53 protein-coding genes are annotated in these 56,693 nt (G+C 62.2%); 31 read left to right on the forward strand and 22 right to left on the reverse strand.

Going from position 1 to position 56,693, the window contains the following annotated elements:
* Positions 1-333: 333 nt before the first annotated feature.
* Both DMX12_RS19110 and DMX12_RS19115 read right to left on the reverse strand, forming a co-directional pair.
* Positions 334-1,554, reverse strand: coding sequence for a CaiB/BaiF CoA-transferase family protein (locus DMX12_RS19110; RefSeq protein ID WP_054913236.1), 1,221 nt, complete (start codon positions 1,552-1,554; stop codon positions 334-336).
* Positions 1,555-1,568: 14 nt separating this feature from the next.
* Entirely contained in the window at positions 1,569-2,750 is a 1,182-nt protein-coding gene (locus DMX12_RS19115) for an acyl-CoA dehydrogenase (RefSeq protein WP_054904519.1), read from the reverse strand.
* 163 nt (positions 2,751-2,913) lie between these two features.
* On the opposite strand from DMX12_RS19115, the gene DMX12_RS19120 reads away from it, so the two are divergent.
* From DMX12_RS19120 to DMX12_RS19165, 10 genes are all read left to right on the forward strand, one after another.
* Positions 2,914-3,828, forward strand: coding sequence for a LysR family transcriptional regulator (locus DMX12_RS19120; protein ID WP_110679164.1), 915 nt, complete (start codon positions 2,914-2,916; stop codon positions 3,826-3,828).
* Between the two features lie 408 nt (positions 3,829-4,236).
* Positions 4,237-5,358, forward strand: a complete 1,122-nt coding sequence (locus DMX12_RS19125; RefSeq protein ID WP_009683556.1) for a Re/Si-specific NAD(P)(+) transhydrogenase subunit alpha — start codon at positions 4,237-4,239, stop codon at positions 5,356-5,358.
* 11 nt (positions 5,359-5,369) lie between these two features.
* The gene (locus tag DMX12_RS19130) at positions 5,370-5,684 is read left to right on the forward strand and encodes an NAD(P) transhydrogenase subunit alpha (RefSeq protein WP_003256966.1); all 315 of its coding nucleotides are present in this window, start codon (positions 5,370-5,372) and stop codon (positions 5,682-5,684) included.
* A gap of 2 nt (positions 5,685-5,686) precedes the next feature.
* Positions 5,687-7,138, forward strand: a complete 1,452-nt coding sequence (locus DMX12_RS19135) for an NAD(P)(+) transhydrogenase (Re/Si-specific) subunit beta (RefSeq protein ID WP_009683557.1) — start codon at positions 5,687-5,689, stop codon at positions 7,136-7,138.
* Positions 7,139-7,322: 184 nt separating this feature from the next.
* The gene (locus DMX12_RS19140; RefSeq protein ID WP_029885367.1) at positions 7,323-8,816 is read left to right on the forward strand and encodes an acetyl-CoA hydrolase/transferase family protein; all 1,494 of its coding nucleotides are present in this window, start codon (positions 7,323-7,325) and stop codon (positions 8,814-8,816) included.
* Between the two features lie 329 nt (positions 8,817-9,145).
* Positions 9,146-9,361, forward strand: a complete 216-nt coding sequence (locus DMX12_RS19145; protein WP_003256968.1) for a DUF1127 domain-containing protein — start codon at positions 9,146-9,148, stop codon at positions 9,359-9,361.
* Between the two features lie 302 nt (positions 9,362-9,663).
* Positions 9,664-9,981, forward strand: a complete 318-nt coding sequence (locus tag DMX12_RS19150) for a DUF2388 domain-containing protein (RefSeq protein WP_054913238.1) — start codon at positions 9,664-9,666, stop codon at positions 9,979-9,981.
* An 87-nt stretch (positions 9,982-10,068) separates the two neighbouring features.
* Positions 10,069-10,362, forward strand: coding sequence for a DUF2388 domain-containing protein (locus tag DMX12_RS19155; protein ID WP_009683560.1), 294 nt, complete (start codon positions 10,069-10,071; stop codon positions 10,360-10,362).
* Positions 10,363-10,399: 37 nt separating this feature from the next.
* On the forward strand, positions 10,400-10,720 hold the full coding sequence (locus DMX12_RS19160; RefSeq protein WP_009683561.1) for a DUF2388 domain-containing protein: 321 nt from the start codon (positions 10,400-10,402) through the stop codon (positions 10,718-10,720).
* Complete coding sequence (locus tag DMX12_RS19165; RefSeq protein WP_110679165.1) at positions 10,717-12,672, forward strand: DUF4105 domain-containing protein; 1,956 nt, start codon at positions 10,717-10,719, stop codon at positions 12,670-12,672. The genes DMX12_RS19160 and DMX12_RS19165 overlap by 4 nt, the downstream gene beginning before the upstream one ends.
* A gap of 82 nt (positions 12,673-12,754) precedes the next feature.
* Here the strand turns inward: DMX12_RS19165 and DMX12_RS19170 are convergent, their stop codons facing one another.
* The gene (locus DMX12_RS19170; protein WP_029885362.1) at positions 12,755-13,156 is read right to left on the reverse strand and encodes a GFA family protein; all 402 of its coding nucleotides are present in this window, start codon (positions 13,154-13,156) and stop codon (positions 12,755-12,757) included.
* Positions 13,157-13,423: 267 nt separating this feature from the next.
* Here DMX12_RS19170 and DMX12_RS19175 point away from each other — a divergent pair, with 267 nt between their 5' ends.
* From DMX12_RS19175 to DMX12_RS19215, 9 genes are all read left to right on the forward strand, one after another.
* Positions 13,424-14,731 carry a CitMHS family transporter gene (locus DMX12_RS19175; RefSeq protein WP_009683564.1) on the forward strand — a complete coding sequence of 436 codons (1,308 nt, stop codon included), beginning with the start codon at positions 13,424-13,426 and terminating at the stop codon, positions 14,729-14,731.
* Positions 14,732-14,800: 69 nt separating this feature from the next.
* A complete protein-coding gene (locus DMX12_RS19180) occupies positions 14,801-15,571 on the forward strand; it encodes a TerC family protein (protein WP_029885361.1) in 771 nt (256 codons plus the stop codon).
* A 245-nt stretch (positions 15,572-15,816) separates the two neighbouring features.
* Positions 15,817-17,481, forward strand: a complete 1,665-nt coding sequence (locus DMX12_RS19185; protein WP_009683566.1) for a Na/Pi cotransporter family protein — start codon at positions 15,817-15,819, stop codon at positions 17,479-17,481.
* A 20-nt stretch (positions 17,482-17,501) separates the two neighbouring features.
* A complete protein-coding gene (locus DMX12_RS19190; RefSeq protein WP_110679166.1) occupies positions 17,502-18,908 on the forward strand; it encodes a pitrilysin family protein in 1,407 nt (468 codons plus the stop codon).
* A 155-nt stretch (positions 18,909-19,063) separates the two neighbouring features.
* Positions 19,064-20,086, forward strand: coding sequence for a DUF5924 family protein (locus DMX12_RS19195; protein ID WP_009683568.1), 1,023 nt, complete (start codon positions 19,064-19,066; stop codon positions 20,084-20,086).
* A 93-nt stretch (positions 20,087-20,179) separates the two neighbouring features.
* The gene (locus DMX12_RS19200) at positions 20,180-21,313 is read left to right on the forward strand and encodes an ABC transporter permease (RefSeq protein ID WP_110679167.1); all 1,134 of its coding nucleotides are present in this window, start codon (positions 20,180-20,182) and stop codon (positions 21,311-21,313) included.
* Positions 21,310-22,101, forward strand: coding sequence for an ABC transporter ATP-binding protein (locus tag DMX12_RS19205; RefSeq protein WP_009683570.1), 792 nt, complete (start codon positions 21,310-21,312; stop codon positions 22,099-22,101). Before DMX12_RS19200 ends, DMX12_RS19205 begins: the two co-directional genes overlap by 4 nt.
* A 3-nt stretch (positions 22,102-22,104) precedes the next feature.
* The gene (locus DMX12_RS19210; protein ID WP_110679168.1) at positions 22,105-23,043 is read left to right on the forward strand and encodes an MlaD family protein; all 939 of its coding nucleotides are present in this window, start codon (positions 22,105-22,107) and stop codon (positions 23,041-23,043) included.
* Positions 23,040-23,657: an ABC-type transport auxiliary lipoprotein family protein gene (locus tag DMX12_RS19215; RefSeq protein WP_110679169.1), complete on the forward strand. Its 618-nt coding sequence runs from the start codon at positions 23,040-23,042 to the stop codon at positions 23,655-23,657. The genes DMX12_RS19210 and DMX12_RS19215 overlap by 4 nt, the downstream gene beginning before the upstream one ends.
* A 37-nt stretch (positions 23,658-23,694) precedes the next feature.
* On the opposite strand, the gene DMX12_RS19220 is transcribed toward DMX12_RS19215, so the two are convergent.
* The 6 genes from DMX12_RS19220 to DMX12_RS19245 all read right to left on the reverse strand — a co-directional run bounded on the left by DMX12_RS19220 (position 23,695) and on the right by DMX12_RS19245 (position 29,094).
* Complete coding sequence (locus DMX12_RS19220; RefSeq protein ID WP_054911443.1) at positions 23,695-24,924, reverse strand: nucleoside recognition domain-containing protein; 1,230 nt, start codon at positions 24,922-24,924, stop codon at positions 23,695-23,697.
* Positions 24,925-25,056: 132 nt separating this feature from the next.
* Positions 25,057-26,385: a glutamate/aspartate:proton symporter GltP gene (gene gltP / locus DMX12_RS19225; RefSeq protein ID WP_009683574.1), complete on the reverse strand. Its 1,329-nt coding sequence runs from the start codon at positions 26,383-26,385 to the stop codon at positions 25,057-25,059.
* Between the two features lie 746 nt (positions 26,386-27,131).
* On the reverse strand, positions 27,132-27,602 hold the full coding sequence (locus DMX12_RS19230; protein ID WP_029885353.1) for an inhibitor of vertebrate lysozyme family protein: 471 nt from the start codon (positions 27,600-27,602) through the stop codon (positions 27,132-27,134).
* A 2-nt stretch (positions 27,603-27,604) separates the two neighbouring features.
* Positions 27,605-27,766 (reverse strand): DUF1328 domain-containing protein, encoded by a 162-nt coding sequence (locus DMX12_RS19235; RefSeq protein ID WP_003252966.1) that lies wholly within the window; start codon positions 27,764-27,766, stop codon positions 27,605-27,607.
* A 41-nt stretch (positions 27,767-27,807) separates the two neighbouring features.
* Positions 27,808-28,098: a hypothetical protein gene (locus DMX12_RS19240; protein ID WP_029885352.1), complete on the reverse strand. Its 291-nt coding sequence runs from the start codon at positions 28,096-28,098 to the stop codon at positions 27,808-27,810.
* Positions 28,099-28,272: 174 nt separating this feature from the next.
* Positions 28,273-29,094, reverse strand: coding sequence for a BON domain-containing protein (locus DMX12_RS19245; RefSeq protein ID WP_110679170.1), 822 nt, complete (start codon positions 29,092-29,094; stop codon positions 28,273-28,275).
* Positions 29,095-29,304: 210 nt separating this feature from the next.
* On the opposite strand from DMX12_RS19245, the gene algB reads away from it, so the two are divergent.
* A complete protein-coding gene (gene algB, locus DMX12_RS19250) occupies positions 29,305-30,651 on the forward strand; it encodes a sigma-54-dependent response regulator transcription factor AlgB (protein WP_029885350.1) in 1,347 nt (448 codons plus the stop codon).
* The gene (locus DMX12_RS19255) at positions 30,648-32,429 is read left to right on the forward strand and encodes a KinB sensor domain-containing domain (protein ID WP_110679171.1); all 1,782 of its coding nucleotides are present in this window, start codon (positions 30,648-30,650) and stop codon (positions 32,427-32,429) included. Before algB ends, DMX12_RS19255 begins: the two co-directional genes overlap by 4 nt.
* A gap of 14 nt (positions 32,430-32,443) precedes the next feature.
* Here the strand turns inward: DMX12_RS19255 and DMX12_RS19260 are convergent, their stop codons facing one another.
* The 7 genes from DMX12_RS19260 to DMX12_RS19290 form a co-directional block, all read right to left on the reverse strand.
* Positions 32,444-34,045 (reverse strand): EAL domain-containing protein, encoded by a 1,602-nt coding sequence (locus tag DMX12_RS19260; RefSeq protein WP_110679172.1) that lies wholly within the window; start codon positions 34,043-34,045, stop codon positions 32,444-32,446.
* Positions 34,046-34,181: 136 nt separating this feature from the next.
* Positions 34,182-34,970, reverse strand: a complete 789-nt coding sequence (locus DMX12_RS19265; RefSeq protein ID WP_029886308.1) for an N-acetylmuramoyl-L-alanine amidase — start codon at positions 34,968-34,970, stop codon at positions 34,182-34,184.
* Between the two features lie 80 nt (positions 34,971-35,050).
* Positions 35,051-36,994 carry a GGDEF domain-containing protein gene (locus tag DMX12_RS19270; RefSeq protein ID WP_110679173.1) on the reverse strand — a complete coding sequence of 648 codons (1,944 nt, stop codon included), beginning with the start codon at positions 36,992-36,994 and terminating at the stop codon, positions 35,051-35,053.
* A 97-nt stretch (positions 36,995-37,091) separates the two neighbouring features.
* On the reverse strand, positions 37,092-37,946 hold the full coding sequence (locus DMX12_RS19275; RefSeq protein WP_054904504.1) for an endonuclease/exonuclease/phosphatase family protein: 855 nt from the start codon (positions 37,944-37,946) through the stop codon (positions 37,092-37,094).
* Positions 37,947-37,958: 12 nt separating this feature from the next.
* On the reverse strand, positions 37,959-38,594 hold the full coding sequence (gene dsbA, locus DMX12_RS19280) for a thiol:disulfide interchange protein DsbA (RefSeq protein WP_110679174.1): 636 nt from the start codon (positions 38,592-38,594) through the stop codon (positions 37,959-37,961).
* Positions 38,595-38,798: 204 nt separating this feature from the next.
* Complete coding sequence (locus DMX12_RS19285; protein WP_009683585.1) at positions 38,799-39,416, reverse strand: cytochrome c; 618 nt, start codon at positions 39,414-39,416, stop codon at positions 38,799-38,801.
* A gap of 31 nt (positions 39,417-39,447) precedes the next feature.
* Positions 39,448-39,750, reverse strand: coding sequence for a cytochrome c5 family protein (locus DMX12_RS19290; protein WP_029886304.1), 303 nt, complete (start codon positions 39,748-39,750; stop codon positions 39,448-39,450).
* A 193-nt stretch (positions 39,751-39,943) separates the two neighbouring features.
* On the opposite strand from DMX12_RS19290, the gene yihA reads away from it, so the two are divergent.
* The gene (gene yihA, locus DMX12_RS19295; RefSeq protein ID WP_009683587.1) at positions 39,944-40,576 is read left to right on the forward strand and encodes a ribosome biogenesis GTP-binding protein YihA/YsxC; all 633 of its coding nucleotides are present in this window, start codon (positions 39,944-39,946) and stop codon (positions 40,574-40,576) included.
* Between the two features lie 335 nt (positions 40,577-40,911).
* Here yihA and polA read toward each other — a convergent pair whose 3' ends face one another.
* Positions 40,912-43,659 carry a DNA polymerase I gene (polA, locus tag DMX12_RS19300; protein WP_161892353.1) on the reverse strand — a complete coding sequence of 916 codons (2,748 nt, stop codon included), beginning with the start codon at positions 43,657-43,659 and terminating at the stop codon, positions 40,912-40,914.
* A 75-nt stretch (positions 43,660-43,734) separates the two neighbouring features.
* Between polA and DMX12_RS19305 the strand changes: the two genes are divergently transcribed.
* Both DMX12_RS19305 and DMX12_RS19310 read left to right on the forward strand, forming a co-directional pair.
* Positions 43,735-44,022: a DUF2782 domain-containing protein gene (locus DMX12_RS19305; RefSeq protein WP_009683589.1), complete on the forward strand. Its 288-nt coding sequence runs from the start codon at positions 43,735-43,737 to the stop codon at positions 44,020-44,022.
* A 69-nt stretch (positions 44,023-44,091) separates the two neighbouring features.
* Positions 44,092-45,042 (forward strand): homoserine kinase, encoded by a 951-nt coding sequence (locus DMX12_RS19310; protein ID WP_009683590.1) that lies wholly within the window; start codon positions 44,092-44,094, stop codon positions 45,040-45,042.
* A gap of 65 nt (positions 45,043-45,107) precedes the next feature.
* Here the strand turns inward: DMX12_RS19310 and DMX12_RS19315 are convergent, their stop codons facing one another.
* Positions 45,108-46,064, reverse strand: a complete 957-nt coding sequence (locus DMX12_RS19315; RefSeq protein ID WP_110679176.1) for a zinc ABC transporter substrate-binding protein — start codon at positions 46,062-46,064, stop codon at positions 45,108-45,110.
* 18 nt (positions 46,065-46,082) lie between these two features.
* Between DMX12_RS19315 and zur the strand changes: the two genes are divergently transcribed.
* From zur to DMX12_RS19335, 4 genes are all read left to right on the forward strand, one after another.
* On the forward strand, positions 46,083-46,568 hold the full coding sequence (zur, locus tag DMX12_RS19320) for a zinc uptake transcriptional repressor Zur (protein ID WP_054911449.1): 486 nt from the start codon (positions 46,083-46,085) through the stop codon (positions 46,566-46,568).
* Positions 46,565-47,338: a zinc ABC transporter ATP-binding protein ZnuC gene (znuC, locus tag DMX12_RS19325; protein WP_110679177.1), complete on the forward strand. Its 774-nt coding sequence runs from the start codon at positions 46,565-46,567 to the stop codon at positions 47,336-47,338. The genes zur and znuC overlap by 4 nt, the downstream gene beginning before the upstream one ends.
* Positions 47,331-48,113 (forward strand): zinc ABC transporter permease subunit ZnuB, encoded by a 783-nt coding sequence (znuB, locus tag DMX12_RS19330; protein WP_009683594.1) that lies wholly within the window; start codon positions 47,331-47,333, stop codon positions 48,111-48,113. The genes znuC and znuB overlap by 8 nt, the downstream gene beginning before the upstream one ends.
* A 126-nt stretch (positions 48,114-48,239) precedes the next feature.
* The gene (locus DMX12_RS19335) at positions 48,240-48,947 is read left to right on the forward strand and encodes a PA5502 family lipoprotein (RefSeq protein ID WP_054904498.1); all 708 of its coding nucleotides are present in this window, start codon (positions 48,240-48,242) and stop codon (positions 48,945-48,947) included.
* Between the two features lie 155 nt (positions 48,948-49,102).
* Here DMX12_RS19335 and katE read toward each other — a convergent pair whose 3' ends face one another.
* On the reverse strand, positions 49,103-51,415 hold the full coding sequence (gene katE, locus DMX12_RS19340) for a catalase HPII (protein WP_255326923.1): 2,313 nt from the start codon (positions 51,413-51,415) through the stop codon (positions 49,103-49,105).
* A gap of 49 nt (positions 51,416-51,464) precedes the next feature.
* Here katE and DMX12_RS19345 point away from each other — a divergent pair, with 49 nt between their 5' ends.
* From DMX12_RS19345 to DMX12_RS19355, 3 genes are all read left to right on the forward strand, one after another.
* Complete coding sequence (locus DMX12_RS19345; RefSeq protein ID WP_054911451.1) at positions 51,465-52,472, forward strand: methionine ABC transporter ATP-binding protein; 1,008 nt, start codon at positions 51,465-51,467, stop codon at positions 52,470-52,472.
* Positions 52,472-53,143 (forward strand): methionine ABC transporter permease, encoded by a 672-nt coding sequence (locus DMX12_RS19350; RefSeq protein ID WP_009683598.1) that lies wholly within the window; start codon positions 52,472-52,474, stop codon positions 53,141-53,143. The genes DMX12_RS19345 and DMX12_RS19350 overlap by 1 nt, the downstream gene beginning before the upstream one ends.
* A 64-nt stretch (positions 53,144-53,207) precedes the next feature.
* Entirely contained in the window at positions 53,208-53,981 is a 774-nt protein-coding gene (locus DMX12_RS19355) for a MetQ/NlpA family ABC transporter substrate-binding protein (RefSeq protein WP_009683599.1), read from the forward strand.
* Positions 53,982-54,100: 119 nt separating this feature from the next.
* On the opposite strand, the gene DMX12_RS19360 is transcribed toward DMX12_RS19355, so the two are convergent.
* From DMX12_RS19360 to DMX12_RS19370, 3 genes are read right to left on the reverse strand one after another with little or no spacing between them, the layout of a single operon-like run.
* Entirely contained in the window at positions 54,101-54,733 is a 633-nt protein-coding gene (locus DMX12_RS19360) for an SCO family protein (protein WP_110679178.1), read from the reverse strand.
* Positions 54,730-55,623 carry a heme o synthase gene (gene cyoE / locus DMX12_RS19365; RefSeq protein WP_009683601.1) on the reverse strand — a complete coding sequence of 298 codons (894 nt, stop codon included), beginning with the start codon at positions 55,621-55,623 and terminating at the stop codon, positions 54,730-54,732. The genes DMX12_RS19360 and cyoE overlap by 4 nt, the downstream gene beginning before the upstream one ends.
* Positions 55,608-56,687, reverse strand: a complete 1,080-nt coding sequence (locus tag DMX12_RS19370) for a heme A synthase (protein WP_110679179.1) — start codon at positions 56,685-56,687, stop codon at positions 55,608-55,610. Before DMX12_RS19370 ends, cyoE begins: the two co-directional genes overlap by 16 nt.
* Between the last annotated feature and the right edge of the window lie 6 nt (positions 56,688-56,693).

Here is a 56,693-nt window from a genome sequence, read left to right on the forward strand (position 1 = left end):
TGAAGTTTTTTGCGAGAAACTCGTTTAGCTTCAAACACTTGACTCGCTGCGATCTCTCGTAGCGGGAGGCGAATCATACAGCGTTTAGAAGCGCTGTCAACCATCATCTCAACCGCATTCGATCATTCGATCGTAGCCCTTACAGCGCCTTTCGAATCGGTTAACTCATTGAATTTCAAGGAGTTTGTCGTTCCGTTGTCGCTGGAAGTGGGGCGCATTATAAGGGGATTCGAGAGGGCGTCAACCTTTAATTCAAATAAACTTTCAGGGCGCTTAAAAAGCAAAGCGGGGAGGCCTGGCGGCCTCCCCGCTATATAGCTGGACCAGCATTCCCTACAACACGCCAGCGCTGCGCAGCTGGCGCACTTCTTCCGCTCCTAGCCCTAACACCTCTTCAAGCACGACCTCGGTATGCTCACCCAACATAGGCGGCGCCAGCCGATACTCGACAGGCGTCGCCGACAAACGTATCGGGCTCGCCACCTGCGGCACACTGCCCGCCAACGCATGCGGGATACTGACCGCCAGCCCGCGAGCCAGCACTTGGGGGTCGCGGAACACCTGGGCAAGATCATTGATTGGCCCACACGGCACACCCGCTGCCTCCAGCTGGCTCACCCATTCGGCCGTGGTCTTGAACACGGTGGCCTGGCGAATCAATGGAATCAGCTCAGCCCGGTTGGCCACACGCAGCTTGTTGGTGGCAAAGCGAGGGTCAGTCGCCCATTGAGGCTGCCCGGCCACCTCGGCGAACTTGCGGAACTGGCTGTCGTTGCCCACGGTAAGAATGAAATCGCCATCCGCCGTCGGAAAATCCTGATAAGGCACGATGTTGGGGTGCGCATTGCCCAGGCGACGGGGCGCCGTGCCCGTGGTCAGGTAGTTCATTGCCTGGTTCGCCAGGCAAGCCACCTGCACATCCAGCAGCGCCATGTCGACGTGCTGACCGACCCCAGTCTGGTCACGGTGGGCGAGGGCAGCCAACATAGCCACCGTTGAGTACAGCCCGGTCAGAATGTCGGTAAGGGCGACACCCACCTTGACCGGGCCTGCGCCTTCCTCACCTTCCGGGCGCCCCGTCAGGCTCATCAGCCCACCCAGCCCCTGGATCATGAAGTCATAGCCAGCGCGCCGGGCATAAGGCCCGGTCTGCCCGAAACCGGTGATGGAGCAATAGATAAGCCGCGGATTGTCGGCCTTGAGGCTCTGGTAATCCAGCCCATAGGCCGCCAGCCCACCCACCTTGAAGTTCTCGATGACGATATCGCACTTCGCCGCCAGCTCACGCACCAGGCGCTGGCCCTCTGGCCGCGTGAAATCGATCGTCACCGACCGCTTGTTGCGGTTGGCCGACAGATAATAAGCCGCCTCGCTCGTGTTCTCGCCATTGGCACCTTTAAGGAAGGGCGGCCCCCAGGCGCGGGTATCGTCCCCACTGCCCGGCCGCTCGACCTTGATCACGTCAGCCCCCAGGTCGGCGAGGATCTGGCCAGACCACGGACCGGCCAACACGCGCGACAGGTCCAACACCCGCAGATGTGATAACGCGCCCATGGACTGGCTCCTTATCAATAGAAAGCCTGGATACCGGTTTGCGCGCGGCCCAGGATAAGCGCATGCACGTCGTGCGTACCTTCATAGGTGTTGACCACCTCCAGGTTGACCAGATGACGGGCGACACCGAACTCGTCGGAAATCCCATTACCACCAAGCATGTCGCGCGCCATGCGTGCGATATCCAGCGCCTTGCCGCAGGAGTTGCGCTTCATGATCGAGGTAATTTCCACCGCCGCGGTGCCCTCGTCCTTCATGCGCCCAAGGCGCAGGCAGCCTTGCAGCGCCAGCGTGATCTCGGTCTGCATGTCCGCCAGCTTTTTCTGGATCAGCTGGTTTGCAGCAAGTGGGCGACCGAACTGCTGACGGTCCAGCGTGTATTGGCGGGCGGTGTGCCAGCAGGCCTCTGCAGCACCCAGCGCCCCCCAGGAAATGCCGTAACGGGCCGAATTCAGGCAAGTGAACGGACCTTTGAGGCCACGTACATCGGGGAAGATATTCTCTTCCGGCACAAACACGTTATCCATGACGATCTCGCCAGTGATCGACGCGCGCAAACCGACCTTGCCATGAATTGCAGGCGCACTCAGGCCCTGCCAGCCCTTTTCCAGGACGAAGCCACGGATATCACCAGCGTCATCCTTGGCCCAGACCACGAATACGTCAGCGATCGGGCTGTTGGTGATCCACATTTTGCTGCCGCTCAGGCGATAACCGCCCTCGACCTTCTTGGCCCGGGTAATCATCGAGCCCGGGTCAGAGCCATGGTTAGGCTCGGTCAAACCGAAGCAACCGATCCATTCCCCACTCGCCAGCTTGGGCAAGTACTTCTGTTTCTGGGCTTCGGTACCGAATTCGTTGATCGGCACCATCACCAGCGAAGACTGAACGCTCATCATCGAACGATAGCCGGAGTCGATACGCTCCACTTCGCGAGCAATCAGCCCATAGCACACATAGTTCAAGCCGCTGCCGCCGTATTGCTCGGGGATGGTCGCACCCAGCAGGCCCACTTCCCCCATTTCGCGAAAAATCGCCGGGTCGGTCTGCTCATGACGAAACGCCTCGAGTACACGCGGGGCCAGCTTGCCCTGGGCGAACTGATACGCGCTGTCACGCACCATGCGCTCTTCTTCAGTGAGCTGCTGATCCAGCAGCAGTGGATCGATCCAGTTGAAGCTTGCTTTACCAGCCATGGGCGGAATCCTCGAGAAGGGGGCGGAGTTTTTATGTGCCTTTGAGCCTAGGACTGATTGCCCGCTGATACAAACGAGGATTGCGCACCATATAGTGATATTTTGTCACTTCGAAAATCAGAACCCCGCCACATTTGCGGCCTTACGAGTGAGGTTGACGTACATGCGACGCAAGATTCCCAGCACCACTGCATTGGTTTGCTTCGAGGCCGCTGCGCGTCACCAGAGCTTCACCAAGGCCGCCCAGGAGCTTTCCTTGACCCAGGGCGCCGTCTGCAGACAGATTGCCAGCCTGGAAACGTTCCTTAACGTAGAGTTGTTCCGCCGCTCGCGCCGTGGTGTGAAGCTGACCGAGGCGGGCCTGTCGTACAGCCGCCAGGTTGCCGCGCAACTGGACGCGGTGGAGCGCGACACCTTGTCAGTGATGCGACAGCAGGGCGCCAGCGTGATCGAACTGGCAGTAGTACCGACATTCGGTACCCAATGGCTGCTACCGCGCCTCAAAGACTTCCAGCAGCGCCACCCGGAAGTCACCGTGAACCTCACCAACCGCACCCGGCCATTTCTGTTCGCGGACACAACATTCGATGCCGCCATCTATTTTGGTGATGGCGACTGGTCTGGCACACAGTCGCAGCGGCTGATGGGGGAAAACCCGTTACCTGTATGCAGCCCGGCACTGCTGGGCGGGCAAGGCACGCTCGAAGCACGGCACATCGCTGAGCTGCCACTGTTGCAGCAGAGCACGCGGCCGTACGCGTGGCGGCAATGGTTTGCCAGCGTGGCCATGAATGTGGAACGTGACATGACCGGCCCACGCTATGAGCTGTTTTCGATGCTTGCCCAAGCGGCCATGCACGAGATGGGCGTCGCGCTGATACCGCCGTTTCTGATCCAGCGCGAGTTGCAGGAGGGTAGGCTGGTAGTCGCTAACAGACACGTCCTGACTAGCGACAAGGCCTACTATCTGATGATTCCAGAACGCAAGGTGGAGTCCGCATCACTGCGCGCATTCCGTGACTGGCTGGTGAGCCAAGCGCAGGCATATGCCCAGGAACGGGACAACCTGACCCCGTAGTCAATTATTTTTAACACCTACAGATATATGTATTTGTCGCATATTCGTAAACTGTTACGTACGCACAAAAATACCCGCTAACCGTCCTGACTACGGGGCTTTGCGGGTTATTTTGCGACATCGAACAAGCCATCAGCGAACTGGCCAAAATTTTTTTGTTTTTTTCTCTTAATCTGGCAAAAGCCCGTAGTTGATGGGCTGCGACCTTATGCGTGCGACAAGCGGTCACAGGGTGACTTGTAGTTTTAACTTCGTTTCGCTCCAGAACCGGTTGAAGCCCTATGGGTTCGTCTGCAAAATGCTTCGCCCGCCCAGGATCCGGCGGGATGGCGCTCCACAGCCACCCAGCACACCATTCGCAGTGCGCTGGCTTTGACAAAAACAAAGGTCACCGCAGGAGAAATAGTCGTGCACATTGGTGTTCCTCTCGAGACGCAGACCGGTGAGACAAGGGTCGCTGCGACCCCCGAAACCATCAAGAAACTGATTGGCCAGGGCCATCAGGTCACCGTTCAACGGGGGGCAGGGCTCAACGCCGCCATTCCGGACAGTGCCTATGAGGCCGTGGGTGCTTCCCTGGGGACCGCAGCCGATGCATACGGCGCCCAACTGGTCCTGAAGGTGGTCGCGCCCAACGACCAGGAACTGGCCCTGATCAACAGCGGCAGCCTGCTGGTAGGTATGCTCAACCCCTTCAACAGCGAACTGATCGGCAAGATGGCCGAACGCGGGATCACCGCCTTCGCGCTGGAGGCCGCGCCCCGCACGTCAAGGGCGCAGAGCCTGGACGTGCTGTCGTCACAGGCGAACATTGCCGGTTACAAGGCCGTGCTGCTGGCTGCCCATCACTACCCACGCTTCATGCCCATGCTGATGACCGCCGCCGGTACGGTCAAAGCCGCCCGGGTACTGATCCTGGGTGCGGGCGTTGCCGGCCTGCAGGCCATCGCCACGGCCAAGCGCCTGGGCGCAGTGATCGAAGCGTCCGACGTACGCCCGGCGGTGAAGGAGCAGATCGAGTCGCTGGGCGCCAAGTTCATCGACGTCCCCTACGAGACCGACGAAGAACGGGCGTGCGCCGAAGGCGTCGGCGGCTATGCCCGGCCGATGCCAGCCAGTTGGATGCAACGCCAGGCCCAGGCCGTGCACGAGCGCGCCAAGCAGGCGGATATCGTCATCACCACCGCATTGATCCCTGGCCGCAAGGCGCCAACCCTGCTCAGTGCCGAAACAGTGGCCCAGATGAAGCCTGGCTCGGTCGTCATCGACCTGGCCGCGGCCCAAGGCGGCAACTGCCCGCTGACCGTGGCGGACCAGGTCGTTCAGGCACATGGCGTGACCATCGTCGGCCCTACCAACCTGCCGGCCCAGGTCGGCGCCGATGCCTCGGCGCTGTATGCGCGCAACCTGCTGGACTTCATGAAGCTGCTGTTCGACAAGGACGGCGCACTGACCATCAACCTCGAAGACGACATCGTCGCGGCCTGCCTGATGTGCCGCGATGGCCAGGTCGTCCGCAAGAACGGCTAAGGAGCACGACAATGGAAGACATGCTGATTTCCCACGGCATCTACAACCTGATCATCTTCGTGCTGGCCATTTATGTGGGCTACCACGTGGTGTGGAACGTCACCCCGGCGCTGCACACCCCACTCATGGCGGTCACCAATGCCATCTCGGCGATCGTCATCGTCGGTGCCATGCTGGCCGCCGCCCTGACCGTGACCCCTGCCGGCAAACTGATGGGCACCCTGGCGGTGGCCCTGGCCGCAGTCAATGTGTTCGGTGGCTTCCTGGTCACCCGCCGCATGCTGGAAATGTTCAAGAAGAAAACCAAGAACGAGGCGCAGAAGTAAGTATGAGCATGAATCTGGTAACGCTCCTCTACCTCGTCGCCTCGGTGTGCTTCATCCAGGCGCTCAAGGGCCTGTCGCACCCGACCACCTCGCGGCGCGGCAACCTGTTCGGCATGATCGGCATGGGCATCGCCATCCTCACTACGGTTGGCCTCATCTACAAGCTCGCGGCGCTCTCCATCGGCAACGGTGGGGCTACGACCGGCATCGGTTACGTACTGGTCGGCCTGCTGGTGGGTGGTACCGCCGGTTCGATCATGGCCAAGCGGGTCGAGATGACCAAGATGCCCGAGCTGGTCGCCTTCATGCACAGCATGATCGGCCTGGCTGCGGTGTTCATCGCCATCGCCGCAGTGCTCGAACCGCAGTCGATGGGCATCGTTGCAGCCATCAGCGACCCGATCCCTACCGGTAACCGCCTGGAACTGTTCCTCGGCGCAGCCATTGGTGCCATTACCTTCTCTGGCTCGGTGATCGCTTTCGGCAAGCTGTCGGGCAAATACAAATTCCGCCTCTTCCAGGGCGCACCCGTACAGTTCGCCGGTCAGCACAAGCTCAATCTGATCCTGGGCCTGACCACCATCGCCTTGGGCCTGCTGTTCACGTTCACCGGCCATTACAGTGCCTTCACCCTGATGCTGGCCTTGGCCTTTGTCATGGGTGTGCTGATCATCATTCCGATTGGCGGCGCCGACATGCCGGTGGTTGTTTCAATGCTCAACAGCTACTCGGGTTGGGCAGCTGCGGGTATCGGCTTCTCGCTGAACAACTCGATGCTGATCATCGCGGGCTCGTTGGTGGGCTCTTCTGGCGCCATCCTTTCGTACATCATGTGCAAGGCGATGAACCGTTCGTTCTTCAACGTCATCCTCGGCGGCTTTGGTGGCGATACCGACGCGGGGGCGGCGCAAGGCTCGCAAGAGCAGCGCCCGGTCAAGTCCGGCTCGGCTGACGATGCCACCTTCCTGTTGAGCAACGCCGACAGCGTGATCATCGTTCCGGGCTATGGCCTGGCGGTGGCCCGTGCCCAGCATGCACTCAAGGAACTGACCGAAAAGCTGACCCACAACGGTGTGACCGTGAAGTACGCGATTCACCCGGTTGCGGGGCGTATGCCTGGGCACATGAACGTGCTGCTGGCCGAAGCCGAAGTCCCTTACGACCAGGTCTTCGAGATGGAAGACATCAACGCCGAGTTTGGCCAGGCCGACGTGGTACTCGTGCTGGGCGCCAACGACGTGGTCAACCCGGCGGCAAAAAACGACCCCAAGTCGCCCATTGCCGGCATGCCGATTCTCGAAGCGTTCAAGGCCAAGACCATCATTGTCAACAAGCGCTCGATGGCCAGTGGCTACGCCGGCCTGGATAACGAACTGTTCTACCTGGACAAAACCATGATGGTATTCGGTGACGCCAAGAAGGTCATCGAAGACATGGTCAAGGCAGTGGAATAGAACACGGCAGCAAACCCGCCGATATAAAGAAAGCCCCGGTAAGCATCTACCGGGGCTTTCTTTTTGTTGATCCGGATCAACGGCTCTACCGAGAGGCTTCTCATACGACCATGGTCGTGGGACGGCAATGGGCGAAATCTCTAGACTGCGCTGCAGTAGTTTCAGCAGCCCGAGATAACAATCCATGTACCGTGACCGTATCCGCTTGTCCTCTCTGCACAGCAAGGTAATGAGTGCGGCTGATGCCGCTGGTCTGATCGAGGACGGCATGACTGTCGGCATGAGCGGCTTTACCCGCGCCGGTGAGGCCAAGGCCGTCCCGCATGCACTGGCCGAACGTGCCAAACAGTCGCCACTGAAGATCAGCCTGATGACCGGCGCCAGCCTGGGCAACGACCTGGACAAGCAACTGACCGAGGCCGGTGTATTGGCCCGCCGCATGCCTTTCCAGGTAGACAGCACCCTGCGCAAGGCCATCAACGACGGCAAGGTGATGTTCATCGACCAGCACCTGTCGGAAACCGTCGAACAACTGCGCAACCAGCAATTGAAGCTGCCGGACATCGCGGTCATCGAAGCCGTGGCCATCACTGAGCAGGGCCACATCGTACCTACTACATCGGTGGGTAACTCGGCCAGTTTCGCCATCTTCGCCAAGCAGGTGATTGTCGAGATCAACCTCTCGCACAACACCAACCTCGAAGGTTTGCACGACATCTATATCCCCACCTATCGCCCGACCCGCACGCCCATTCCGCTGGTCAAGGTCGACGATCGTATCGGCAGCACCGCCATCCCGATCGACCCGGCGAAGATCGTGGGTATCGTCATCAGCGACCAACCGGACTCGCCATCTACCGTGTTGCCGCCAGATGACGAAACCCAGGGTATCGCCAACCACCTGATCAACTTCCTGAAGAAGGAAGTGGAAGCTGGCCGCATGACCAACAAGCTCGGCCCACTGCAGGCCGGCATCGGTAGCATTGCCAACGCCGTGATGTGCGGCTTGATCGAGTCGCCCTTCGAAGACCTGACCATGTACTCCGAAGTGCTGCAGGACTCGACCTTCGACCTGATCGACGCCGGCAAGCTGCGCTTTGCATCGGGCAGCTCCATCACCCTGTCGACCCGCCGCAATGCCGATGTATTCGGTAACCTCGAACGCTACAAGGACAAGCTCGTACTGCGCCCGCAGGAAATCTCCAACCATCCGGAGGTCGTGCGGCGCTTGGGCATCATCGGTATCAATACCGCGCTGGAGTTCGACATCTACGGCAACGTCAATTCCACCCACGTATGTGGCACCAGGATGATGAACGGCATCGGTGGCTCGGGTGACTTCGCCCGTAATGCCCACCTTGCTGTATTCGTTACCAAGTCGATTGCCAAAGGCGGTGCAATTTCCAGTGTGGTGCCAATGGTCAGCCATGTGGACCATACCGAACACGACGTGGACATCCTGGTCACCGAACAAGGTTTGGCCGACCTGCGTGGCCTGGCCCCGCGCGAGCGGGCACGCGTGATCATCGACAACTGTGTGCACCCAGACTACCGCGCGGCACTGAACGATTACTTCGAGCGCGCTTGCCAACGTGGCGGCCACACGCCACATATCCTGCGCGAAGCGCTGAGCTGGCACGAGAACCTCGAAGAAACCGGCCGCATGCAAGCGAGCTGATCCAGCGGCGGCCTGGAACAGCAGCCCCGCTTCTGCTGTTCCAGCCCATTCGCGTTTCACGTCCGACACAAGAATATCCAGAACTGTACTACTGTACCTGTCCTAGGCTTCTTTCAAGCCTGCAGAACATCGCCACACACCAAAAATGCACCATGAAGATGCAGACCAGTACAGTTGCGCCTGTTTCGAGTGCAACAGTAGGGTTACACAGTTAACTGAGCCATCGTCTTTCGCATGAACTGTATCTACTGTTCTGGACAAGAGAGGAGGATCATTGGCATCAGTTAAATCACTACCTAATCCCGCCATAAGCGGAAGGATGAAGCATCATGGAACGTACCCTCAGTTCCGGTCTGGTTTTTGAAAGCAACGCCCAGCAATCCAACGCATCGCTGCCGCTGCGCGCACTGTCCACTCTGCTGCTGTGGCAGCGCCGCATGGCAAGCCGCCGTCAACTGGCTCGCCTGGACGCTCGCCTGCTGGCCGACGCTGGCATCAGCGAGTCGCAGCGTTACGAAGAGCTGAGCAAGCCTTTCTGGCGCTAAGCACCGGCTTGCCGGCTTCGGCCGGCACCGCGAATTCCTGAAACCCGTTGCAGGCAACTGCGACGGGTTTTTTGTTTGTGGCATGCAGAGGTCAGCGTCAAGCGCTGAACAGGTACAGTTTGTGTATTACAAACCCTAACCGATACAGTTTCACGGCCCGTTCTTCGTTAACATCTGGAAACACCCGCGCGTGATACGCTTAGCTTGGCAGTCTGGTAGAAACCACTGTCATAAGTACCGCGACCAGCAATGCGAGCGTCCGATAAGCAGAACCACCCGACCCGAGTTCAGGAGTGCACGAAATGTCCCGTAAATATCTGATTGGCGCCGCTCTTATGCTGAGCCTGGCTGGCACCGCAAACGCCACCAGTTTCGTCGTCACCACTGACGCTGTAGTAGGGGCAGTAGCTGCGTCCACCGACGCCACCTCGGATGTTTCTTCGTCGTTCCGTGACGATAAAATCGTCCAGGCCGCCCGTGACGACGCTGCCAGCTTCGTAGGCAGCCAAGGCGATATCCGCGGTGCCAAGCTGGAAAGCGCGTTCCTGCACATCCGCGCACAAATGCCAAGCCTGCAAGCCAGCGACGCCGAACTGGCCCAGGCCATTCTGGCAATCTAAGCGCCGGCAAGCGCCCAGGCTGTGCCGGGTGCCCCCGTACAGCCACGCCAGCCCTCGCCACCCTTACTTCCAGTTGTCGTAGAGCCCATGCGTTATCTGTTGCCGCTGCTGTTTTCCCTTGCCGGCATGGCCAGCGCCCATGCCATGGACACCACTACCCAAGGCCTGGTGATCTCGGCCTACGCCACCAGCCAGGTCACCACTGCACCCTTTGATCGCAAATTGGTGCGTGAGGCCCGTGACGATGCCGCGGTATTCGTCGCCACCCATGGCCAGATCCGCGGTGCTCGGCTGGAAGCCGCCCTGGAATCATTACGCCATAATTGCGCACGGCAGGGCGTTGGCGATCTGGAACTGGCGCAAGCAATTCTCGTCCAATGACTACATCTGACTCCCTGTAATTTTTCGGAGATGCTCCATGCGTAAACCGCTGATTGCCGCTACCCTCGGCATGCTGCTGCTGGCTGACCTGGCCCAGGCACAGACCCTGGTGGCCACCAGCAACATCATCGTGCGTGCCTTTGGCCGCTCGATCGACTTCACCTCGGACACCACCACTTCGATCCGCGACTCGAAAGTGGTACGCGAAGCCCACGACGACGCAGCCAGCTTCGTGGCCAGCAACGGGGACATCCGTGGCGCGCAGCTCGAAGCTGCCCTCACCACCCTGCGCGAGCGCGTTCCGGAAGCACGCGGCGCCAGCGACCAGGTATTGGCCGAAGCCATCCTCGCACTGTGAAGCCCGTGCGTGCCTGGCTGCTCGGCTGCGCCCTGACGCTGCTCGGCACGCCCGCCCTGGCCGGCCTGCAGCTCGAGCTGCAGTCGTCCGGCCTCGACCCACAGCAGACCCAAGCCAGCCAGGCCCTGCTTGACGAGGCCATGGCCAAGCTGCCCCCGCGCTTCAAGCAGCAACTCGACCGCCGCGTGCAGGTCAGCTGGAGCGACAACATGCCAGCCGACGCCTATGGGCAGGCCACACTGGTGTCCACGCTTCAGCTCAACCGTCGCCTGCTGCCCGGGCTCACCGATGGCAGTGCCGCCATTGAGCGCACCAACCGCCCTCATGGCACCGTGCGACAAGAGCTACTGGCCACTGTCCTGCACGAGCTCAGCCATATCTACGACCGTGCGCGCCTATGGCCCAGCCGTGAAAGATCGCTGATTGCCCGCTGTAAACGCCAACAGGGCACCGTGGGCAAAATCGGCCTGCCTGAGGAATGCCGCGGCCAGGCTGAGCGCCGCTTCACCCTGAGCGATGACCCGCGCCTGCTTGACCTGGCCGGCTGGCCGCAATACGTGGGCCGCCGGGGTGAGCGTGAGCAGCACAACGGCCAGTTCGTGCGCAGCCCCGACAGCTATGAACTCAGCAGCCCCAAGGAATACCTCGCGGTGAACATGGAGTACTTCCTCCTGGACCCGAGCTACGGTTGCCGCCGCCCGGCGCTCAACCAGTACCTGCATGAGCATTTCGGCTGGGCACCGCCACAGAACACTTGCGCCAGGGGCTTGCCATTCATCAATGCCGGTAGCGACTTCGCCCGCCAGCCACTGGGCGAAATCGACCCCGAACGGGTTTATGAAGTGGACTACCTGCTGGCCGAAGCCAACCAGAACCTGGTCAGCCGCTGGGGCCACAGCATGCTGCGCCTGGTCATCTGCAGACCCGGCCGCCCCCGCGGGCCAGACTGCCGCCTCGACCTGGACCAGAGCCTGGTGCTGTCATACCGCGCGTTCGTCAACGATGTGCAGCTATCGAGCTGGGACGGCCTGGTCGGCGTCTATCCATCGCGCCTGTTCGTGCTGCCGCTGGGCCAGGTCATCGACGAATACACCAAGACAGAGCTGCGCAGCCTGGCCTCGGTGCCCTTGAAGCTGAACCGCGAAGAGATTGAAAACCTGGTGCGCCAGGCTGCCGAAATGCACTGGAGCTACGACGGCAACTACTGGTTCCTGTCCAACAACTGTGCCGTAGAGTCATTGAAGTTGCTGCGCAGCGGCACCGCCAACCCGCAATTGAATGACCTGGACAGCATCATGCCCAACGGTTTGCTGGCCGTGCTCAAGGGCAGGGGGCTGGCCGACACGAGCGTGCTCGACAACCCCCGCGAGGCGCTGCGCCTGGGCTACCGCTTCGACTCCTACCGCGAGCGGTACCAGGCCATGTTCGAGGTGCTGCGCAAGCAATTGCCGATCCAGCAGCAACTGGTAGAAGACTGGCTGGCCTTGAGCGCCGAGCAACGTCGCCCCTGGTTCGCCCAGGCCGACCTGCGCACCAGCGCTGCGCTGCTGCTGCTGGAGCAGGCCAGCCTGCGCCGGCAACTGTTGCTGGCCCAGGACGAGGTCAAGCAGCGCTACCTGAATGCCGCAGCGTTGAAAGATGGCAGCGTCAACAAGGCCGATGCCACCCTCAAGCAAATGCTTGCCAACAGCGGCTTCCTCAGCCGCCCGGCAGAATTGCTCGACAGCAAAGGCTATGGACTGCCGCAGCCCGAAGAACGCGAACACCTGGAGCGGGAGAGCAAGGAACGGCAGGCCCGGTTGCTGCGCCTGAGTACCAACCTGGACAAGGAGGTGAGGGCGCTGCTGGACCCTTCGCGGGCCAGGGAAATTTCTGCGGTAGAGGCCAATGTGAAGCAGATAGGCGAGCATTTGCGGGCACTGCACAAGGCTGCAGGTGGCCTGCAGTTGTAATTGCGCCTATCCGCGGCGAGCCGGCTTCCACCTAGTGGAGTTGGCTTGCCAGCGGCAGGACCCGCAGCACGAGCACAGCATCTTAAAGGCGTTCCCCGTGCTCCCCCGGCAAATCCTCATCAAGGTGCAGCCAAGGCAACCGGCTGCCTACCCAGATATGGCGGTTGGCGCGCACGCCCTCCGGGTGGTCGAGGGTGGCTACGGTCACATCGATGGTCTCGGGACTGTGCGTGGTCACCAGCGCCACATGGGCCCCACACCGCCCACAAAAGTAACGGCTGCAACTGGGCGGGGCCACGTAGCAGTTCGGCTTACCCGTTAACCAATGGAAATCCGAGCGGGGTAGGGTGAGCCAGGTCACGACCAGCCCACCACTTACCCGCCGACAGATCGTGCAGTGGCAGTGGGCGATGTCCGTCAGGTCACCCGCCAGCCGATACCGCAACGCGCCGCAATGGCAGCCACCCTCGGTCACATGCTGCATCATCTACCTCTCGTCGCCTTTGCATCAGCGAAAGCTGGCTGAAAGCTTGTGCTCATAGGATAGCCCCCACCACCGGCACAAGACCGGTCAGCCAGGGCACCCGGTAACAACCGCGCCCGGCCCAATCAACAACAACAATGGTGATCCTGATGTATTCCTGTGCCCGCCTTCGCGCAATCTCCCTCCGCATGCTCCCCGTGCAGCGCCAAACGCGCTGACCCGCCCGAATCGACGTTCCTTTCGTAGCGCCACGCCTGGAGTATTGCCATGCTGACCTTCCTCGGCTTTGCCATGGTCATCACCTTCATGTACCTGATCATGACCAAGCGCCTGTCGGCCTTGATCGCGCTGATCCTGGTACCGATCCTGTTCGCCGTGTTCGGCGGTTTTTCCGCCAAGATCGGCCCGATGATGCTCGAGGGCATCAGCAAGCTCGCGCCTACCGGCGTGATGCTGATGTTCGCAATCCTGTATTTCGCCCTGATGATCGACTCCGGCCTGTTCGACCCGGCCGTGCGCAAGATCCTCAAGCTGGTCAAGGGCGACCCGCTGAAAGTCTCGGTGGGTACCGCCGTACTGGCCCTGGTGGTTTCGCTCGACGGTGATGGCGCCACCACTTACATGATTTGCTGCGCCGCCATGCTGCCGATGTACAGCCGCCTGGGGATGAGCCCGCGAATCATGGCCGGCCTGACCATTCTCGCCGGCGGCGTGATGAACATGACCCCTTGGGGCGGGCCGACCGCACGTGCCGCCAGCGCCCTGCACGTGGACCCGTCGGACATTTTCGTGCCGATGATCCCGGCCATGTTGTTCGGCGTACTGGCCATCCTGGCCATTGCCTACCTGTACGGCAAGCGTGAGCGTGCCCGCCTGGGTGAACTGCACCTGCCAACCGATGACACCGACCATAGCGATATCACCGTTTCGCAATTCCCTGAAGCCCGCCGCCCCAAGCTGCTGTACTTCAATGGCGCGCTGACTGCCGCCCTGATGGTCGCGCTGATCGCCGGTATCCTGCCGCTGCCGGTGCTGTTCATGATCGCCTTCAGCATTGCCATGATCGTCAACTACCCCTGCCTGCAACAGCAGAAAGACCGCATCGCCGCCCATGCCGGCAGCGTGCTGGCAGTCACCGGGCTGATCTTCGCCGCAGGCATCTTCACGGGCATTCTGTCGGGCACCGGCATGGTCGATGCCATGTCCAAGAGCCTGCTGGCAGTCATCCCTGAAGCGATGGGCCCCTACATGGCAGTGATCACCGCAATCGTGAGCATGCCGTTCACCTTCTTCATGTCCAACGACGCGTTCTACTACGGGGTTTTGCCAGTGTTGGCCGAGGCCGCCAGCCACTACGGCATCAGCCCGGTTGAAATGGCCCGCGCATCGATCGTCGGCCAGCCGGTACACCTGCTCAGCCCACTGGTACCCTCGACCTACCTGCTGGTAGCCCTGGCCGGTATCGAGTTTGGCGATCACCAGCGCTTCACGCTCAAGTGGGCAGTGCTGGTGTGCCTGTGCATAATGTTCGCCGCGCTGCTGATGGGCATTTTCCCGCTGTTCAGTAGTCTTTAATAAACGCGTATTACCCCACCGCGACGCGCCCTGCAGGGCGCGTCGCCTTTACCGCTCGAAGGAAACAACATGGAATGGCTGACCAGCCCGGAAATCTGGGTTGCCTTTTTTACCCTCACCGCGCTTGAGATCGTCCTCGGGATCGACAACATCATCATGATCTCGATCCTGGTCAGCCGCATGCCCAAGCACATGCAGCCGCGCACCCGGATCTTCGGCCTGGCCCTGGCCATGGTCACCCGCATCATGCTGCTGTTGTCGATCACCTGGGTCATGCGCCTTACCGCCGACCTGTTCGTGGTGCTCGGCCAGGGCATCTCCGGGCGTGACCTGATCCTGTTCTTCGGCGGCCTGTTCCTGCTGTGGAAAAGCTCGCAAGAGATCTACCACGGCCTGGAAGGTGAGGACGAAAACGATGAAGCGCCCAAAGGCGCAGGTGGCAAGTTCTTCTACACCATCATTCAGATTGCCATCATCGACATCGTGTTCTCGCTGGACTCGGTGATCACCGCAGTAGGCATGGTGTCCCACGTGCCAGTGATGATCGCTGCCATCGTCGTGGCCGTACTGGTGATGATGCTGTGCGCCGGCGCCATCAGCAACTTCATCGACAAGCACCCATCGCTGAAGATGCTCGCACTGTCGTTCCTGATCGTGGTCGGTACCGTACTGATCGCCGAAGCGTTCGACGTGCACGTGCCCAAAGGCTACGTCTACTTCGCCATGGCCTTCTCGCTGGCGGTAGAGGCCATCAACATTCGCATGCGCACTGCCCTGGCCCGCAAGGACGGCAAAGAGCATGACCCAGTGAAACTGCGCAAGGACATTCCGGGTCAGTAAGAGCGGAACGTGCAGGACAGCGGGGGCCCTTCGGGGCCCCTTTTTCATTTTTGAATGGCTGCTACGTGGCGCCTGCAAGACCGGCAATGATTCATTCACGGTATGTTTCAAATTGATGACTACCGTGCGAAGCTGGCAAGCACTGCGCAAAACAGCTAAAGCTTTGAGTGAGCAATGAAAACCTATTCGAACGCTCACGTTTCTTCCCTTGGCCCCATGGGCCTGTGCTTCAGGGGGCCTTCGCCATGCTGACCCTGCTCAACCTGCTCTCGGCCGTAACGCTACTGGTCTGGGGCACCCATATCGTGCGCACCGGCATCCTTCGGGTATTCGGCTCGAATCTGCGGCGCATCATTGGCCAGAACATGAACAAGCGCCCACTGGCATTCATTGCCGGCATTCTGGTCACTGCCATGGTGCAAAGCAGCAACGCCACGGCCATGCTGGTCACCTCGTTCGTCGGCCAGGGCCTGATGGCCATGACCCCCGCCTTGGCAATCATGCTCGGCGCCGATGTCGGCACTGCGCTGATGGCCCGGGTACTCACGTTCGACCTATCCTGGCTGTCGCCGCTGTTGATCTTCCTCGGCGTCATCTTCTTCCTTTCGCGCAAACAGACGCGGGCTGGCCAATTGGGCAGGGTGGGTATCGGGCTGGGCCTGATCATCCTGGCGCTGGAGCTGATCGTACAGGCCGCCGCGCCCATCACCCATGCCCAGGGCGTGAAGGTGCTGTTCGCCTCGCTGACGGGCGACATCATGCTTGATGCCCTGGTCGGGGCGATGTTCGCCATGGTCTCTTATTCCAGCCTGGCGGCCGTTCTGCTCACGGCGACCCTGGCCGGTGCCGAGGTCATCAGCCTGCCGGTGGCCATTGGCCTGGTAGTCGGCGCCAACATCGGCAGTGGCCTGCTGGCGTTCATCAGCACCAGCATGCAGAACGCCGCCGGCCGCCGGGTGGCCTTGGGCAGCCTGCTGTACAAGCTGATCGGCCTGGTGTTGATCATTCCCGTACTGCACCCGCTGGTAGGCTGGATGGACTCGCTGAGCTTCAGCCCGCAAGAGCTGGTCATCGGCTTCCACCTGCTCTACAACACCTCCCGTTGCTTGCTGATGCTACCCACGGTCAACCCCATGGGTCGGTTGTGCAATGTGCTGCTGCCCGAGCGGGAACACAGCAACGGCCAGATCCGTGCGCGCCACCTCGACGCGTCCGCACTGGAGACCCCCAGCCTGGCCCTGGCCAATGCCGCACGGGAAACCCTGCGCCTGGGCGACATCGTCGACAGCCTGCTCGAAGCCATGCTGGGGGCCCTGCGGGGCACCCAGACGGCGCTGCCCCAGCAGGTACGCGCCCTGGGCGAAGATGCCGACGCCCTGTACAGCGCGATCAAGCTGTACCTGGCGCAGATGACACGCGAGGACCTCAGCGAGCAAGACAACCGTCGCTGGGCGGAAATCATCGAAGTGGCTATCAACCTCAAGCTGGCCTGCGACCTCATCGAGCGCATGCTGCGCAAGGTCCAGCAGCAAAAGACCAGCCAGCGCCGTGAGTTTTCCCAGGTCGGCCTGGAAGAACTGACCGGCCTGCAGGAACAATTGCTGGCCAACCTGCGCCTGGGCTTGTCGGTGTTCCTCAGCGCCGACCCGGAAAGCGCCCGCTTGCTGCTGCGTGAAAAACGCCGGTTCCGGGCCCAGGAGCGGCGCCTGGCCCACGCCCACGTCAGCCGCCTGCAGCGCAAAGTCATGCAAAGCCTCGAGACCAGTTCGCTACACTTGGAGCTGATCGCCGACATGAAGCGTTTGAACTCTTTGTTCTGTAGCAGTGCCTATGTGGTACTGGGCGGCTCGGACACCGGCGGGTTGATGCTCGACAGTGTGCCAGACGAAGCCAGCCACGATTCTGCCTAGCTGAGGACCCTAGCTCGCCCATGCGTTGCCTGATGTTCGTTTGCATCCTGATCTGCAGCCTGCCCACTTTCGCCCTCGACCGGTCGCGGGTGGAAGGCTACCTGTTGCCCAACGGCCTGCAGGTGATTCTGAAAAATGGCTACGAGCGTGACCATGTGGCGATACGCCTGGTGGTGGGGGTTGGGCTGGATGATTTCGATTGCGAGCAGAAAGAGCTGCCGCACCTGCTTGAGCACCTGCTGTTCAGCGGCATCGATGAAACCGGCGAAGGCGGCCTGGAAGAGCGCCTGCAGGCGCTGGGCGGGGAATGGAACGCCTTTACCAGCAGTGCCGATACCACTTTCGTCATCGAAGCACCGGCGCGCAACCAGCGCAAGGTACTCGACCTGTTGCTGGCGGTCATCCGCGATACCCACATCGATGCCAAGGCCCTGGCCACCGCCAAACGCATCATCGAACGCGAGGATGGCGGCCACTACGGCCACCTGCAGCGCTGGCTCGACCGCCAGGACATCGGCCACCCCGCCAGCGACCAACTGGCCACCGAGCTGGGCCTGAAGTGCCCAGAGCGCTCCAACGTCGACGACATGACCCTGGAACAGGTCCAGGCCCTGCGCGACCGCTGGTACGCCGCCAACAACATGACCCTGATCATGGTCGGTGGCCTGGACCGCCTGTTGCCAGCCTATCTGGAACGCTCGTTTGGCGAGCTGCCGGCCACCGAGCCAGAAGAGCGCCGCAATCTGGATAGCATCACCCAGCAAGCCGAGCAGCGCCGCGATCTGACCCGTGGCTGGCTCGGTGACAGCGTGAAACTGCACTGGCTTTTCATCGAGCCGGCACTGGACAACGACCACCAGGCCACCCTCGACCTGCTGGCACGCTACCTGGACTGGGCCATCTACGACCAGCTGCGCCTGCGCAATGGCTTGTCCTATGGGCCCTCGGTGCAGCGCGAAAGCTTCGGTGACACCGGCCTGCTCAGCGTCAATGCCGACCTGGAGCGCGATGACATCGACAAGGCCGTAGCGGTCATGCAGCGGTTGTTCAAGCACCTGCGCAAAGAGGGGCTGGACCCGGATACGTTCGCCCGCATCAAGGATGCCAGTGTCGCCAAGGAAAGCTGGAGCACCCAAGGCAACAGTGCCTTGGCCGACTACTACTGGGGAGCGCTGAACGACTACACCGACGGCCGCTTCACCAACCCGGTGCGCAAACTGCGCCAGGTCACCCTGGAGCAAGCCAACCAGGCGTTGCGGGAATTGCTCAAGGAAGACGGCTACGTACGCATTGAAAAGCCGCTGCTGGGTTATGACGAATTCTATGGGCTGGGTGCCCTGTTGGTAGGGCTGATCGTGGCCGCGGGACTGTTGCGCTGGCGGCGGCATGGCCCACAGCGGCCGAGCGGTGCTACACGCCGGCGGTGAATCAGCGGTATTCTTTTGCCAGTACTGGCCTCTTCGCGGGTAAACCCGCTCCTACAGGGACCCCACTGTTGCAGAAGCTGTGGTGATCCTGTGGGAGCGGGTTTACCCGCGAAGCGGCCGGCACAGCCACCCAACTCTCTCCCGTTGTAGAGCCAATGCCCCAGATCCCCCGCATCGTCCAGCGCATCATCGAACTGCTCAAACGCTATCCCGGCATCATCGCGCTTGGGGGGTTTCTTTCAGGTATCGGCAGCTTCATCCTGGTCGACCGCCAGGCCGGCCTGGCCAGTTGGGTTGCCGTGCTGATGCTGGTGAGCTGGGTGTGGCTGATGCTGGAAAACACACTCACCGGCCTGTTCGCGCGCACGTTCAACCGCGAAATCCCGCAGCCACTGCTGCGCTACGCCACGCAGATGATCCACCAGGAAACACTGTTCTTCGTTTTGCCCTTCTTCTTCATCACCACGACCTGGAACAGCGGCCAGCTGGTGTTCACGGGCCTGCTCGGCGCTGCCGGCCTGGTGTCGATCATCGACCCGCTGTACTACAAATGGCTAGCTCCGCGGCGCTGGCTGTTCCTGGCGCTGCATACCCTGACCCTGTTCGCTGCGTTGCTCACGGCGCTGCCGATCATCGTCCACCTGACCACCGCGCAAAGCTTCAAGCTGGCGCTGATCATCGCCATGGCGCTGTCGTTTCCCAGCTTGGCCAGCAGTTTTCCGATCAACAACTGGCGCCGGGCTGTGGCCTTGTTGCTGGTCACGCTGTCGGTGGGTGCTGGCGGCTGGTTGTTGCGCTCCTGGGTACCGCCGGCAACCCTGTGGATGACCGAGGTGGCAGTGAGCACCGAAGTGCTGAACCGCCAGCCAGGCGAGTCGCTGCACGAAATTGCCGCCAGCAGCATTCGCAGCAGCGGCTTGTACGCCTATACCGCCATCAACGCACCACGCGGCCTGAATGAGCGGATCTACCACGTGTGGCAGAAGGACGGCCAGGAGGTGGACCGCATTGCCCTCGACATCCACGGTGGGCGCAAGGAAGGCTACCGGGCCTGGACGCACAAGCAGAACTTCCCACCCAACCCGGTGGGCAGGTGGCAGGTACGGGTTCTGACCGAGGATGGCCAAGTGATTGGCGTACTGCGCTTCAAGGTGGTCGACGATGCGCCAGCCGGGTAATCAACACCTGCTGGTACACAGCACATAATCACCAAACAGCCCCGGCCTGCTGCGCTATGATCAGCCCCTGAGCCTTAGCGCCGAGTCAGTTGCATGGAGCCTATGACCACCCCCAGCCTCACTCTGGATACCAGCAGTCAACCGGCCTGCCTGCGCATTGCCGGTGACTGGACCTTGGCGCACTACGCCAGCCTGAAACGCGACAGCGAGCGGCTGCGTGCGCAATACACCCCCGACACCGTCGCCGACCTCAGCCAGCTGGGGCGCCTGGACACGGCCGGTGCGTCGCTGCTGGCCGAACTGCTCGGCACCGAGCGTCTGTCGCGCTGCACCCACGACCTGCCGGAAGCCAGCCGGGCGCTGCTGAAGAATGTCTACCAATCGGTCCAGGACTACTGCATCCCGGTGAAGGAGCCCGAGCGCAACGTGCTGCTGTTGCTGCTGGAGCGTATAGGCTGCGCCGTCGGCACCCTGTGGCAAGACAGCATGCAACTGCTCGGTTTCATCGGCGTCATCCTCGAAACGCTGCTACGCCGTGCCCTACAGCCACACCGCTGGCGCATCACCCCGATCGTCGCCCACATCGAACAGACAGGGCTGGATGCCGCGCCAATCGTGGCCTTGCTGACCTTTCTGGTGGGTGCCGTGGTGGCCTTCCTTGGCGCCACGGTGCTGGCTGACTTCGGCGCAACGGTGTTCACCGTCGACCTGGTGGCGTTCTCGTTCCTGCGCGAGTTCGCCGTGTTGCTCACCGCCATCCTCATGGCCGGCCGCACCGCCAGCGCATTTACCGCGCAGATCGGCTCGATGAAAGCCAATGAGGAAATAGACGCGATCCGCACCCTGGGCCTCAACCCCATGGAACTGCTGGTGGTACCCCGGGTGCTGGCCCTGCTGATTACCCTGCCGCTGCTCACGTTCGTCGCCATGCTTTGCGGCATCGTCGGCGGGGCCGTGGTGTGCGCCCTGTCGCTGGGCATTTCGCCGGCCATGTTCCTGTCATTGCTGCAAAGCGATATTGGCGTGCAGCACTTTCTGGTCGGCCTGGCCAAGGCGCCGTTCTTTGCCTTTCTGATTGCCGCCATTGGCTGCCTGGAAGGCTTCAAGGTCAGCGGCAGCGCCGAGTCGGTCGGTGCACACACGACTTCGGCCGTGGTGCAGTCGATCTTCGTGGTTATCGTGCTCGACGCGGTGGCCGCGCTGTTCTTCATGGAGATGGGCTGGTGAACCGACGTGAGAGCGTGATCGAAGCCCGCGGCATCTGTAACCGCTTTGGCCGGCAAGTGGTGCATGAAAACCTCGACCTGGACCTGTACCGCGGCGAAATCCTTGCCGTGGTGGGCGGCTCTGGCAGCGGCAAGTCCGTGCTGCTGCGCAGTATCATCGGCCTGCGCCGCCCCAACGAAGGGCAGATCAAGGTGTTCGGCCAGGACCTGGCCGGCCTGCGCGAAACGCAGCGCTCATTGGTCGAACGGCGTTTTGGCGTACTGTTCCAGAAGGGCGCGCTGTTCTCTTCCCTGACAGTGACCGAGAACGTTGCCCTGCCACTGATCGAGCATGCCGGGTTATCCCGCGCCGATGCCGAGCACCTGGCCGGGGTAAAGCTGGCATTGGCCGGGCTGCCGATCTCGGCAGCCGACAAGTACCCTGCTTCTTTGTCGGGGGGCATGATCAAGCGCGCAGCGCTGGCCCGGGCCCTGGCCCTGGACCCGGACATACTGTTCCTCGACGAGCCGACCGCAGGCCTGGACCCGATCGGCGCTGCGGCCTTCGACCAGTTGATCCTCACCCTGCGCGATGCGCTCGGCCTGTCGGTGTTCCTGATCACCCACGACCTTGACACCCTGTACACCATCACCGACCGCATCGCCGTACTGTCGCAGAAAAAGGTCCTGGTGGCCGGCCCATTGGCCGAGGTCGAACAGACCAACGACGCCTGGATCCAAGAATACTTTCACGGCCCACGCGGGCGCGCAGCCGAACAGGCCGCCACCCGCACTGGCCAGGAGCGCTGAGCAATGGAAACCCGAGCCCATCACGTTCTTATCGGCCTGGTCACCGTCCTGGTGGTAGCCGGTGCCATGCTGTTCGGCCTGTGGCTGACCAAGTCCAGCGTCGACGATGCGTTCAAGGACTACGAAGTCGTGTTCAACGAGGCAGTTTCCGGCCTGTCTCGTGGCAGCCCGGTGCAGTACAACGGGATCAAGGTGGGTGACGTTTCCACCCTGCGCCTGGACCCTAAAGACCCGCGTCGGGTATTGGCACGCGTACGCCTTAGCGGCGACACCCCAGTCAAAGAAGACACCCAGGCCAAGCTGACCCTGGCCGGCGTGACAGGCAACTCGTTCATCCAGCTCAGCGGCGGTACCCCACAGAGCCCCGAGCTGAAAGGCAAAGACGGCAAGCTGCCGGTGATCATCGCCTCGCCATCGCCCATCTCGCGCCTGCTCAATGACAGCAGCGACCTGGTGACCAACATCAACTTGCTGCTGCACAACGCCAACCAGATGTTCTCCGAGGGCAACATCGACCACCTCAGCAATACCTTGGCCAACCTCGACAAGACCACCGGCGCCTTCGCCGGGGAGCATGGCAGCATCAGCCAGGCTATCGAGCAACTGGTCGAGGTAGGCAAGCAGGCCAGCGCGACCCTGGCCGAAACCCAGGTGCTGATGCGCAATGCCAATGGCTTGCTGGGCACCGAGGGCAAGCAGGCCATCGGCAGCGCCGAGCAAGCCATGCAGTCGTTGGCGCAGAGCACTGCCACCATCAACAGCCTGCTGAAGGACAACAGCGAAGCCATCGGCGACGGCGCCCAGGGCCTGAACCAGCTGACCCCGGCCATTCGCGAACTGCGCGAAACCCTCAACGCACTCAAAGGCATTTCCCGGCAACTGGAAGCAGACCCCAGCGGCTACCTGCTCGGCCGCGACAACAACAAGGAGTTCCAGCCATGAAATCGTCGCTGCGCTTAGTGGCTTTGGCGGTCACGATTGGGCTGGCCAGCGCCTGCTCGATCCTGCCCACGAGCGAGCCTGTGGACCTGTATCGCTTGCCGGTCAACCAGATCAGCCGCAGCGCGCCGCCGCTGGATTGGTCATTGCGCCTGAACAAACCGCTGGCCAGCGAGGTATTGGCCGGGCCACGGATTGCGGTCATCCCGCAGGGCAATGTGGTCAGCAGCTACAAGGGCGCGCGCTGGAGCGATCCGGCCCCGATGCTGCTGCGCAACCGGCTGCTCGACGGCTTTCAGCGCGACGGACAGGTGCAGCGCCTGAGCGCCGACGACAGCAATTTGCAGGCTGACTACGAGCTGGCTGGCGAGTTGCAGGCGTTCCAGAGCGAATACCGCGCGGACGGCACCGTGGAGGTGGTGATCCGCTATGACGCACGGCTGGTGCAAGGCCGCACTCAGCGCATTCTCGCCAGCAAGCGCTTCGAAGTCCGCCAGCCGCTGGCAGACAAGCAAGTAGCCGGGGTAGTGGCCGGGTTTGGCCAAGCGTGCGACCTACTCACCGGGCAGGTGGTCGAGTGGGCGATTGCCCAGGCAGGCAGCAGCACAACCCGCTAGTGTTTACCCGTTGATGCGGTGCAGGCCTGTAGATCGTTCAGGCAAAGAACCAGTAACACACGCAGATGGCTGCCACTACACCAGAGAACTCGGCCAGCAGCGCACACCCCACCGCATGCCGCACACGCTGGATGCCCACCGCGCCGAAATACACCGCCAGCACATAGAAAGTGGTCTCGGTACTGCCCTGGATGGTTGCCGCCACCAGGGCAGGGAAGCTGTCCACCCCTTGGCTCTGCATGGTCTCGATCAGCATTGCCCGCGCCGCGCTCCCGGAGAACGGCTTGACCAACGCTGTCGGCAGGCCTTCGACGAAGCGCGTGTCCAGGCCCAACCAGTTGACCGCATGGCGAATACCGTCCAACGCCAATTCCAGCGCGCCCGAGGCCCTCAGCACGCCCACAGCCACCAGCATGGCCACCAGGTAGGGCAGCAGGTTCTTGGCGACGTCAAAGCCCTCTTTGGCGCCCTCGACAAAGGCTTCGTACACCTTCACCTGCCGCAACGCACCGATCACCACGAACAGCAGGATCACGCCAAACAGCGTCAAGTTACCCAGGATCGACGACAAGCTGGCCAGTGCCGCTGCCGACAATGTGCCCAGGAAGGCCATGAAGCCACCCAGCAGCAGCGCACCGGGAATGAAGTAGGCAAGTACGACCGGGTCCCACAAACGCAGGCGTTGCATGACGGCCACCGACAACAGCCCGACCAGGGTCGAGACACTGGTGGCCAGCAGGATCGGCAGGAACACCATGGTCGGGTCGGGCGCGCCTTGCTGGGCGCGGTACATGAAGATGGTCACAGGCAGCAGGGTCAACGAAGAGGCGTTGAGCACCAGGAACAGGATCTGCGCGTTGCTCGCCGTGGTGCTGCTGGGGTTCAGCTCCTGCAACGCGCGCATGGCTTTGAGGCCAATCGGTGTGGCGGCGTTGTCCAGCCCCAGGCCGTTGGCCGCGAAGTTCATGGTGATCAGGCCCAGTGCCGGGTGGCCGGGTGGTACTTCCGGCATCAAGCGCGCAAACAACGGGCCCAGTACCTTGGCCAGCCATTCGACGATGCCGGCCTTTTCGGCAATTTTGAGAAAGCCGAGCCACAGGGTCAGAGTGCCAAACAGCAGCACCATCACCTCGACAGAGAGCTTGGCCATGGCAAAGATGCTCTCGACCATGGCCGCAAAAATGCCCGCGTTGCCGCCTATCAGCCATTGGGCCAGGGCGGACACCGCCGCCACCAGGAAAAAGCCGAGCCAAAGGCCATTGAGCATCCGTGTGTTCCCCCAGAAAAGTGCCCGAATGATAGCGTATCGGGGCGCAAGGCTGCAGACCGCGGCCGCGCAACATCACAGACAACAAAAAGCCCCGACGGGTCGGGGCTTTTTGTCCAGCGGGGTATGAACTCAGCGCTTGGCCGCTTCGCCAACCACCGCAGTTTGCTGTTTGTCAGCCATGAGCGAGGCGTAGTACTGCTCGCCCTTGGCCGCATCGTACATGCCTTCCCAACGCGAGATGACCAATGCCGCCAGTGCGTTGCCGATCACGTTCAGCGCGGTGCGGGCCATGTCCATGATGCGGTCGACGCCGGCGATGAAGGCCAGGCCTTCCAGCGGAATGCCCACGCTGCCGAGGGTGGCCAGCAGTACCACGAACGAAACGCCTGGCACACCAGCAATACCTTTGGACGTGACCATCAGGGTCAGCACCAGCAGCAGCTGCTGGCTCCACGACAGGTCGATACCGTACAGCTGGGCAATGAAGATCGCCGCAATGCTCTGGTACAGGGTAGAACCGTCGAGGTTGAAGGAGTAGCCGGTCGGTACCACGAACGAGCAGATCGACTTCGGTGCACCGTACTTCTCCATTTTCTCGATCACCCGTGGCAGCACGGTTTCCGAACTGGAAGTGGAGTAGGCCAGGATCAGCTCATCTTTCATGATGCGCATGATCTTGATCACCGAGAAGCCAAACAGGCGAGCCACCAGGCCCAGTACCATGAAGGCGAAGAAGGCAATGGCGAAGTACACCAGCAGCACCAGCTTGGCCAGCGGCAGCAGCGAGCTGAAGCCGAAGTTGGCGACAGTCACGGCGATCAGGGCGAACACACCGATCGGCGCGTAGTTCATGATCATGTGGGTGACCTTGAACATGGTTTCCGATACGGCCTGGAAGGTCCGTACCAGCGGGTCGCGCAGCTCTGCCTGCAGGCTCGACAGCCCCAGGCCGAACATGACCGAGAAGAAGATGATCGGCAGCATTTCGCCACGCATCAGCGCTGCGAAGATGTTCGACGGGATCAGGTTGAGCAGGGTCTCGATGAAGGCGTGCTCATGCTGCACTTCGGCCGCGGTCGCCTGATACTTGGAAATATCCACGGTACCCAGCGTGCTCATGTCGATACCGGCACCGGGGTGGAACAGGTTTGCCAGCACCAGGCCGACGACGATGGCGATCGTGGTCACCACCTCGAAGTAGATGATGGTCTTCAGGCCAATGCTGCCCAGTTTCTTCGCATCGCCAACCCCGGCGATACCCACGATCAGCGACGAAATCACGATCGGGACGACGATCATCTTGATCAGGCGAATGAAGATGTCACCGGCGGGCTGGAGGACGTTACTGATCCACCAGGCCTTTTCTGCACTGAAGTGGTTCAGCAGCGCGCCGATTGCAACACCCAGCACCAGACCGATGACGATCTGCCAGGCGAGGCTCAGTTTTGCCTTCTTCATGTCTTTACCCTTTGTTCTAGTGGTCATGACACCGGGTGGAAACAGGCGTGACAGAGCCCTTGGCCAAGTCACACGCAATAACGGTTTCTGTCCGGCGACGTTATGTAAGGACACCGCAGGCGAGCGACAGGGCGCCCTGGCCAGCGAAAAAGGCGGCAACTATTGCGATGGCAGGGGGGGAAATCTAATGCCGGAAACGCATACCCCATGCAGGTTATGCATACCGTTTTCGACCGACGAGGTAGGTTTGCAAGTCATTGATTTATAACGTTCGGAATCCCGAACAAGACGAGACAGCCATATTCAGGCGGAACTGGCACTCTCAAAAGAAGCGACAAATATGTCGTGTTCGACAATCCGAATGGCCGAAATGCCACTTGTGAGGGAGTCGATGCGGAGGGAAAAAATTTGATGTACGGTCGAGACAAAATGTGTCTCGGGGAAGAAAACGCGCAAGGAAAGAGGCGTTTCCTACGTGGCTCCTCGGAAGTCAGGTCGGCTTGGGTATCCCAGCGATACCGCCGACCTGAAGCTTCCGATTCCGCCGTTCCTGACCCGGCCCAACGCTGGAGGCACTCCCTGTACCCCTAGGCCACTCCGATCATGTCTCAACCAGAACAGCCCGGCCCCTTGGTCATGTGCAACCCCTCCTCGGGGCGGCGCATCATAGAAGGCTGAACGCTACAAAGGTTCAGCTTCTATTTCGTGTCAGTGGGTGACCACTCACCAGCACTGGCAACCACGGCTCAGTACCAATTCGGGTCACGCTTGAGCTGCTCCTGCAGCATCGTCTTCATGCCGTCATCCGGCTTGCCCAGCCAGCGGTACTGCGCATGTCGGGTTGGCGACTTGTCCTTGGGCAAGCCTTCAGGCACCTCCACGAGCATGCCGTAGGCATCATCCTTGTCCCAGCTGAACGCAACGATCAGGCGCTTGTAGGTGCACTTGTCCTGGGCCTCGCACAGGGGGCCGACCAAGTACTTGTCGCCATCTTCCGTAACAGCAGACATTTGCTGCTCCGAGCTGCCGGTGAGGTTGACCACCCAATCGGGCAGGCGCTCCTCGCCTTTGATCGTGTCCTGCCAGGTTTCCCGATATTCCGGGTCCGAACCCAGCAGCTGGTTGGCACGGACCTGGCCATCATTGGCAGCCAGTGCCGCTGCACTGCTACCCATCAGCAGGGCAGCAGCCAGGGCAGTGTGTAGCTTCCTGCTCATTGTCAACCTCGACCGCGTCCAAAGAAGAAGGAGGCTACAAACAGGACCAGGAAGACAATGAACAGGATCTTCGCAATACCTGTAGCAGCGCCGGCGATACCACCGAAGCCCAGAACGGCAGCGACAATGGCGATGATGAGGAAAGTGATAGCCCAGCTCAGCATGGTGTTTCTCCTTTCTTTTTCAGAACTTCAAACGGTCCGCCTTAGAACACCCAGCGGTCTTGAGGCACGACATGTTCCAGAGTGGCCGGCGACGCCGCCTTGCCCTGGGAGGGCAACGGGTCCGCCGCCTTGACGAAACTGTTGGCCCGGGTCGACTGGATCTGGCTCAGCAGCGCGGTCTGTGCAGCCACCTGGTCGGCCAGACGCGCTGTTTGCCAGCTGTAGTAGAAGAGGCCGGCAGCCAAGGTCAAAACCAGTGCGATCCCTACCGACACCAGGTGGCGCAGTGACAGGGTGGCGACTTGCGAGTGGTTGACGGACTGGCGATTCATGCCGGCTCCTCCTGCTGTAATTTTTGTTCAAACCTGAACAGGTAATTGCAGCCTGCATGCCAGCCTCATAAATAAATAAAAATCCTTTAAAAACAATAACTTAACTATTTAGCCGCGGGCGTGTCAGGACGTATCCTGCACGATGGCCATGCTGGGGTCGTGCGAATTGCACGATCAGCCTTCAACCTTGGTCGCGACCTTCAGCAGATCGGCATCCACCCCCCGCACGCCAATGATCTGCCGGGCTATTTCCACGGCAATGGTTTTTTGCTCCGCACTGACCACTTCGCCGGACAACCGCACCATGCCCTCTTCACTGGCCACTTTAAGGTTCAGCCCATCGAGGTTGCGGCTGTAGCGGTAGCTACTCTGGATCTTGTCGATGATCCAGGGGTCGCTTGGCTGCGGGCCGCTTGGTGTTCCCACAGCGGTTTCCCGCGCTTTGGCCATGGCAGCGCTGTCGAGGCTGACAAGATTGTTCACCAGGTGCACGCCATCGGTTGTGCGCGCCACCACGCCCGCCAGCTCCTTGGCCTCGGCGCTGTCGACTTTACCCCGCAAGGTCACCACGCCCTCGCTGCTTTGCACTTCGATTGCAGCCTTTTCGGTGGTGCGGCTCCACAGCAACCGCGCACGGATCACCGCTGCCAGGGTGGCGTCCTCCAGGCGCTGGGCATAGGCCCGTAGCTCGAGCGGGCGCTCGACCAGTTCAGCGTTGACCTGCAGCTGGTTATCGACCTGCTCGACACCTCGGGTAGCCAAGGCCACGTCTTCGGCCAACCGGCGCTCCACCTCGTTTTCTACCTCGCCGGAAAGCCGCGCCTGTTTGCCGTCTACCTCGACTTTGATACGGAACGAGTTGAGCATGCGGTTCAGCGACAACGCCGTTTGCAGCGCCCCTTCAAGCCGGGCGTCATGCACGGGGTCCGCGAGAGCGGGGGTGAACACGGGAAGCAAAGCGGCTGCTAACACAGCGCTGCGTAGGGCAAAGGTCATGGCGTTACCTCCTTCTGTAGGCAAAAGCTGAAAATCATCGCAACCAATGTGCCACCCTATGCCTCTAAGCAAAGCACCGGGAAATGGGGCCTGAAGGCGTCGTTTAGCCATTGGCTAGCATGCAAAGGACAGAATCCTTCAGAATTGACCATGCAACTTGCCCGATTTTTCCCACACTAAATAAAGATCTACCCTTAAGGAGCGCAGGAAATGGAATCAGCCCAGGACAACCAAGGCCGCATTCTGCTGGTGGATGACGAGTCCGCGATCCTGCGCACTTTCCGCTATTGCCTGGAGGACGAGGGCTACAGCGTGGCCACCGCCAATAGCGCCGCCCAGGCAGAGAGCCTGCTGCAGCGCCAGGTGTTCGACCTGTGCTTCCTGGATTTGCGCCTGGGTGAGGACAACGGGCTTGATGTACTGGCGCAGATGCGCATTCAGGCGCCCTGGATGCGCGTGGTGATCGTTACCGCGCACTCGGCAATCGACACGGCAGTGGACGCCATCCAGGCGGGTGCCGCCGACTATCTGGTCAAGCCCTGCAGCCCAGACCAACTGCGCCTGGCCACCGCCAAGCAACTGGAAGTGCGGCAACTCTCGGCTCGCCTCGAAGCGCTGGAAGGTGAAGTGCGCAAACCCAAGGACGGCCTCGACTCACACAGCCCGGCGATGATGGCCGTGCTGGAGACCGCCCGCCAGGTCGCGACCACTGACGCCAACATCCTCATCCTCGGCGAGTCCGGCACCGGTAAAGGCGAGCTGGCCCGCGCCATTCATGGCTGGAGCAAGCGTGCACGCAAAGCCTGTGTGACCATCAACTGCCCGTCGCTGAATGCGGAGCTGATGGAGAGCGAGCTGTTCGGCCATACCCGCGGCGCCTTCACCGGCGCCAGTGAAAGCACGCTTGGGCGGGTGAGCCAGGCTGACGGCGGCACGCTGTTCCTCGACGAGATCGGCGACTTCCCACTGACCTTGCAGCCCAAGCTGCTGCGTTTTATTCAGGACAAGGAATACGAGCGCGTGGGTGACCCGGTTACCCGCCGGGCGGACGTGCGCATCCTGGCTGCCACCAACCTCAACCTAGAAGAGATGGTGCGCGAAAGCCGCTTCCGCGAAGACCTGCTCTACCGCCTGAACGTCATCACCCTGCACCTGCCGCCCCTGCGCGAGCGCAGCGAGGACATTCTGACCCTCGCCGACCGCTTCCTCGCCCGCTTCGTCAAGGAGTACTCGCGGCCAGCACGCGGCTTCAGTGAAGAAGCCCGCGCGGCGCTGCTCAACTACCGCTGGCCCGGCAACATTCGCGAATTGCGCAACGTAGTGGAAAGAGCCAGCATCATATGCCCGCAAGAGCGGGTAGAAATCAGCCACCTGGGCATGGGTGAGCAGCCGGCTGGCAACGCCCCACGCGTTGGCGCCGCGCTTAGCCTCGACGAGTTGGAGCGTGCGCACATCGGTGCCGTACTGGCCGCCAGCGACACCCTGGACCAGGCCGCGAAGACCTTGGGCATCGACGCCTCCACCCTGTACCGCAAACGCAAGCAATACAACTTATGAAATGGCCACCCATGAAGCTGCGCACGCGGCTTTTCCTCAGTATCTCGGCACTGGTCACCGTGGCGCTGCTCGGTCTGCTGCTGGGCTTGGTCAGTGTTCTGCAGATGGCCACGATGCAACAGCAACTGGTGCGCGACACCACCCACTCATTGGAGGTGGGGCTCAAGCTGCGGCAGAACCTTGGCGAGCAGTTGAACCTGATTCTGGATGACGACACCGCCCCGGAAAACCTGCGATCGCTGCAGGACAACTTCCAGTCCCTTCTGGCCAAGGGGCTGGAGCAAGGCGGCGAGCGCACCGGTTTCAGCAAAGCCAACAGCAACTATCAGGCCTTCCTCCAGGCTTACCGCGACAGCCCGGCCCCTGCCCGCAGCATGGGTGTGGACCAGCCGCTGGGCGCCGCATTCAATCAGGTCCGCACCGACCTGATCGACTCCCACAGGCAGGCCCTGGACCTGATTACCCGCAGCGAGGAGCGCAGCCGTGACCGCGCCTTGCTGGTCAGCGGTGTGCTGGGCTTGATGGGCCTGGTGGTGCTGGTACTCGGCTTTATCAGTGCGCACAACATCGCCCGGCGCTTCGGCCAGCCGATCGAGGCGCTGGCCACGGCAGCCGACCAGTTGGGCAAGGGCAATTTCGACGTCACCCTGCCAGTCACCCAGGCGGCCGAACTCAACCAGCTCACCCGCCGCTTCGGCTTGATGGCCGATGCCTTGCGCAAGCACCAGGCGACCAACGTCGACGAGCTGCTGGCCGGCCAGCAACGCTTGCAGGCGGTGCTGGACAGCATCGACGATGGCCTGTTGATCATCGACCGCCAGGGCCGGCTGGAACACCTCAACCCGGTAGCCCAGCGCCAGCTGGGCTGGAATGACAGCCGGGTAGGCAGCAGCCTTGCCGAAGCGTTGCAACGGCCAGAGCTGGAACAGCAGCTGCGCCAAGTGCTGCGGGGCGGCAGCCTGGACCGGCCACCAGACGACCTGAACATGGAGGTGGATGAAGAATCGCGCCTGCTTACCTACAGCCTGACCCCGGTCAGCCACCCGCAGGGGCCGATTCTTGGCGCAGTGATGGTGCTGCACGACGTAACCGAGCAGCGCGCCTTCGAACGTGTGCGCAGTGAATTCGTGCTGCGCGCCTCCCATGAGTTGCGTACGCCCGTTACCGGCATGCACATGGCCTTCGGCCTGTTGCGCGAGCGCGTCAAGTTCCCGCCAGAAGCGCGGGAGAATGACTTGCTGGAAACCATCGGCGAAGAAATGCAGCGCCTTACCCAGCTGATCAACGACCTGCTTAACTTCTCGCGCTATCAAAGCGGGCTACAGAAACTGGAGCTGGCTCCCTGTGCCATCGACGAACTGGTGGAGCGGGCACGACTGCGGGTTGCCGACCAGGCTGCGCACAAGCAGATCGAGTTGGTGAGCGACCTGGAGCAGCCACTGCCGCGCATCCAGGCCGACCCCGCGCAACTCGATCGGGTGCTGGACAACCTGCTGCACAACGCCATCCGCCATACCCCCAAGGGCGGGCGCATCCGCTTGCACGCCCGCCGCCATGCGGAGCGGGTGATCATCAGTGTCGAGGATAACGGCGAAGGCATCGCCTACGGCCAGCAAGGGCGCATTTTCGAGCCCTTCGTGCAGGTTGGCCGCAAAAAAGGTGGGGCGGGGCTGGGCTTGGCGCTGTGCAAGGAGATCGTGCAACTTCATGGCGGGCGCATGGGCGTGTTTTCGCGGCCGGGGCAGGGCACGCAGTTCTATATGGCATTGCCAGTCTGACGCACGCCTACACCCTACGCGGGTCGTCGCGGCTGATGCCCGCGTGTGACCATCTGGGCAAACTGCCTGGCCGTCAACGGCCGGGCAAATAGCCAGCCCTGGCCGTAGTTGACCCCTTCACCGCGCAACAGCGCCGCTTGGTCCTCACTCTCGATACCTTCGGCAATCACCCGCAGGTGGAGGTCGTGGGCCATGCGAATGATGTGTGGGGCAACGCCACTGCTGGCGGCATCATGGCCAAGAGCGTCTATGAACGCCTTGTCGATCTTCAGGCAGTCCACCGGCAACGTCTGCAGGTAAGCCAGGCTGCAATAGCCAGTACCAAAATCGTCGATCAGCACCTGATGCCCTGCGGCGCGCAGTGCCTGCAGATTTTCGCGGGCCACTACCACGTCGATCAAACCCCGCTCGGTCACCTCGAAGGCAATCTGGCTGGGCGCCACCCGGTGCAACGCCAGCAAGCGCGCCGATACTCGGCCGATGCGCGGCTCCATCACATCGCAAGCCGCCAGGTTGATCGAGATATAAAGGTTGGGGTGCGAACGCAGCAACGGCCCAAGTTGTTCAAGCACACGTTGCAGCACGAAGTCCGTGATCTGGCGGATCTGCCCGGTGTCTTCCGCCAGCGGTATGAACAGGTCGGGGCTGGTCAAGGTACCGTCCGGGCGGCGCCAGCGCACCAGCGCCTCGGCGCCCACGCAACGCCGGCTGCCAAGCTCGATGATCGGTTGGTAGAGCACCTGCAGCTCGCCACGGCGCAGCGCACCCTGCAGCTCTGAGCTCATCGAGCGCCGCTGCAAGATCAGCTGCAACACCAGCCAGCCGATGAAGCAGGCGGCCAATACGCTACCCGGGAACAACAGCCAGAGCATGCCGTTCATGCGCAGGGGCAAGCTGACACGCGGGGCGATCAGCACCAGTTGGTAGTCAGGCGACTTGGTTGGCATGCGGTAGATCAGGCGGTCACTGAGTTCGAGCAGCGACTTGTGGCTATTCGACCAGGCCGAGGGCGGCGGCCATACCGGTGGCGGGCCCAGGACCGGAATGGCGCGGGCACCGTTGTCGAGTACTACCACCAGGCTGCCACCCGGTGGCAGGTCGACCACATCGGTCAGGTGCCCACGTGAGGTCGAGACCAGGAACCTGCCCCGGCCGAGCATCAGCGCGGCGAGGTTCTCGTTCGGCTCGGTGGTGGTGTTGAGCCAGTAGCTGTAGACCGGCCCCTTGATGTCCGGCGGCCGCAAGGGCACGAACGCGCGCTCGTTACCCCGGTTCGAGCAGGCGACATTGCCGTCCACGTAGGCCGCTTCGTAAATGAAGCGCGAACTCAAGCCCACCTGCTGCAAGGCCGCCAACATGGCCGGGCTGCATCCACGCAGCGGCTGTGCCTGCAACAGGTCGACACCCTCGCGCAGCTGGCCGAATACCTGCTCCAGGCGCTCGAGAAAACGCTCGCCCTGGGCGTTCATCTGCTCGGTTTCGCTCTGTTTCAGCTGCTGCAGGGCGATGCCGATGCTGGCAGAAAGCAACAGGGCGGCGCTGGCCAGTGCTGCCAGCGTGGCGAGCATCCAGGGACGGTAGAAAATTTGACGCAGCAAGCCAATGGCAGACGACATGGACGGCATCCAGTTGATAACTAAGGTATAGCAACTGAATCAATAATCACCTGCGCCGTTTAGCGCTTCGCTTGCCCATGCCAGGCCCCGGCCAGCACGGGCAACGCCCCTGTCACCGCGCGCGGCCTGGTGACAGTCAACGGGTCCGGTTGAGCACCTGCAGCATGGCCGCCGTCTGCGCATCGGGCATGCCGTCGAAACGTTGCGGGCGGAAGCGCATCTGGAAGGCAGCGATGACATGCCGGGTGGCTACATCGAGCACGCCTGTTTGCTCGATCTGATAACCAAACCGCGCCAGCTCCTGCTGATACCAGCCAACGCTGGGCGGGTTGACGTTGAAGTATGCTTGTTGCTGCGCCACGGCGTTGGCATCTGGCCAGACCCCCAACCCAGCATCGGCCAGGCGTTTCCACGGGAACAAAGGGCCCGGGTCAAGCTTGCGCAATGGGGCGATATCGCTGTGGCCAATGATATGCCGGGGCTCGATATTGTTACGTTTGACGATGTCCTTGAGCAACGCGATCAGCGCCTGGATCTGCGCCTCGCTATAGGGGTACCAGACCCGCCCGTTGGGTGTATCGGCAAAGCCTGGGTTGACGATTTCGATGCCGATGGACGACGAATTCAGCCATGTGCGCCCCTGCCACTGGCTGTCACCGGCATGCCAGGCGCGACGGCTCTCGTCCACCAACTGGTACACCGTCGCCGGGCCATCACCAATCAGGTAATGGCTACTGACCTCACCGTGGGTGAGCAATGCCAGCGAGCGTTCCAGCGAGGCATTGGTGTAATGCAAAACAACGAACTGGATACGGTTGTCCTGGTTCGCCGAAGGGTGGCTGCGGTCGATGCGCAGGCCCGTGGAGCAACCTGCGACGGTGAACAGCAGAAAGGTGATCAGGGTTTTTTTCAGCGTGGAAAGCACGTCGGAGGCCTCGGCGTAAGAGCGCTACAGTATAACGTGCTCGCCAGCAGCAATGTTTGCCGCGAGTCAGTGGCTGCCCATCAGTTTTGTTCCACGCGATTGCGCCCGAGTTCCTTGGCCCGGTACAACGCGGTGTCGGCGCGCTTGAGCACCTGGTCTGCGCGCTCGCCAGCGCGGAACGCCGCCAACCCGATGGAGGTGGTGATCACCACCCGTTCACCCTTGAAGTGGAACGGGCAGGCTTCGATGGTCGCCCGCAGCAGTTCAGCGGCTTGCGCAGCCGCCGGCGGGGCCGTCTGCGGCAGCAACAGGACAAACTCTTCGCCGCCGAACCGGGCTATGAAGTCACGGCCGCGCAAGCACTTGCGCAACTGGTCGGCAACGATCTTCAGCACTTTGTCCCCGGCCAGGTGCCCATAGCTGTCATTGATGCGCTTGAAATGGTCCAGGTCGAGGATCGCCATTGCCAGATGGCCGCCCTGGGCCTGCCATTCGAGCATTTCCCGGTCCACCCGCTCACTCCAGGCCGCCCGGTTGGGCAGACCGGTGAGCGGGTCGAGCAGGGCCTTTTGCCGCTGCTCTTCCAGGTGTTCACGGTAACCGAGTGCCTCGTGCTCCATGCTTGCCACACGCTCCGACAACCCCTGCAGGCGGTTGGCCAGTTCCTGCTCGCGGCGATCACGCTGGTGCTTGTGCTCGTCCATGGTCACCAACAAGCCTTCCAGGCGGTTCTCCAGGATGTGCTTGAGGCTGTCGACATCGGCGGCACCTTGCACGCTGCTCTGCAACCCGTCTACGTGCTCGCGCAATTGGGTGTCCAGCGCGCGGGCGGCACTGCTGTTGTCGGCATGGCCGGCGCTGGCTTCATGCAGATGGCTCTGGAACCCTTCCAGGCGCTCGTTGAGCTGCTGCAAGTAGGTTTCAAATTCATGCTGCCCACTGTCGGTGATCGCCAGCATCAGCACTGCAAGGTCGTCCAGTACCGGGATCAGCTCATACCAGTTCAGGCCGCGGGCCACCCGCGCACGCATTTCCAAAGCCTGGGCCTTGTGCCGCTCGGGCAGGCTGAGGTCGTCGAGCAGGCCAAGCAAGGTTTGCTCGATGTGTGCAGCGACCTGACTGTACGGCGGTTCCACCGCATCGGGGAGGGCATAAGGGCCGTCTTCGCCGAACGTTGGTTCAAGCTCCGCTAAGGGTGCAGGCGCCGGCAGCGGCTGACTGACCCCGTGTTCGGCGGCCGGCCCTTCACCTGGCTGCGGCACTGGCGATGCGGGTACTTCGGCCGCTTCGATCAGCGCCGGGCCAGCTGCATCTGGCGCTGGCTCTGGCTCGGGCGCTGCGGGCAGCTCGGCGGGCGGTGCAGCAGGGGCTGGCAACGGTTGCAACGCATCGATATCAACATGCGGGTCGGCGTCGGGGCTGGGTGGCGCTGCGTGCGGTGGAGCCTGGGCACCCGGCACCGCTTCGGGCACAAGCGCCGGCTCCGCTTGGGCATCGTCATCGCGGCTGCCGAACAACCGCTGCAGAAAACCAGGGCGGGTTTCTTCACCCGGCTTGCCCAAGGCGGCCAGCGCACGCCCCTGCAAACCGCTCAGCTCACCCAGCAATGGCGGCAGGTCGCGTGACTGGGTAACGCCCCCATCGAGCTTCTTCGCCAGCTTTTTCAGCGGCCGGGCAATATCACCAGGCAGCGGCAGGTTCTGTAATTGGCCCACCAGTGCAGCCAAGGCATCGCCAACCTGGTTCATGCGGTTTTCGCGGCGCTGTTCCGAATCCAGCACCGCCTTCTCCAGGCGCGGAATCAGCCCGGCAAGGCCAGCATCCATGTTGTCGCTGCGAATGACCTCGCGCATTTCTTTCATGCACGCGTCGACCACCTTGTCACTGCCTTCGGCAGCCAGGGTACTGCGCACCAGGCCACGGCGCAGCAAGTCGAGACGGGCGTCCCAACGACGTTCGAGCTTTTCTTGCTGCTCGATGGCTTTGAGGTATTTTTCTTTCCAGCGCTCGGCTTCTTCGGTCATGCCTGGATCCGCGACGGGTGATACATCTGGGGCTGTCTGATTACACGCTGTCGGCGCGCACGCCCAACACTTGAGGGCGTGCGACGCCTTGGCTGATTCAGCTCAAGGCCGGCAGCGTATCCACAGTCAATGCATCAGGCAATCGGATCTCTACCGCCACCGGAAGGTGGTCGGAAATAGGCTGGGCCAACACCTCGACACGCTCCAGTGTAAGGCTGGAACTGAGCAGAATGTGGTCCAGGCACCGCTGGGGTCGCCAACTGGGGAAGGTAGCTTCGACCTGCGGGGCCACCAGGCCCAGGTCACGCAGGGGTGAGTGCTCGAGCAGGTCGGTGGCATGGGTGTTCATGTCGCCCATCAGCACCTGGTGGCGGTAGCCGCCAATCAGCTCGCGGATATAGCCCAACTGCAGGGCGCGGGTCTTGGCGCCGAGGGCCAGGTGCATCATCACCACGATCAGCGCATCCTCGCCTTCGCCGAACCGCACCAGAATTGCCCCGCGCCCGGCGGGGCCCGGTAACGGGTGGTCTTCGAGCAATTGCGGCTTCAGGCGGCTGAGCACGCCGTTACTGTGCTGGGCAAAACGCCCAAGGTTGCGGTTGAGCTGTTGGTACCAGTAGGGGAAGGCACCCAGCTGGGCCAGATGTTCGACCTGGTTCACGAACCCGGAACGCAGGCTGCCACCATCGGCCTCCTGCAGGGCCACCAGGTCGAAGTCGCTCAACAGCTTGCCGATCTTCTGCAAGTTGCCGGCGCGCCCGTTATGCGGCAGCAGGTGCTGCCAGCTACGGGTCAGGTAATGCCGATAGCGTTCGGTGCTGATGCCGACCTGAATGTTGAAGCTGAGCAGCCGCAGGCGACCATCGTCCGGCAGGCCGGGTGCCTGCAGGTGATGCTCGTTGACCTGCGGCTGGTGCAGGCCAATGCCACGCGTAGCTCTGAAGCGGGGCATGGGATACGCCGCTTACTTAGCGGCGCGCTCCTTGGCGATCAGTTGGTCGGCGACATTCAGCACGCCTTCGGGCCCACCTGCGGTACCCAAGTCGAAGCGGTACTTACCGTTGACGACCATGCTCGGTACCCCAGTGATTTCGTACTTCTTCGCCAGTTCCTTGTCCTTGTTGAACTGGCCCTTGACGGCGAAAGAGTCGAAGGTGGACAGGAACTTGTCCTTGTCCACGCCCTGGGTGGCGAGGAAGTCGGCCATGTCTTTCTTGTCGGTCAGGCGCATGTGCTGGTTCTGGATAGCGTCGAACACCGCTGCGTGCACTTTCTGCTCAACGCCCATGGCTTCGAGGGTCAGGAACATCTGGCCGTGGGCATCCCATGGGCCACCGAACAGGGCGGGTACGCGCTTGAAGTTGACATCCTTGGGCAGTTTTTCGACCCAGGGGTTGAGCGTCGGCTCGAAATGGTAGCAGTGAGGGCAGCCGTACCAGAACAGCTCAACCACTTCGATCTTGCCAGGCTCGGAAACCGGAACAGGGTTGCTCAGCTCGATATATTCCTTGCCGGCAGTGGCGGGCTCTGCGGCCTGCACCGCTGTCATACCGAATACGCTGGCGGCGACCAGCGCAGCGCTGAGAATCAGTTTACGCATGCTTTACTCCTGAGCAATCATGGGTCGCCACTACGCGACCTGCCTTGAGACAGGCCGGGAAGGGCTTGAGTTCTGTAGTGTACCGGCTACGCACTGAAAAAAGGGTAGCCCAGCCACCCTTTCATCATTGGCCTGCAACATTAACTGAAAGTTAATGCGAAGCCCCTGAAGGCATGTGCAGCACCTGCAGGACCGCGCCGCCAGTCAGTGCAGGCCCTGGATATAGCTGGCCAATGCCTCGATATCGTGGTTGCTCAGCTTGCCGGCAATGGTGCGCATGGTCATGGCATCGCCGTCGTTGGTGCGGTTGCCTTCACGGAAGTCGGTCAACTGCTTGGTCACGTACTGGGCATGCTGCCCACTCAAGTGCGGGAAACCGGCCAGGGCGATACCCGCGCCATTGGGCGAGTGGCAGCCGGTGCAGGCGGGCATGCCTTTTTCCAGGTCGCCGCCGTTGAACAGCGCGCGGCCGCGCTCGACCAGTTTGGGGTCGGCAGCCCCCACGCTGCCTTTCTGGCTGGCGAAGTAGGCGGCGATATCGGCCAGGTCCTGGTCATTGAAAGCAGCCAGCATGCCGGTCATTTCCAGCACGGTACGTTTGCCCGACTTGATGTCGTGCAGTTGTTTTTCCAGGTAGCGCTGGCCCTGGCCAGCCAGTTTCGGGAAGTTGGGTGCCAGGCTGTTGCCGTCGGGGTTGTGGCAGGCGCCACAGACGGCCGTCTTGGCCTGGCCGGCAGCGGCATCGCCTTTGATAGGTTGCGCAGCAGTGGCCGCACCTGCGACACCCAGGGTCAACAGCAGACTCACGACTAGTTTGTTCATCAGCTAATCCAACACGGCTAAGGGTGAAATGTTATGTATCGGGACTGCCACTCATCCAAAGGATGACCAAACGGTAGTCCTCGGCACTGCAGTCCATGCACAATCCACGCGGCGGCATAGCCTTGAAACCCTGGGTCACATGCCGGACGAGTACATCCATACCTTGCGCCAGCCTTGGCTCCCAGGCTGCCCGGTCACCCTGCCTGGGTGCCTGGGGCAATTGCCCGGTGTGGCAAGCCGCACACGTGCGGTTGTACAACACCTCGGCATCCTGTGTAGCCTGTGCGCTGAAATACGGCAGGAACATACCGACAGCTAGCAGCCATTTCGCCAGGCGAAACGACCTGACAGGGTTGGGGGACGCGCTGCGTTCTGATGCGCAAGCTATAGTTCGGCACCCCATGCCCGTTCCCCTTCGCTGGGAGAATGGGCACACAAAAACTGGGGCATTATATACTTCTGTCAGCCAAACGGAAACGACACCGCTTGCCGGCCTAGGCTTTGGCAACACCCACATCGGATATCCCATGCAAGTCAAGAACCCCATCCTCGGCCTCTGCCAGAAAGCCAAATTCGCCCTCAGCGCAGCCAAGGTCGAACAATGCCCGGACGATCAGGGCTACGAGGTGGCCTTTGCGGGCCGTTCCAACGCCGGCAAATCCAGCGCCCTCAACACCCTGACTCACGCCAGCCTGGCGCGCACCTCGAAAACCCCCGGGCGCACCCAGCTGTTGAATTTCTTCAGTCTGGACGATGAACGGCGTTTGGTCGACCTGCCAGGTTACGGTTATGCCAAGGTGCCGATTCCGCTCAAGCAGCACTGGCAGAAGCACCTGGAAGCTTATCTGGGCAGCCGTGAGTGCCTGCGCGGCATCATCCTGATGATGGACGTGCGCCACCCCATGACCGATTTCGACAAGATGATGCTCGACTGGGCCAAGGCCAGCGGCATGCCGATGCACATTCTGTTGACCAAGGCCGACAAGCTGACCCACGGCGCGGGCAAGAACACCTTGTTGAAGGTGCAATCGGAAATTCGCAAGGGCTGGGGCGACGGTGTCACCATCCAGCTGTTCTCGGCGCCCAAGCGCCTGGGCGTGGAAGAGGCCTATCGGGTGCTGGCGGGCTGGATGGAGCTGGAAGACAAGCCAGTGGCCTGAAGCCTGCAGCGCGGAGCATGGCCTGGGCTTCGCCCAAGCTCAGGCCAAATTGCGGGCAAAAAAAACCCCGGACTTCGTATGGGGAGGGGGAAGTTCGGGGTCCAAGTCCGGACCGCTAGGGCGGGGTCCAGATATCTGCCAACACTTAACACAACATAGGAGCATCGAAAGGCTTCACCAGCCATTCAGTTACTCTGAGTTCCGCTTCACTGGTTTAGTTCCGAAGCCCTGAAAACTATTTGCGATAGTTTCATGAAAGCCCAGCCCCGCGCGCGCCAGCGCTGCCAGGATCCGCGTCACCACGTCGCAGATCCTACACAGCTTTTCCGGTTCAATCAGTGAGCTTCGTCCCAGTTCGCACCAATTCCTGCTTCTACCAGCAGCGGCACATCCAGCTGCGCCGCCTTGCTCATGTGCTGGCGAATTTCATCTTTGACCTGTTCAACCAGGTCCTCGCGCACCTCAAGCACCAGTTCGTCGTGAACCTGCAGGATCACCCGCGCGTCCAGGCCGCTCTCGCTCAGCCAGTTATCCACGTTGACCATGGCGCGCTTGATGATGTCGGCGGCGGTCCCCTGCATGGGCGCGTTGATGGCGGTACGCTCGGCGCCCTTGCGCAGGGCCGGGTTCTTGGCGTTGATGTCTGGCAGGTAGAGGCGGCGGCCAAACAGGGTTTCGACGAAACCTTGCTCGGCAGCCTGGGTACGGGTGCGCTCCATGTAGGCCAGCACCCCGGGGTAGCGGGCGAAGTAGCGGTCGATATAGTCCTGCGACTGCTTGCGGTCGACGCCGATCTGCTTGGCCAGGCCAAATGCGCTCATGCCGTAGATCAGGCCGAAGTTGATGGCCTTGGCTTTGCGACGCTGATCGACGGTGACGTTTTCCAGGGCTACACCAAAGACCTCCGCCGCCGTGGCACGGTGCACGTCCAGGTCATTGCGGAAGGCGTGCAGCAAGCCTTCGTCCTTGGCCAGGTGGGCCATGATGCGCAACTCGATCTGCGAGTAGTCGGCCGCCAGCAGCTTGTAGCCTGGGCTGGCGATGAACGCCTGGCGGATTCGGCGGCCCTCGGCGGTACGGATCGGAATGTTCTGCAGGTTCGGGTCGCTGGACGACAGCCGGCCAGTCGCCGCCACCGCTTGCTGGTAAGAGGTGTGAATACGCCCGGTACGCGGGTTGATCTGCCCCGGCAGCTTGTCGGTGTAAGTGCTCTTGAGCTTGCTCAGGCTGCGATACTGCATCAGTACTTCGGGCAGTGGGTAACCCAGCTCCGCAAGCTCGTCGAGCACCGCTTCGGCGGTAGACGGCTGGCCTTTGGCGGTCTTGCTCAGCACCGGCATGCCCAGCTTGTCGTACAGGATCGCCCCCAGTTGCTTGGGCGAGCCCAGGTTGAACTCCTCGCCCGCCAGCTCGTAGGCGCGCCGTTCCAGTTCGGCCATTTTCTCACCCAGCTCACCGCTCTGGACGTGCAGCAGGGCTGCATCGACCAGTGCGCCCTGGCGTTCGATCTTGGCCAGTACCGGCACCAGCGGCATCTCGATGTCCATCAGCACCGGCTCCAGGCTTGGGGTCTGGGCCAGGCGGGCCTGCAACGCATGGTGCAGGCGCAGGGTGATGTCGGCGTCTTCGGCAGCGTAGGGGCCCGCCTTGTCCAGGTCGATCTGGTTGAACGTCAGCTGCTTGGCGCCCTTGCCGGCGATATCCTCGAAGGCGATGGTAGTGTGGTCCAGATACTTTTGCGCCAGGCTGTCCATGTCATGCCGGGTGGCCGTGGAGTTCAGCACGTAGGACTCGAGCATGGTGTCATAGGCAACACCACGCATCGCGATGGCGGGCGAGCCGTTGGCGAGGATGTTGATATCGTATTTGGCGTTCTGCCCGACCTTGGCCTTGGCCGGGTCTTCCAGCAGGGGCTTCAAGGCCAGCAGCACGGCGTCGCGGTCCAGCTGGGCCGGCGCGCCCTCGTAGTCGTGGGCCAGCGGAACGTAGGCCGCTTCATGGGGCGCCACCGCGAACGACAGGCCGACCAATTGGGCCTTCTGGGCGTCCAGGCCGGTGGTTTCGGTGTCGAACGCGAACAGCGGCGCCTGGCGCAGCTTCTCCAGCCAGGCATCGAAGCGTGCCTGGTCGAGGATGGTTTCGTACTTCGGCTCGACCTTGGCCACCGGCTCCGCGACCGGCGCAACGTCATCACCCACCCTGGCAGCCTCCCGCTGCACGTCGGCAACCCAGCTCTTGAACTCCATCTCGGTGTACAGCGCCAGCAGCGCATCGCGGTCAGGCTCGCCGCATACCAGCGCCTCGACCTCGACGTCCAGCGGCACGTCGACCTTGATGGTAGCCAGCTCATACGACAGGAAGGCCGCGTCGCGGTGCTCTTCCAGCTTGGCCGGCAGGGTCTTGGCACCGCGAATGGCCAGTGCCGGCACCTTGTCGAGGTTGGCGTACAGGTCGCTGAGGCCGCCACCAATACCGGTCAGCAGGCCCACGGCGGTTTTCTCGCCCACACCGGGCACCCCGGGGATGTTGTCGACCTTGTCGCCCATCAGGGCCAGGAAGTCGATGATGTGCTCCGGGCCGACGCCAAACTTCTCATGCACGCCCGCCACGTCCAGCACGCTACCGGTCATGGTGTTGACCAAGGTAATGTGGCCATCCACCAGCTGCGCCATGTCCTTGTCACCGGTCGAGATGATGACCGGGCGGCCCAACGCGGCGCTGCTGCGCGCCAAGGTGCCGATCACGTCGTCGGCCTCGACCCCTTCGACGCACAACAGCGGGTAGCCAAGGGCCTTGACGCTGGCGTGCAGCGGCTCGATCTGCACCCGCAGGTCGTCGGGCATGCTCGGCCGGTTGGCCTTGTATTCGGCGAACATTGCGTCACGGAACGTGCCACCCTTGGCGTCGAACACCACGGCAAAGAGGCTGTCGGGGTATTGCTTGCGCAGGCTCTTGAGCATGTTCAGCACACCCTTCACCGCACCGGTCGGCATGCCCTTGGACGTGGTCAGCGGCGGCAGCGCGTGAAAGGCGCGGTACAGGTAGGAGGAACCGTCCACCAGGACGAGGGGCGCTTGGCTCATGAGCAGAATCAACCTTTTCGACGGGTCCGGCGCTAGAATAGCCAGAATCATTGACGACAAAGGGACTAGGTTATCATGCGTACACTCAATCGCCTGTTACTGCTCGGCCTGTTGGCAACCACGCCGGTCGTCACCCTGGCGGCGGAAGACGCCCCCTCGGCCGATCCCGAGGTGACCATTCGCACGGAAGGCGACAAGACCATCCAGGAATACCGGCAGAACGGCTTCCTGTATGCGATCAAGATCACACCGAAAAACGGCAAGCCTTATTTCCTGGTACGCGCCGATGGCACCGATGCCAACTTCATTCGATCCGACCAGCCGGACATGCTGATTCCGTCCTGGAAGATCTTCGAGTGGTAATCTGACGCGCACCGTTCACATCAACCCGGCACTTCCCGGCGGAAGTGCCCGTATGGGCAATTTTTCATCATGTCAGTCTTCACCCCCGTGACCCGGCCTGAGCTGGAAACCTTTCTGGCACCGTACGCGCTGGGCCGCCTGCTCGACTTCCAGGGCATAGCCGCCGGCACCGAGAACAGCAATTTCTTCGTCAGCCTCGAACAGGGGGAGTTCGTGCTGACGTTGATCGAACGCGGGCCCAGCGAGGACATGCCGTTCTTCATCGAGCTGCTCGACACCCTGCACGCAGCCGACATGCCGGTGCCCTATGCCGTTCGTGACCGCGACGGCAACGGCCTGCGCGAGCTGTGCGGCAAGCCTGCACTGCTGCAGCCAAGGCTCTCAGGCAAGCACATCAAGGCGCCCAACGCGCAGCACTGCGCCCAGGTGGGTGAGCTGCTGGCGCATATACACCTGGCCACCCGCGGCCGCATCATCGAGCGCCGCACCGACCGTGGCCTGGACTGGATGCTGGCTTCAGGCGCCGAGCTGCTGCCACGCCTGACTGCCGAGCAAGCCGCGCTGCTGCAACCGGCCCTGAACGAAATCAACGCGCACAAGGCGCAGATCCTGGCGCTGCCGCGAGCCAACCTGCATGCCGACCTGTTCCGCGACAACGTGATGTTCGAGGGCACCCACCTGACTGGCGTGATCGACTTCTACAACGCCTGCTCCGGGCCGATGCTGTATGACATCGCCATCACCGTGAACGATTGGTGCCTGGATGAGCAGGGCGCAATCGACATGCCGCGTGCCCAGGCGCTGCTGGCGGCCTATGCCGCACTGCGGCCGTTCACCGCTGCCGAGGCCGAGCTGTGGCCTGAGATGTTGCGGGTAGGCTGCGTGCGCTTCTGGCTGTCGCGGCTGATTGCGGCAGAATCGTTTGCCGGGATGGATGTGATGATCCATGACCCGAGCGAGTTCGAAGTGCGTTTGGCACAGCGCCAGCAGGTGGCGTTGCACCTGCCATTTGCCCTCTAGCCCTTTTCAGCCTCTTCGCGGGCACCTGTGGGAGCGGGCGTGCCCGCGAAGAGGCCGGAACAGGCTTACAACTGCTCCAGGCACCCAGCCAAGTCGCCACCCAGCTTCTCCAGCAAGCGCTCATAGCCCTTGCCATCCACCGGGTCAGTACCACCCAGTGCATCCAGCTCGGCCAGACGCACCGGTAGGCCGGCAGTCAGGGTCTCGGCCAGGCGCGGGCGCAGTGGCGGCTCGCTGAACACGCAGGTCTTGCCCACTTCCTGCAGGCGCTTGCGCATGGCGGCCACATGCTGAGCCCCCGGCTGCACCTCGGACGCCACGCTGAACACGCCAGTGTGCTTCAGGCCATATTCCGCCTCGAAGTAGTCGAACGCCTCGTGGAACACGAAATACGGCTTGCCAGCGATACCCGCAACCCGCGCTTTGATTCGCTCATCCAGCGCATCCATACGGTCTGAAAAGACCTTCAGGTTGTGCTGGTAGCGCGCCGCATTGGCGGGATCGGCCTGGGCCAGGTCCGCAGCCATTTTCCCCGCGATTACCCGCGCGTTGACCGACGATAGCCACAGGTGCGCATCCAGGCTACCTGGGCGGTGGTCATGGTCATGCTCATCGTGGTCCGCTTCCTCATGGGAATGGCTGTCTTCGCCAAAGTGGCGCAGCTTCATGCCTGGCAGCGACTGCACGGCCACGGTTGCCTTGCTGCGACTGCCCAATACGCGTGGCAGGAAGCTCTCCATGTCCGGGCCGATCCAGTACAGCAGGTCGGCATCGCCCACCCGCCGTACGTCGGATGGGCGCAGGGCATAGTGGTGCGGCGAAGCACCTGGCGGCAGCAATACCTCAGGGCTGCCAACACCCTCCTGCACGGCAGCGGCAATCTGTTGCAGCGGCTTGATGCTGGTCAGCACACGGACATCGGCCTGGGCCGAACAGGCGATGAATGCGACAAAAAGGACTAGAAATCGGGACACGGTGAATACTCGAGTCGTGAGAAACGGGTAACATAATAACGTCTCCATACAGAATCGTCGCTGCCCATGTCCATCACGCCGCTGGCCAACCGTCCCCATGATCACTCCCATTGCGTGCATAGCGCACTGGCTGAAGCTGATGCCTTGTGCACCCGCCAGGGCCTGCGCCTGACCGCGCTGCGCCGCCGGGTGCTGGAGCTGGTATGGCAAAGCCACAAGCCGCTGGGTGCCTACGACATCCTTGCCGTGCTCAGCGAGCAGGACGGCCGCCGCGCTGCACCGCCCACGGTGTACCGCGCACTGGACTTCCTGCTGGAAAACGGCCTGGTGCACCGCATTGCCTCGCTCAACGCGTTCATCGGCTGCAGCCACCCCGAGCACGTGCATCAAGGCCAGTTCCTGATCTGCCGTGCATGCCACGTCGCCATCGAGTTGGAGCAACACAGCATCAGCGAGGCCATCATCGACAGCGCCAAGGGCGTGGGCTTCACGGTCGAGACCCAAACCGTGGAAGTGGTCGGCCTGTGCGGCAATTGCCGGAGCGCGGCATGAGCGATGCCCTGATCCGCCTGGAACAGGTGGGCGTCAGCTATGGCGGCGAGGCGGTGCTCGACAGCATCGACCTGTCGGTGGCGCCCCGCCAGATCGTCACCCTGATAGGCCCCAATGGCGCGGGCAAGACCACCTTGGTGCGCGCCGTGCTCGGGCTGCTCAAGCCGCACCGCGGCACGGTATGGCGCAAGCCCAGGCTGCGTATCGGCTACATGCCGCAAAAAATCCAGGTCGATGCCACCCTGCCGCTTTCCGTGCTGCGCTTCCTGCGCCTGGTGCCGGGGGTAGACCGGGCAGCAGCCGTATCGGCCCTGCAGGAAGTGGGCGCCGAACAGGTTATCGACAGCCCGATCCAGACCATCTCCGGTGGCGAGATGCAGCGCGTCCTGCTGGCGCGTGCCTTGTTGCGTGCGCCGCAGTTGCTGGTACTCGACGAGCCGGTGCAAGGGGTGGATGTGGTCGGCCAGACCGAGCTGTACAACCTCATCACCCGGCTGCGCGACCGCCATGGTTGCGGCGTGTTGATGGTGTCGCACGACCTGCACCTGGTCATGAGCGCCACCGACCAGGTGGTGTGCCTGAACCGCCATGTCTGCTGCTCGGGTCACCCGGAACAGGTCAGCAACGACCCAGCCTTTGTCGAACTGTTCGGGCAGAACGCACCTAGCCTGGCTGTTTATCATCACCATCACGACCACAGCCACGACCTGCATGGCTCGGTGGTCGCCCCCAGCCCCCACGTTCACGGAGAGCACTGCAAGCATGGCTGATTTTCTTCTTTACGCCTTGCTTGCAGGCCTGTCCCTGGCCGTTGTCGCGGGCCCGCTCGGCTCTTTCGTGGTATGGCGGCGCATGGCGTATTTCGGCGACACCCTGTCCCATGCCGCATTGCTGGGCGTGGCCATGGGTTTCGCCCTGGATGTAAGCCCGGCCCTGGCCGTCACCGTTGGCTGCCTGTTGCTGGCGGTGCTGCTGGTGACCTTGCAGCAACGCCAGCCGCTGGCCTCCGACACCCTGCTCGGCATCCTCGCCCCCAGCACCTTGTCACTGGGCCTGGTGGTGCTCAGCTTCATGCACGATGTGCGTATCGACCTGATGGCCTACCTGTTCGGCGACCTGCTGGCCATCAGCACCACCGACCTGGCCTGGATCCTCGGCGGCAGTGCGCTGGTGCTGCTGTTGCTGGGCGTGCTCTGGCGGCCGCTGTTGGCGGTTACCGTGCATGAGGAACTGGCCATGGTCGAAGGCCTCCCCGTAGCCGGCCTGCGCCTGGCGCTGATGCTGCTGATTGCGGTGGTGATCGCCGTGGCCATGAAGATCGTCGGCGTGCTGCTGATCACCTCGCTGTTGATCATCCCCGCTGCTGCGGCGCAGCGCCACGCCCGCTCGCCCGAGCAGATGGCGCTGGGTGCCAGCCTGCTGGGCATCACCGCGGTCTGCGGTGGCCTGGCCATGTCCTGGTTCAAGGACACCCCCGCCGGGCCGTCGATCGTGGTCTGTGCAGCGGTGCTATTCTTGCTGAGCCTGGCCCTGCCAAAGCGCTGATTACAGGGCGTGCTCAGGCACGCCTTGCAACCTTTTCCCGGGTAAAGGGTCTGTAAGACCTGTTTTCGAGCGTGCGCACCTGGGTGTAGACTTGCTCGCTTTTTGCGCAAATAGAGAATCGCAGGAATGAAGCCGTTCGCCTCCCGTTATCTGCTTGTTGCCGCGTTTTCACTGTTCCTGGCTGCCTGTTCCAGTGCGCCGGTGGAACAGGCCACCGCACCTGCCCAAGCCGATGCCTGGCAGCAGTTGCAACAAAACATCGCCAGCAACGAGCTGGCCACCGCCGAAGACCAGCTGGCTGCCCTGCAGGCCCAGGCGCCCGACGACGCACGCCTGGAGCAATACCAGCGCCAACTGGCCGAAGCCTACCTGCAGCGTAGCCAGATCGTGCTGCAAAAAGGTGACGTGAATGCCGCTGCAACGGCCTTGGCCCGTGCCCGGGCGCTGATGCCGCAAGCCCCTGCGGTGACCGGGGGCGACGCCGTGAGCCAGGCGCGCAAGGCCGAGCTGGCCAAAGCCGAAGCGGCGCTGAAGGCCGCCGAGGCCAAGCCCAAGGCGCTGATCATCGACCCGACCGCACCCAGCACCGTGGTGGCCCTGAAAACCACCGACAGCCGCGCCATGCGCCGCCAACTGGATGACATTGCGGCAGACGTGGTGAGCTATGACTGTGAAGTGGTGTTCCAGGTGCCGCGCACCCACGACGCGCCCTGGCTGAAAACCTTGCTGGAGAAGCGCGTGCGCAAGATCGACAGCGGGTTTGAGCTGAAGCAGAAGCATGAAATTCAGCGCTCGCTGCCGGCGCAGGTGGTTCTGGTGCCGCATCAGCGCTGAAAACGCTGGGGCGCTGGGGCTGCTTTGCAGCCCTTCGCGGGCACGCCCGCTCCCACAGGGGATCGCGCATTTCTTGAGTTCAGCGCCAAACGTGTGGGAGCGGGCGTGCCCGCGAAGGGCCGCAAAGCGGCCCCAAATTACCTAATTGCCTGGTATCAGGCCGGCACAGCCTCCGCAGCAGCCTCCCGCTCCCAAACCCGATGCCCCTCTACCGCCTTGACGAAGGCATCCATCACTTTCTGGTCATCCCCCACCAGCAGGCCCTTGTCCTCCTTGAGCCCCAGGCCGCTGACCAGGTCTTTGGTCAGCACCATTGCCTTGAGGTGCTTATAGCCTTCCAGCAGGAAGTGCTTGGCCAGGCCGCTGGCCGCCAGCGCATCGGTAGAGGCCTTGCCCGCCGGCACCACAACCCCGTCGAACATGACCGACGGCATACCTTCCATCGACGCATCCACCGGTAGCTGTTTGCCGTCGGCCGCCTTCACCGGCGCCGACGTCGGCCCCAGCAGCATGGGCCGTGCACTGTGGGCCTCCAGCGCTTTCACCAGCTTGTCGACACTGGCCGCGTCCACGCCATCGGCCACCAGCACTGCAATCTTGCGGCCTTTGATGCCTACCGAACCAGGGTGGTTCATTTGGCTCAACGCCTTGGACTGCGCCAGCTTGCTACCTTTCACCTGGACCGTACCCTGCTTGGGTGCGGGCAGCCCCAGGTTCGCCGCGACAGCCGCCGCCAGTTTCAGGTCGATATTGGCAAGAATCTCATTCACTTCCCGCTGGCGAATGCTTTCACGCTCCACCTTGCCCAGCTCGAAGCTGTAGGCCTTGATGATGTGCTGTTGCTCGGTAGGGCTCATGCTCTGGAAGAACAGCCGCGCCTGCGAGAAGTGGTCGCCAAACGAATCGCTGCGCTGGCGGATCTTGTGCGCATCGATGCGCTCCTGGTAGCTCTCGAAGCCACCATCCTGCGCAGCAGGTGGGGTTTCCTTCGGCCAGCCGCCATCGATGGAGTTGGGCTCATACGAAGCACGGCCCTTGTCGATGGTCATGCGGTGCATGGCGTCGCGCTGGCCACTGTGATTGGGCGCCACCGGCCGGTTGATCGGGATTTCATGGAAATTCGGCCCACCCAGGCGGCTGATCTGTGTATCGGTGTACGAGAACAGCCGGCCCTGCAGCAGCGGATCGTTGGTGAAGTCGATACCGGGCACGATATGCCCCGGGCAGAACGCCACCTGCTCGGTTTCGGCGAAGAAGTTGTCCGGGTTGCGGTTGAGCACCATCTTGCCCAGCAGCGTCACGGGCACCAACTCTTCAGGGATGAGCTTGGTAGGATCGAGCAGGTCGAAGTCGAACTTGTGCTCGTCTGCCTCGGGCACGATCTGCACGCCCAATTCCCACTCTGGGTAGTCACCGGTCTCGATAGCTTCCCACAGGTCGCGGCGGTGGTAGTCGGTGTCTTTGCCGGCCAGTTTCTGCGCTTCGTCCCACAGCACCGAATGCACGCCCTGGCGCGGCTTCCAGTGGAACTTGACGAAGCTGGCCACGCCTTCGGCGTTGATCAGGCGGAAGGTGTGTACACCAAAGCCTTCCATCATGCGCAGGCTACGGGGAATGGCGCGGTCGGACATCGCCCAGATCACCATGTGCGCCGATTCGGGCACCAGCGAAACGAAATCCCAGAACGTGTCATGGGCCGAGCCACCGGTCGGCATTTCGTTGTGCGGCTCAGGCTTCACGGCATGCACGAAATCCGGGAACTTGATCGCGTCCTGGATGAAGAAAACCGGCATGTTGTTGCCAACCAAGTCGAAATTGCCTTCATCGGTGTAGAACTTCACGGCAAAGCCGCGCACATCACGCACCGTGTCACCCGAGCCGCGTGGCCCCTGCACAGTGGAAAAGCGCACGAACACCGGGGTGATCTTTTCCGGGTCCTGCAGGAAACCCGCCTTGGTCAGTTCGGCATGGCAGCCATAGCTCTGAAAATACCCGTGCGCCCCGGTACCGCGGGCGTGCACGATACGCTCCGGGATACGCTCATGGTCGAAATGGGTGATCTTCTCGCGCATGATGAAGTCTTCAAGCAGCGAAGGCCCGCGCGCACCCGCCTTCAGGCTGTTCTGGTTGTCGGCGATCTTCACCCCTTGGTTGGTGCGCAACGCCTGGCCGGTAGCATCGCTACGGAACGGCTCCAGGCTCTGCAGCTTGGCATTGGTGTTGGCCCGGTCGGGGGTCTGGGTGCCGGCGGCCTCACTGTGCTTGGGCGCGTCCGTTTTCTTGCTGGGCATGGGTCGGCTCTCCTCGTCAGTCTTCAGGCATGCCCGTTCGGGCTTGTTCTGGTAGTGACTGGAGGGGAGCGGCGAGCGTTCAATCAGGTTTACCGATTGTCGCCATATACCCGAAGGATTGGTGCCTGACGAAATAAATGCTAAGAACAGCCAGGGGAAAAGGCTAAAATGCGCCACCCCAGCTAACCGCTGACCCAAATTCCATGCGCCCCACAAGGTTCGCTACGTGATCGAGTTCCAACAGGTACACAAGACCTACCGCGTTGCCGGTAGGGAAATCCCCGCATTGAATCCGACCAGCCTGACCATCGAAGATGGCCAGGTGTTCGGCCTTATCGGCCACTCCGGCGCCGGCAAGAGCACCATGCTGCGTTTGATCAACCGCCTTGAAGAGCCTTCCGGCGGCAAGATCATCGTCGATGGCGAAGACGTTACCGCGTTCAACGCCAGCCAGCTGCGCGGCTTCCGCCAGCAGGTCGGGATGATTTTCCAGCACTTCAACCTGCTGGCTTCCAAAACCGTCGCCGACAACGTGGCACTGCCACTGACCCTGGCCGGCGAGCTGTCGCGCAGCGAAATCGACAAGCGCGTCACCGAACTGCTGGCCCGCGTCGGGCTCTCGGACCACGCCAAAAAGTACCCGGCGCAGTTGTCGGGTGGCCAGAAGCAGCGCGTCGGTATCGCCCGCGCCCTGTCTACCAACCCCAAGATCCTGCTGTGCGACGAGGCCACCAGCGCCCTCGACCCGCAAACCACGGCTTCGGTCCTGCAATTGCTCGCCGAAATCAACCGTGAGCTGAAGCTGACCATCGTGCTGATCACCCACGAAATGGACGTGATCCGCCGGGTCTGCGACCGCGTGGCGGTGATGGATGCAGGGCAGATCGTCGAGCAGGGCTCGGTGGCCGAAGTATTCCTGCACCCGCAGCACGCCACCACCAAGCGCTTCGTCCAGGAAGACGAGCAGGTCGACGAAGGCGAGCAACGCGACGATTTCGCCCACGTCCCGGGCCGCATCGTGCGCCTGACCTTCCAGGGCGATGCCACCTACGCACCGCTGCTGGGCACCGTGGCCCGTGAAACCGGTGTGGACTACAGCATCCTTGCCGGGCGTATCGACCGCATCAAGGATATCCCCTATGGCCAGCTCACCCTCGCCCTGATCGGCGGTGACATGGAAGCGGCGTTCGCCCACTTCAAGGCAGCTGACGTACATATGGAGGTACTGCGTTGATGGACGCCCTGAATTTCTTTGCCAACGTCGACTGGGCCGAAATCTGGCTGGCCACCGTCGATACCATGATCATGCTGTTCGGCTCGCTGTTCTTCACCGTGCTGCTCGGCTTGCCCTTGGGCGTGCTGCTGTTCCTCTGCGGCCCGAAGCAGATGTTCGAACAGAAGGGCGTGTATGCGCTGCTGTCGCTGGTGGTGAACATTCTGCGCTCGCTGCCGTTCATCATCCTGCTGATCGTGATGATCCCGATCACGGTGCTGATCACCGGCACCTCGCTGGGTGTCGCCGGCGCCATTCCGCCGTTGGTGGTGGGTGCTACGCCGTTCTTCGCACGGCTGGTGGAAACTGCCCTGCGGGAAGTGGACCGCGGCATCATCGAGGCGACCCAGTCGATGGGCGCCACCACCCGCCAGATCATCACCAGCGCGCTGCTGCCTGAGGCCCGTCCGGGTATCTTCGCGGCCATCACCGTCACCGCCATTACCCTGGTTTCGTACACCGCCATGGCCGGTGTAGTCGGTGCCGGTGGCCTCGGCGACCTGGCGATCCGCTTCGGTTACCAGCGTTTCCAGACCGACGTGATGGTGGTCACCGTGGTACTGCTGCTGGTACTGGTGCAAGTGCTGCAAAGCGTGGGCGACAAACTGGTCGTACATTTTTCCCGTAAGTAACCCCAATGGGGTCGGCCTGGCCGACCCGTTCGGGGGCCGTCGCGGCCCTCACAAGGAGTGATCAATGAAGAAGCTGCTTGCTGTTGTCGCCGCTGTCGCGGCCTTCTCGGCCAATGCTGCCGAAACCCTGACCGTCGCCGCTACCCCGGTGCCACACGCCGAAATCCTCAACTTCGTCAAACCGGCGCTGGCCAAAGAGGGCGTGGAACTGAAGGTCAAGGAGTTCACCGACTACATTCAGCCGAACGTGCAGGTGGCGGAAAAGCGCCTGGACGCCAACTTCTTCCAGCACCAGCCGTACCTGGATGAATTCAACAAGGCCAAGGGCACCGACCTGGTGAGCGTGGTAGGCGTGCACATCGAGCCGCTGGGCGTGTACTCGACCAAGATCAAGAAACTGGACGAACTGCCTTCCGGGGCTACCGTGGTCATCCCGAATGATGCCACCAACGGCGGCCGCGCCCTGTTGCTGCTGGACAAGGCCGGCGTGATCAAGCTCAAGGACAACAAGAACATCCTGTCGACGGTGAAGGACGTTGCCGAGAACCCGAAGAACATCAAGTTCCGTGAACTGGAAGCCGCCACCATCCCGCGTGTGCTGACCCAGGTGGACGCGGCGCTGATCAACACCAACTACGCGCTGGAAGCCAAGCTGAACCCCGAGAAAGATGCCCTGGCCATCGAAGGCAGCGATTCGCCCTATGTGAACATCCTGGTTGCCCGCCCGGACAACAAGGACTCGGACGCGATGAAAAAGCTGGCAACGGCGCTGCACTCGCCTGAGGTGAAGCAGTTCATTACCGAGAAGTACAAAGGCGCTGTGGTTCCGGCGTTTTAAGCCTCGCAATCGCGCTGGCTTCTTCGCGGGCACGCCCGCTCCCACAGGGACATCGCTAGCCTCAGGCCTTGTGATATCCCTGTGGGAGCGGGCGTGCCCGCGAAGCTTTCAATGCCCCATCAATCCCGTTTGACCAACCCAGGCAACTGCGTCACCAGCTTCTGGTTGTTGAACGGCGCGCGAATGAACCCACGCTGACGCCCGTCCGGCCCGACCACCGCCAGGTTGCCGCTGTGGTCCACGGTGTAGCCCGGCTTGCTGGTATCTGCCGGAATGAATGGAATGCTCAGGGCATTGGCCAGCTTCTGGGTATCTTCGATCGACCCCGCCACCCCAATGAAGTCCTTGTCGAAATAAGCCAGGTACTGCTTCAGCTGGTTCGGCGTGTCGCGGTTCGGGTCGACGCTCACCAACACCACCTGCAACCGGTCGACAGCATCCTTGGGCAGCTCGCTCTTCACCTGGCGCAATTGGGCCAGGGTAGTCGGGCAGATGTCCGGGCAGTAGGTGTAGCCAAAGAACAGCAGCGACCACTTGCCTTTCAGTTCATCCAACTGCACCGGCTGGCCATCCTGGTTGGTCATGGTTACATCTGCCACGGCGCGGCTTTGCGGCAACAGGATGATACCGGCATCGATCAGCTCGACAGGGTTGGGCTGGTCGCGACCCTTGAGCACTTTGTTGACGGTAAGGCCCATGATCAGCGCGACCAGGGCAACGAGGACAAAGACGGTTTTCTGGGTTCGGGTCATAGGTTCAGCAACAGGTAGTGGTCGAGAAGCAACGCGATGAACAGCGCGAACAGGTACACGATAGAGTACTTGAAGGTGCCGATCGCTGCGTGCGGCCGGCTGCCACGGTACAACACCCAGGCCCATCGCAGGAAGCGCAGGCCCAGGGCCAGGGCACAGGCCAGGTACAGCGGGCCGCTCATGTGGATGGCGTAGGGCAACAGGCTCACCGCCAGCAATATCAGGGTGTACAGCAGGATGTGCAGCTTGGTGTAGCGCTCACCGTGGGTCACCGGCAGCATCGGAATGTCGGCCTTGGCGTATTCCTCCTTGCGGTGGATGGCCAGGGCCCAGAAGTGCGGTGGGGTCCAGGCGAAGATGATCAGCACCAGCAGCAACGGCTCGGCACTGACCTGGCCGCTGACCGCGACCCAGCCCAGAAGGGGTGGGGCAGCGCCGGCCAGGCCGCCAATCACGATATTCTGCGGCGTGGCGCGCTTGAGAAAACCGGTGTAGAGCACCGCATAGCCAAGCAGCGAGGCCAGGGTCAGCCAGGCAGTGAGGGCGTTGGTGAAAATCAGCAGCAGGGCCATGCCCAGCAGCGCCAGCGCCAGGGCAAACAGCAACGCCGGCAAGGGCTCGACACGGCCTTGGGCCAGCGGCCGCTTGCGGGTACGCGCCATCAGCGCATCGATGCGCCGGTCGACCACATGGTTGACCACTGCCGCGCCACCCGCGCACAGGCCGATACCCAGGTTGCCGAACACCAACACACTCCAGCCCACCCCCGCACGGGTGGCAAGGAACATGCCCGCCAACGAGGTGATCAACATCAGCACGACCACCTTGGGCTTGGTCAACTCCAGGTAATCGCGCCAGCTGGCCCGCTGGGTGCTCAGAAGCGTCGCCACGACTCGTTCCTCATGTGATGGGAAATGCCAACGCCGGTCACTGGCCGCAAGCGCCAGCCTTGGCCGACACCCACGCGTACCTTGTCGACCACCCGAATGCGGTAGTTCACCAGCACCATGCACAGCAACAGCAAAGCCCCACCGGCGTTGTGCGCCACCGCTATGGCCAGCGGCAGGTGCAGCAGCACATTGCTGATGCCCAGGCCCACCTGCACGGCCAGCGCCAGCAACACCAGGCGCGCGAGGCCGCCAAGGCCACAGCGCTGCAGTTTCCAGCTGAGCATCAGCAGCACGCAGGTGACCACCAGCGCGCCCAGCCGGTGGCTGACATGGATGGCCGTGCGCGCATCACTGTCCAGCTGCCCCCCCAGGTAGTTGGGGCCAACGTGCTGGGTCAGGTGGAAACCATTGCTGAAGTCCGCCGCCGGCCACCACTGGCCATGGCAGGTGGGCAGGTCGATACAGGCAACCGCTGCGTAGTTGGCACTGACCCAGCCACCCAAGGCGATCTGCCCGATCACCACCAGCAAGGCCAGCGCAGCGACCCGCCGCAGGCTGAGCGGCATTTTGGGCAACGGCGCAAAGGCCCGCGAAAGCCGCAGGGTTAACAGGAACAGCAGGCTCAACGTGGTAAAGCCGCCCAGCAAGTGGGCCGTGACGACCTGCGGCCAAAGCTTCAGGGTGACCGTCCACATGCCGAACGCCGCCTGGGCCAGCACCACACCCAGCAACAGCACAGGCAGGCGATAGGGTTGCCCTTCGCTGTGGTGCCGGCGCACTGCCTGCAAGGCGAGCAAGGCGATGACCACGGCAAGGCTGCCCGCGAAGTAACGATGAACCATTTCGGCCCAACCCTTGGCCGGCTCTACCGGGTGTTCGGGAAAATGCAGTTCGGCATGGGCCAGCTGCGCTTCGCTTTTGGGTACGCTGATGAAACCGTAGCAACCGGGCCAGTCGGGGCAACCGAGGCCGGCGTGGGTCAGGCGGGTATAGGCACCGAGCAGGACGACCAGCAGTGCCAGCAGGGTGGCGCACACAGCAAGGCGGAATCCGGGTCTGGCCATGGCAGG

It is taken from the genome of Pseudomonas sp. MB-090624 (assembly GCF_003205245.1).
Classification (GTDB): Bacteria; Pseudomonadota; Gammaproteobacteria; order Pseudomonadales; family Pseudomonadaceae; genus Aquipseudomonas; species Aquipseudomonas juntendi.

Coding starts and splice junctions, on each gene's coding strand:
- DMX12_RS19120 (WP_110679164.1), top strand. CDS start 2,914: ATGCGACGCAAGATTCCCAGCACCACTGCATTGGTTTGCTTCGAGGCC.
- DMX12_RS19275 (WP_054904504.1), bottom strand. CDS start 37,946: ATGCCCCGCTTCAGAGCTACGCGTGGCATTGGCCTGCACCAGCCGCAG.
- znuB (WP_009683594.1), top strand. CDS start 47,331: ATGGCTGATTTTCTTCTTTACGCCTTGCTTGCAGGCCTGTCCCTGGCC.
- DMX12_RS19140 (WP_029885367.1), top strand. CDS start 7,323: ATGTACCGTGACCGTATCCGCTTGTCCTCTCTGCACAGCAAGGTAATG.
- DMX12_RS19200 (WP_110679167.1), top strand. CDS start 20,180: ATGGAGCCTATGACCACCCCCAGCCTCACTCTGGATACCAGCAGTCAA.
- DMX12_RS19260 (WP_110679172.1), bottom strand. CDS start 34,045: ATGTCGTCTGCCATTGGCTTGCTGCGTCAAATTTTCTACCGTCCCTGG.
- DMX12_RS19245 (WP_110679170.1), bottom strand. CDS start 29,094: ATGACCTTTGCCCTACGCAGCGCTGTGTTAGCAGCCGCTTTGCTTCCC.
- DMX12_RS19155 (WP_009683560.1), top strand. CDS start 10,069: ATGCGTTATCTGTTGCCGCTGCTGTTTTCCCTTGCCGGCATGGCCAGC.
- DMX12_RS19270 (WP_110679173.1), bottom strand. CDS start 36,994: ATGACCGAAGAAGCCGAGCGCTGGAAAGAAAAATACCTCAAAGCCATC.
- DMX12_RS19175 (WP_009683564.1), top strand. CDS start 13,424: ATGCTGACCTTCCTCGGCTTTGCCATGGTCATCACCTTCATGTACCTG.
- DMX12_RS19360 (WP_110679178.1), bottom strand. CDS start 54,733: ATGACCCGAACCCAGAAAACCGTCTTTGTCCTCGTTGCCCTGGTCGCG.
- DMX12_RS19110 (WP_054913236.1), bottom strand. CDS start 1,554: ATGGGCGCGTTATCACATCTGCGGGTGTTGGACCTGTCGCGCGTGTTG.
- DMX12_RS19210 (WP_110679168.1), top strand. CDS start 22,105: ATGGAAACCCGAGCCCATCACGTTCTTATCGGCCTGGTCACCGTCCTG.
- DMX12_RS19115 (WP_054904519.1), bottom strand. CDS start 2,750: ATGGCTGGTAAAGCAAGCTTCAACTGGATCGATCCACTGCTGCTGGAT.
- DMX12_RS19170 (WP_029885362.1), bottom strand. CDS start 13,156: ATGCAGCATGTGACCGAGGGTGGCTGCCATTGCGGCGCGTTGCGGTAT.
- DMX12_RS19215 (WP_110679169.1), top strand. CDS start 23,040: ATGAAATCGTCGCTGCGCTTAGTGGCTTTGGCGGTCACGATTGGGCTG.
- DMX12_RS19285 (WP_009683585.1), bottom strand. CDS start 39,416: ATGAACAAACTAGTCGTGAGTCTGCTGTTGACCCTGGGTGTCGCAGGT.
- DMX12_RS19335 (WP_054904498.1), top strand. CDS start 48,240: ATGAAGCCGTTCGCCTCCCGTTATCTGCTTGTTGCCGCGTTTTCACTG.
- DMX12_RS19315 (WP_110679176.1), bottom strand. CDS start 46,064: ATGGAGACGTTATTATGTTACCCGTTTCTCACGACTCGAGTATTCACC.
- algB (WP_029885350.1), top strand. CDS start 29,305: ATGGAATCAGCCCAGGACAACCAAGGCCGCATTCTGCTGGTGGATGAC.
- DMX12_RS19195 (WP_009683568.1), top strand. CDS start 19,064: ATGCCCCAGATCCCCCGCATCGTCCAGCGCATCATCGAACTGCTCAAA.
- DMX12_RS19305 (WP_009683589.1), top strand. CDS start 43,735: ATGCGTACACTCAATCGCCTGTTACTGCTCGGCCTGTTGGCAACCACG.
- DMX12_RS19145 (WP_003256968.1), top strand. CDS start 9,146: ATGGAACGTACCCTCAGTTCCGGTCTGGTTTTTGAAAGCAACGCCCAG.
- yihA (WP_009683587.1), top strand. CDS start 39,944: ATGCAAGTCAAGAACCCCATCCTCGGCCTCTGCCAGAAAGCCAAATTC.
- DMX12_RS19230 (WP_029885353.1), bottom strand. CDS start 27,602: ATGAGCAGGAAGCTACACACTGCCCTGGCTGCTGCCCTGCTGATGGGT.
- gltP (WP_009683574.1), bottom strand. CDS start 26,385: ATGAAGAAGGCAAAACTGAGCCTCGCCTGGCAGATCGTCATCGGTCTG.
- znuC (WP_110679177.1), top strand. CDS start 46,565: ATGAGCGATGCCCTGATCCGCCTGGAACAGGTGGGCGTCAGCTATGGC.
- DMX12_RS19350 (WP_009683598.1), top strand. CDS start 52,472: ATGGACGCCCTGAATTTCTTTGCCAACGTCGACTGGGCCGAAATCTGG.
- DMX12_RS19235 (WP_003252966.1), bottom strand. CDS start 27,766: ATGCTGAGCTGGGCTATCACTTTCCTCATCATCGCCATTGTCGCTGCC.
- DMX12_RS19160 (WP_009683561.1), top strand. CDS start 10,400: ATGCGTAAACCGCTGATTGCCGCTACCCTCGGCATGCTGCTGCTGGCT.
- DMX12_RS19370 (WP_110679179.1), bottom strand. CDS start 56,687: ATGGCCAGACCCGGATTCCGCCTTGCTGTGTGCGCCACCCTGCTGGCA.
- DMX12_RS19310 (WP_009683590.1), top strand. CDS start 44,092: ATGTCAGTCTTCACCCCCGTGACCCGGCCTGAGCTGGAAACCTTTCTG.
- DMX12_RS19135 (WP_009683557.1), top strand. CDS start 5,687: ATGAGCATGAATCTGGTAACGCTCCTCTACCTCGTCGCCTCGGTGTGC.
- zur (WP_054911449.1), top strand. CDS start 46,083: ATGTCCATCACGCCGCTGGCCAACCGTCCCCATGATCACTCCCATTGC.
- dsbA (WP_110679174.1), bottom strand. CDS start 38,594: ATGCGTAAACTGATTCTCAGCGCTGCGCTGGTCGCCGCCAGCGTATTC.
- DMX12_RS19220 (WP_054911443.1), bottom strand. CDS start 24,924: ATGCTCAATGGCCTTTGGCTCGGCTTTTTCCTGGTGGCGGCGGTGTCC.
- DMX12_RS19355 (WP_009683599.1), top strand. CDS start 53,208: ATGAAGAAGCTGCTTGCTGTTGTCGCCGCTGTCGCGGCCTTCTCGGCC.
- DMX12_RS19185 (WP_009683566.1), top strand. CDS start 15,817: ATGCTGACCCTGCTCAACCTGCTCTCGGCCGTAACGCTACTGGTCTGG.
- DMX12_RS19150 (WP_054913238.1), top strand. CDS start 9,664: ATGTCCCGTAAATATCTGATTGGCGCCGCTCTTATGCTGAGCCTGGCT.
- polA (WP_161892353.1), bottom strand. CDS start 43,659: ATGAGCCAAGCGCCCCTCGTCCTGGTGGACGGTTCCTCCTACCTGTAC.
- DMX12_RS19180 (WP_029885361.1), top strand. CDS start 14,801: ATGGAATGGCTGACCAGCCCGGAAATCTGGGTTGCCTTTTTTACCCTC.
- DMX12_RS19255 (WP_110679171.1), top strand. CDS start 30,648: ATGAAATGGCCACCCATGAAGCTGCGCACGCGGCTTTTCCTCAGTATC.
- DMX12_RS19190 (WP_110679166.1), top strand. CDS start 17,502: ATGCGTTGCCTGATGTTCGTTTGCATCCTGATCTGCAGCCTGCCCACT.
- DMX12_RS19240 (WP_029885352.1), bottom strand. CDS start 28,098: ATGAATCGCCAGTCCGTCAACCACTCGCAAGTCGCCACCCTGTCACTG.
- DMX12_RS19130 (WP_003256966.1), top strand. CDS start 5,370: ATGGAAGACATGCTGATTTCCCACGGCATCTACAACCTGATCATCTTC.